This is a genomic window from Pantoea sp. ME81, assembly GCF_903970985.1.
GTDB classification, from domain to species: domain Bacteria; phylum Pseudomonadota; class Gammaproteobacteria; order Enterobacterales; family Enterobacteriaceae; genus Pantoea; species Pantoea communis.
Genome location: NZ_CAJCKS010000007.1, coordinates 1 through 57671 on the forward strand (window position 1 = coordinate 1; position 57671 = coordinate 57671).

Genomic DNA, 57671 nt, shown 5'->3' on the forward strand with positions numbered 1-57671 from the left:
CGGTAATATCTTTGTAGGTCTTCGACTGCCAGTTGACTCCACCACCCAGCGTCAGCTGATCCAGCATCGGTAAACGATAGCTGGTGAACAGGTTGAACGAGGTGCGAGGCAGCTGTGAGTTGTAGTTCTCACCCTCACGATCTTCGGCTACATAAGTGGTGCCGCCGAAAGTCATCTGCCAGTTATCCGTCAGTGCACCGTTCACTTCGAACTCGACGCCACGGCTCACCACGCCATTCTTACCTTCAAAGATTTCGTTGCCTGAAGCCGTGTACGTTCCGGTGCTCACTGGCGCGTTATCCAGTTCTGTACGGAATACCGACACCGAGGTGGTCAGACGGCTGTTCAGCCAGTCAGATTTCACACCCGCTTCGTAGTTTTTACCGATGACAGGATTCAGGAATTGGCCGGAGGCATCCTGGCTATCCTGCGGCTGGAATACGGAAGTGTAACTGGCGTAGGCTGACCAGTTATCATAGAAGTCCCAGATCAAACCACCGTATGGCGTGATGTTGTTTTCTTCCTGCCGGGTGGTTAAACCTTGGCGATTCCAGTTGGTGTAACGTGCGCCTAAAATGGCATGCAGCGGATCGGCTAACGTAATGCGAGTGGCAAGGTAGGCCGATTTCTGACGCACCAGTTGCGTATCAGACGCTGGAGTACGAGGGTTCCAGTCGGACTCAGGATAGTTCCCATTGTAGTCGTAGAAATTACCCAACTGGTCAGGTGAAATGTTGGTCCAGGCGCTGTAATACTTGTTGTCCTGACGGCTGTAGTTCACACCGAACATCAACTCATGCTGACGGCCAAACATTTCGTATGGACCACTGGCAAACGCATCGACGGAATCCACTTTGCGTTTACCGGTGTTATAACCCGTCCCGCCTACCGCATCATAGTTGTAGGAAGGGTCGTACTGGTTAACCAGCAGACCAGTATCTTTATTCACATAGCCGTCGATATACAACTGCTTACTGTCGAGGAACATTTCATTATGCGTGCCGTTAAGCGTGATGTTCCAGCCGTTATCGAAGTTCTGCTGCAGGTTAATAAAGACTTTTTTGTTTTCTTTGTCGTTATACGCCCAATCCGTTGAGGTGTTATAACCGCGACGCAATTTCACCTGTGAACCATCGGTATACCAACGCGGTGAACCACCCCACATCGGCGAGTCGGTATTCACCTGCGTGAACTCATAGCCCACAGACAGCTTGGTTTTATCGGTCAGGTCAGCATCCACCACACCGTAGATGAATTTCTTCTCGAAGCCATAACGCTCGATAAAGCTGTTTTTATCTTCGTAACCCGCCACTACGCGGCCACGCACGTTGCCTTCAGGCGACAATGGTGCAGAAAGGTCGGCGACATAGCGCTGTTTGTCCCAGCTACCGTAGCTCGCTTCCAGATTCCCGGTGAACTCTTTGCTGTCGGCGTGCTTACGCACCATGTTAATCGCAGCAGACGGGTTACCTGGGCCAGTCAGCAGGCCCGTTGCACCACGCACTACTTCAACGCGCTCATACAGCGCCATATCGGTTTGGGCATCGCCGAGGTTCCAGCGCGAAGCAAACGCCGTTGGAATGCCGTCGATCATGTAGTTATCGATGATAAAACCGCGCGAATAATAGTTCGTGCGATCCATGTCGCCGCTGACGCCTTTGATACCGGTGGTATTCGACAGGACGTCATTCAGGGATTGCAGCTGCTGATCTTGCATACGCTGCTTGCTGACAATGCTGACCGATTGCGGAATATCACGCGCGGTCAATGCCATTTTGGTGCCGGCACGAGTGACCGGAACGCTGTAATCTTTTGCGGCCTGCTCTTGCGCATCGCTGCTGGCGCTGGCATCCACGGTCAGGGTTTGTTCTGTTTTGGTGCTATCAGCGGCCTGGGCAATGCCTGACGCCACCATCATTGCCAGCAGAGAGACACGCAAGGCACGTTGCGGCGCACGGCCAGATTCCCTGACGCGCTTTTCTTTGAAAGACATAATATTCCTCAATCAACTTATCGTTATTTTGTGTTGGCGGCATAGCTGCTGACGTCTGTTAGATCCAGCCATAAATAACGTGCTGAAAAGGAATATCAGGATGAGGTATTTCCCGACTGCGCCCTCCTGGCGCAAACAGAACGACCGTAAAGATGCCGTTAAGAAAGCAAATGAGAAATATACGCATTAAGATTACTATTGCAAGAAATTGTTACCGGTTATCCGGCAATTTTACTTTTGGATATTTCCTTATTCTTCAATGATTAATAATAAAGGGGAGTTATTTTCGGTAATTATCACGCACGTTAATAGAGCAAACCTGTGAAAAATCACAGGTTCTTGTCCTGAGGGTATTCCGGGGATCACCAGGGCCAGCGTTTTTCCGCCAAATCCACCAGAAGACGTGAAGCGGGTGAAAGCTCACTGAGTGAGCGGAATTGCCAGCCAAAGGTACGCGGCATCATGACCAGCGGCAGTGGAATTTCAATCAACTCACCGCCCTCACCTTTTAATAAGCGGCGGGAAAGAAAACTCAACAACTGGGTTTGCGCCAGCACGGCGCGCAGCGGGGACAGCGTATTACTTTCCATTTGCGCGCGCGGCGCCGCATAGCCACCGCTGCGCAAGCGTTGTTCCAGCCACTGACGCGTCGCGACGTTATCGGAAGGTAACAACCAGTTATATTCATCAAGCTGTTCAGGCGTCGGATGAATATTCGCCAGCGGATGGTGACGGCTGGCGGCAATCACCACCGGATCCTCAACAAGCGGCCGGGTAATAAACTCGCTGTTCCCCTGCGGCAGAAAACCCAGAATCAAATCGACTTTGTTCTCACGCAGCAGCTTTTGCAGCAAATCATTCATCCCGACCGTCACTTCGAGTCTGGCGGTGGGAGCTTTGTGCAATAAGTCCTTACTCAGTACCGGTAGCATAAATTCCGCTGCCGTGGCCGCCACGCCTAACCGGATCACGCCCGCCGTTCCCGCACCCAGCGCCTGTAAATCCTGCCGGGTGACCTGCATCATGTGCACGACTTTTTGAGCACGTTCACAAAGTAGTAGTCCCGCTTCGGTGAGTTGCATCCCACGCCCCACCTTGAGAATTAACCGTGTGGCGTAAAACTTCTCCAGACGTTGCAGACATTTGGTTAAGGCGGGCTGAGTGATACCAAGGGATTGCGCCGCTTTACCCAGATGTCCTGTTTCCTTCACCGCCAGCAGATAATGCAGATCTTTCAGTTCCATTCATTCCCACCAGGAATCAATTGATAAAATTCAGAGAATATAATTTATCACTCTACGCTGCCAGGATGGAATGACATTAACAACAGAGCAACACGCTGTTCGCGTCACCTTGTGGCGCTTAACAAGGGAGTAAAGGATGAAACATTCACTGAAAACACTGGTCGCGATGATCGCTTTGGCCAGCAGCGCACAGGTTTTGGCACAAGACACGCTGCCCGTGACGTTACCGACGCAACAGGACAGTCGTCTGGAGCAGGTCGCCACCTCGCCACGCGTGTGGAATGGCATTACCGTGAGTCATGACAACCGCCTGTTCGCCTCGTTAACGCAATCGGAAGGTGCGGGTTTGCAGCTGGCGGAAGTGATCAATAATCAGCTGAAAGCCTTTCCCGATGAGAGCTGGAACCAGTGGAACGCTAACGATCCGGAGCATCATTTCTACCACGTGAATGCGTTGCGTATCGGCCCGGATGGCAATCTGTGGGTGATGGATTCGGGCAATAAAGGAATTGGTACTGGCGATCAGGCCGTGCCCGGTGGCGCTAAGCTGGTCCACATTAGTCTGGCCACTGGCAAAGTGTTGAATAGCTATGTGTTCAAGGCACCGACGCTGCAACCCACCAGCTATCTGGATGATGTGCGTTTTAATGGCGATTTTGCCTATATCACCGATCCGGGTGCGGTGGGATTAGTGGTGCTGAACCTGAAAAGCGGCAAAAGCTGGCGGGTGCTGGATAACCACCCTCTCTCGATTGATCATCAGCCGATTTATGCAGATGGCAAGAAGTTGATTCTGCGCGATGGCCGTGAAAAACGCGTGGGTCTCGATCAGCTGGAAGTTTCGCCGGATGGCAAATGGCTCTATTACCAGGCGATCCCGGGGCCGCTGGCTCGCATTGAAACCCGTTATCTGAACGATAGTGCCCTATCGGCTGCAGAAGTGGCGAAGCATGCGGAGAAAGTACGCGAAACCTGGAGCACCGGCGGAACAGCCATCGATGCCGAAGGCAATATCTATGCGTCGGATATCAATACCCGCAGCATTAAGCGCATCGCGCCCGATGGCAAAGTCACCACCGTGGTGCAGGATCCCCGCCTGGTGTGGATTGACGCGATGTGGGTATCTGACGGCGCACTGTGGATGCCGTCCGGACAGATCAATCGCACGCCTGCGACCACCGGCGGCAAACCGTCAACCGTTGAATATCCGGTGAAGCTTTACCGTCTGCCGTTACCGATTAAGCCTTCGCCGCGGGATCATCAATAAGCCATAACGTGCCGATTAAAGCTATTTAGCGCGGTAGTCACGCCGCGCTTATTCAACGATCTCTTTATTGATAAACAGGAGGAAATAACACCCAGATAAATCATCACCGCTCGCTATTTTAAATTTATTAAAACTAAGAGGTTACGCACAACTTTTGCGTATACCTAACCTTGTGCCTGCCGAAAAAAACGCTGGATAATATTGCCAGATAGACGAGGTTGCAGAAGGTTAATTTGAACAATAAATAATCATTCGCTGTTTTTTATTTATTCCGAACACGTTGCGTTTGCTACCCACAAACGTGCTCTATCCCTCTGGACAGGAACCCTCGTCATGCTGCTGATCATCAGTCTGCTTATGATAATCTGCTTTATTGGCTTATTAATGAGCAAAAAGCTTTCCGCTCTGACTGCATTAATCCTTATCCCTACGCTATTCGCACTGTTATCTGGCCATGGCACGGATATGGGTGCCATGGTGATCAAAGGATTGCGTACCGTTGCGCCCACTGGCGTCATGTTGATATTCGCGATGATCTATTTTATGAGCGTAACGGATGCCGGGATGTTTGATCCGATTATTAAAAGAATCGTTTCCGCAGTCGATGGCGATCCGGTGAAAATATTTGTCGGCACCGCACTGCTTGGCTTTATTGTTGCCCTGGATGGTGATGGCGCGACCGTATATATGATCGTACTTTCCGCGTTTATGCCGATATATGAACGCATTGGATTATCAAAGCTCAGCGTTGCCGCTCTGCTATTACAGTGCACCGGGCTGGGCAATATGTTTCCGTGGGGTGGACCCACGGCGCGTGCGGCCGCCGCCGTTCAGACTGACGTCTCTGCTCTGTTTGTCCCGCTGCTGATTCCGCTGCTGGCCTGCGTGGCATGGACTTTTATCCTGGCGGTGATGCTCGGCAGAAGTGAACGCAAACGTCTGGGTTTCCAGCCGCATGTCCCGGTGGAACCTGCCGTGCTGCAGTTTGAAGAGAAACTCTGCGTGGCCTGGCGTTTCTGGTTTAACTGGGCGCTGACCATTGCATTGATGACCTTCCTGGTGCTGGATGTCATGCCCATGGCGTATCTGTTTATGCTGGCCACCGCCATCATGTTCGTTGTCAATTATCCGCAACTGAGCCAACAGCAGGAGCAGATCGGCCGCCATGCGCCCGCCATCCTTGCCGTAGCTGGATTGATTTTCGCTGCGGCGGTGTTTACCGGCATTTTTGCTGAAACCGGTATGGCGAACGCCCTGGCACAGGCGATTGTGCAGACTATTCCCGCTGCACTCGGCCCTTATCTGGCGGTGATTACTGCCTTGATCAGTATTCCCGTGACCTGGATGGTATCGAACGACGTGTTCTATTTCGGCATGCTGCCCGTGCTGGTGCAGGCTGCCGGACATTACGGTATCGAACCGATTGAAATGGCTCGCGCCGCCCTGGTCGGTCAACCGGTTCATATTCTCAGCCCACTGGTTGCCTCGACCTATTTATTGGTCGGCATGCTGAAACTGGATTATGCACAGACACAACGGTTCACGCTGCGTTGGTCGTTTATCACCTCAATTGTATTATTAGTGGTCGCACTGATCACCGGTTGCTTCCCGTTTTATCGCAGTCTATAGAATATATTTATCCCCTTGTAGCCGCTATTTTCCGCGGCTACACCCTCGACTGGCTTGAGTGAAATATCTGCTTTATGTCTTATTGTTCGATATTGACACCACTCTGCTGAAAGCTTATTTTCCGGACAATTCTGCATTATGGGTAATATTTTCATTTGATTAAAATTAACGTAGAATGCCCCCTTTCATCTTCGTTATAAAAGTTATAAGGGTTTATTCATGAGCGATGCACTCAAAGCATTGAACAATCTTCGTACACTGCGCGCCCATGCGCGTGATGTTGAGATTGCGGTATTAGACGAAATGCTGGAAAAGTTCGCCGTGGTGGTTGCAGAACGCCGTGAAGAAGCGGAAGCGAATAATGCCGCTCAGCGCGAAAAAGAAGAAAAACTGGCGCTGTATAAAGAGATGCTGCTGAATGATGGCATCGATATTAGTGAATTAACGAAATTAAACCAGAGCGAAACCAAACCGAAAGCGAAACGCGCTCCACGTCCGGCGAAATATAAGTTCACCGACGAAAACGGTCAGGAAAAATTCTGGACTGGCCAGGGTCGTACGCCTTCACCGATCAAATCCGTATTAGATGCGGGCGGTTCGATGGATGAGTTTCTGATTTAAACGATCCGCATGGATATTGTAGGGTCGCCATTCCTGGCGACCGATTAAATCCCTATTTCAACACTGCACAGGCTGCCGCAATGCGTTTTCCGGCTTCGCGCACGCTTTCAATATCCGTGGCAATCGACAAACGGAAATACGGTGACAAGCCATAGGCACTGCCCGCTACGCCGGATACGCCGCTCTCCAGCAGATAATTCAGCACATCCTGTTCGCTTTCCAGCGTACGTCCATCAGCACGCGATTTGCCCAACAGGCCAGCACAGCGACAGAAGATAAAGAACGCCCCTTCGGGATTCAGCACCTCAATGCCTTCAACCGGGCTTAGCTGCGCCATAATCGCATCGCGACGCGCCTGATAGGCCGCACGTTGCGGTGGCAGGAAATCCAGGCCGCCGTTCAGCGCCGCTACCGCTGCCGCCTGACTGATGGCGCTGGCACCAGAACTGTTCTGCGACTGCACCACCACCATGGCATCAATCAGCGCTTGCGGACCGGCACCAAAGCCGATGCGCCAGCCGGTCATGGCATAGGTTTTCGACACGCCCCCCACCAGCAGAATGCGATCGGCTAAATCTGGCGCTACCTGCAACAGGCTAACGTGTTCACGTCCATCAAACAGAATGTGTTCATACAGTTCATCCAGCATGATCCATACGTTGGGATGGTCACGTAGCACCGCCGCCAGTGCAGTTAATTCTGCTGCGTTATACACCGCACCGGATGGATTGCCGGGATTATTCAGCACCAGCCAGCGGGTTTTGTCGGTGATCGCTTGCGCCAGCTGCTGCGGCTGCAGCTTGTACTCTTGCTCCAGCGGGCACTCCAGCAGCACCGCGTCGCCACCGTTAAAACGAACGCTATCGGGGAACGTCGGCCAGTACGGCACCGGCACAATCACCTCATCGCCGTCATTCAAGGTGGCGGCGAAGGCGTTGAAGATGATCTGCTTCGCCCCGTTGGCGATACAAATCTGCCCCAACGCATAATCCAGCTGATTTTCACGTGCCAGTTTGGCCTGCACCGCTTTACGCAGCGGCGTGGTGCCATTGGTCGGCGTATAGCGCGTCTCGCCATTATTCATGGCTTCAACGGCAGCATCGCGGATGTGCTGTGGCGTATCAAAATCCGGCTCACCGGTAGTGAGATCCAGAATATCCACGCCCTGCTCTTTCAGCTGGCGCGTCAACTGACGCGCCGCCGCATTGGCAGAGAGCGACACGGACTGCACACGCTTCGATAAGGTGACCATGTTCAGCTCCTGTAGGGTTACAGCGTTGGCAGACCGAGGTTCTCGCGCAGCGTGGCGAATTCGTAATCATCGCGGAACAAGCCACGGCGACGCAGTTCCGGGATCACCAGCTCAACGAACAGATCCAGCTGCTCTGACATGATGGCAGGCATGATGTTGAAGCCATCGGCTCCGCCCTCTTTCAGCCACAGCTCAAAGTCATCGGCGATATCTTCTGCAGTGCCGACAATCACGCGGTGACCACGCGATCCCGCAGCCACGGCGGCCAGTTCACGCAAGGTCAGGTTTTCACGCTTCGCCATATCCGTCATCAGCTTGACGCGGCTCTGGTTGCCTTCACCCAGTGGCACTTCTGGCACGGGGCCGTCGAGTGGATACTGGCTCAGATCCATGCTGAAACGCAGCGACAACTGACGCAGACCGTTTTCGATATCCACTAGCGTGTTCAGCTCTTTCCACAGCGCTTTGGCTTCTTCACGCGTGCGTCCAACAATCGGCATCACGCCCGGCATGATCACCACATGATCCGGATTACGCCCGGCGGCAATCACCTGATCTTTCTGCGAGCGGTAGAAGGTTTGCGCTTCTTCCAGGCTGGCGGCAGCGGTGAAGATCACTTCGGCGGTTTCGGCCGCCAGTTTTTGACCGTCTGCTGATGAACCCGCTTCGATGATCACCGGACGTCCCTGCGGAGAACGCGTGATGTTCAGCGGACCCTGCACCTGGAAGTGCTCGCCGTCATGATCAATCGACTTAATTTTGTCATTAACGAAGTATTCACCGGTCTCTTTGTTCGGTTGTACCGCCCCCGCTTCCCAACCTTCCCACAGCTTGTTGGTCACTTCGAGGAACTCACGTGCACGTGCATAGCGCTCGGCGTGGTTTGGCATATCGCTGCGGCTAAAGTTACGCGCCACGTCGGTGGAGAACGACGTCACCACGTTCCACGCTGCGCGACCACGGCTGATGTGATCCAGCGACGAGAAGCTGCGCGCCATGGTGAATGGATCGCTAAAGGTGGTGGACGCGGTGGCCGCCAGACCAATGCGTTTGGTGTTCACCGCCAGCGCCGACAGCATGGTCAGCGGCTCAAGGCGCGCCATGGTCGAAGGCAAACGGTACATGCTGGTGGCTAACGCATCACCGACGAAGAACAGATCGAATTTACCCGCTTCGGCTTTTTTCGCGATGGTGATCAACCAGTCAATGTCGGTAGGATCGCCGAGTTTCTCGGTCAGACGCCAGCCGCTGACGTGTTGTCCAACCGGTTGTACAAAGAGTCCTAAGCGGATGCGTTGAGTTTGTGCAGTAGCCATGAAGTTGTCCTGGTCTATAAAAGAGTAAAAGTTAGAAACGGTTTTCGGTTGCCAGCAGCGCCTGTTCTAACGCATCCGCATGAATGCGGAACGGCAGACGTTCAGCGCTGGCCGCCGGGAATTTAATTTGTTCCGCAATCGTGCGTATCGCCGCCGCGCGCTCGCCGGTCAACGGCGCCAGCGTCAGTGGCATCGCGTACTGACGCAGCAACGCCAGCAGTTCCGCATCCGGCACGCCATCGTGTTCAATCAGTGATTGCACCAACAAGCTGTAACCGATTTTTTCACCGTGCAGCCAATGATGCAGCTCAGGCTGGTGCGTCAGACGGTTATGAATGGCATGGGCAAAACCGGGGGTGGGCAGTTGATCGCGCACGCTGTTCGCCAGACCCGCCAGGACGATGTTGGCATCGATAACTTTCACCAGCTCCGGCGTGACCTGCTGTTTTTCATTGGCGCTGACGGCGGCTTCACCCAGTTGGCGATAAACATCCAGCGCTCGTTGCGCCGTCATCACTTTGAGATCGAGCGCCAGATCGTGCGGGTTACTGCGCAGGTAAGGGGCAAATTCGTAGTACTTCGCGAGCGCATCAACGATACCCGCTTTGAGATAGCGCACATCGCTGCGGGCGATCACTTCACTGTCCACCAGCACCAGCTCCGGCATTTTCCCCAGCGGCTGGCTGCGCACGTGGCCGCCCTGCTCGTTATAAATGATGGCAACCGGTGACCACGCAGCGCAGGTCGCCGCCAAAGTAGCGAAGTTAATCACCTTCAGATCCGGTAACTGGCTACCCACCGCTTTGGCAGCATCCAGCACGCGGCCACCGCCCACGGCAAACAGCAGCTCGGCTTGCTGTTGCTCAACATTGGTTTTCAGCGCTTCGATCACGGCATCGGTGCATTCACCGTGCAGATACTCCAACTCCCAGCGGATACCGTTGGCTTCTAAACTCTGGCTTAATTCCGGGTTAACCGCTTGCCAGGCATTGGGAGAAGTGAAAATGCGGATATGTGTGGCATAAGGTTTGATAAATTCACCAGCACGCTTACGCAGGCCAGCTTCATGTGCATAAGCACGCGGAGATTTGATCGCTAACACGTCGTCACCCTGATTAAGAATAAGGCTATAACGAGAAAAGTTATTTTATTTCATGGGGTTAATGCGAAATAGTTATAGCGCTATGTAATTTATGCATACTACGGTAAATCGCGATATAAGCAATGGAAAAGCCGCCATTTCATTTTCACAAATTCGCATTAGCTTAGTCATTTTTCACATATAGAAGCACAAGGCATTACTGATATTCTGAGTTGCTTAGCACGCTGGGTATTTTGAATTAGCGCTTTAAATTGCGCTGTTTCAACCGCTATGCGCTGCTCAATCTGCATTCAATTTACCGCTTCCAGGCGGTTTTTCCGGGGATAGTTATGTCACTTGAATTTCGTCAGGTCAGAGAAGATGAGGTTGAAACCTATCAGGCGCTGATGCACGCCGCCTATGCGCCAACGCTGGCACTGGGCATCAAATTTGATGCCGCCACCGCAGACCGTGAAAAGACGCTGCGCCACCTGCAAAATCACGGCGTTTATGCACTTTACGCACAAGGCGTGATGGTTTCCTCGGTCACCGTGCGCTATCCATGGGGACCGCTGCCTGGGCCGTTTGGCCTGCCGCATATTGGCTGGTTCGGTGCCCATCCCGACTATCCCGGTAAACAGTATGGCCGTCAGGTACAGGATCGGCTGGAACAAGAGATCCTGCTGGGTAAACTGCGGGCGCCAGCGGTATCACTGGGTACCGCCACCAGCCATCCGTGGCTGATCGAGATGTATAAAAAGCGCGGCTTCCAGCTGATGCACACCACCGATCTCGGCAAAGGCCACATCACCCAATATATGAAGAAAGTGCTGGATGACAGCGCGCATGATGCGTGGATGACACGTCAGGCCACACAACAAGGAAGCAAAGCATGAGTTTTGATGAGAGCGCACTGGGCCAGCATTTGATTGCCTTCCGCCATGAGTTACACCGTTTTCCTGAACTCTCTAATGAAGAGTTTGAAACCACCGCGCGTATTCGCCAGCAACTTGAAAAGCACCAAATCCGTGTGTTGGATCTGCCGCTGAAAACCGGATTAGTGGCGGAAGTTGGCCCCGAAAATGGGCCACTGATCGTGCTGCGTTCCGATATTGATGCACTGCCGATTGAAGAGCAGTCTGATGTGACCTTCCGTTCAGAGCGTCCGGGCGTGATGCACGCGTGCGGCCACGACTTCCACAGTTCCGCAGCCTTAGGTGCGGCGATATTGCTGAAACAGCAGGAAGCGAGCTTAGCGGGCCGCGTGCGTATTCTGTTCCAGGCCGCCGAAGAGACCGGCCAGGGAGCGCCGGATGTGATTGCTACCGGCGCACTGCAGGATGCGATAACTATTTTCGGCATTCATAACGATCCTTCATTACCACCGGGCGTGATTGGCAGCAAAGCCGGCCCACTGACCGCCGCCGTCGACCGCTTTGATATCAAAATTATCGGCACCGGTAGCCACGCTGCGAAGCCGCATCAGGGCAACGATCCGATTGTGATCGCCGCGCAAATCGTTTCTGCCGCGCAAACGCTGATCAGCCGTAATGCACCTTCCGGCGACAATGCGGTGGTCTCAATTACCCAGATTCACAGTGGCAGCACCTGGAACGTCATTCCGGATAGCGCCTGGCTGGAAGGCACGGTGCGTTCGTTCTCGCAGGAGACGCGAGAGCGACTGGAGCAGCGTTTCCGCGAGATCGTGCAAGGCATTGGCGCGGCCTTTGCTGCCAGCGTTGAGTTCAACTGGCACGCAGGTCCACCGTCGGTGGTGAATGATGCACACTGGGCTGATTTCGCCCTGCAGCAGGCAACCGCCAGCGGCTTTGAAGCGCGCGTGGTCGAAGCCAGCCCGATTGGTGAAGATTTTGCCTTTTATCAACAGCAGTTGCCGGGGGCCTTTATGATGATTGGCACCGGTGAACCTTATGCGCTGCATCATCCGGCATTTCGTATTAACGATGACGTGCTGCTGCCGACCTCACGTTACCTGGCCAATCTCGCCGTCGCGGCACTGAACAGTGTGGCGCCGCAATGAGTATCACTGCCGCCCTCGCTGAGCTTATCGTCCATAGCCAACCCGATGCCGCTGCACGTGAAGCGGCGCGTGAAGGAGTAAAAGATTTTCTCGCCGTCAGCTGGCCGGTGCTGCAAGGTCAGGTGCCGGATAGCGGCTTGCCGGCACTACGAACCGTTTATGGCGATGGTAGTCCGCGATCGCAGGCGCTGCTGCTCGGTTACGCCGCTCACGCGCTGGATTACGATGATTTCCACGCTGATTTTCGCGGTCATCCCAGCGTGGTGATTTTGCCCGCGCTGTTTGCCTGGCAACAGCAACAGTCTGCGGAAATCGATGATTTCCTTGATGCTTACGCCATCGGTGTGGAAGTGGCCGGACGACTAGGGTTGGCCGCCAGCCAGCAGCATTATGCGTTAGGTCATCACAATACCGCGACGCTGGGCACCCTGGCCGCCGCCGCCGCGCTGGCTCGTCTATTAAAACTGGATGTCGGCGCAACGGCCAACATGCTCGGCATCGCCACCACCCAGGCCAGCGGGCTGCGTGCGCAGTTCGGTTCCGCTGTCAAACCGCTCCACGCGGGTTTAGCGGCGGAACGTGCGGTTACTGCAGCCCAGCTGACGCTGGCCGGTTTCGATGGCAAACAGGATGGTGTGGTTGAGGCTTTCCTTGCGGCCAGCAGCAACGGCGCAGCTCAACCTGAAAAATTGGTCGAGCATTGGGGTGAGCCGTGGCGCATCGTGATGCCGGGTCTGGAGTACAAACCCTTCCCGACCTGCGCCGGAACGCATAGCGCAGCGGAAGCCGCGCGCATTCTGCGTGATGGCTGGTTAGCCAGCGGCAATTCGCTGGAAGCGCTGCTGGATAACATCACCGATATCAGCGTAGCTTTCCCGCCTGGGGGCGATATTGCCGCTTCCGTCACATCGCCCACCAATGGGATTGAAGCGCGTTTCAGTCTGGAATACGTGATTGCCGCAATGCTGATCTATAACGATCTGCGGCTGGAAGATTTTGCGGAAGGCGATCTTAACCGTGCTGTGATGCCACTGGCAGCCAAAGTAAGACGAGTACCTGACGACACCGCACCGCCAGATGCCATTAATCCCGCATTACGTTTTCATCTGGTCACTCTTACCTTGCGCGATGGCACTCGGCTGCAACAGCGACGCACCCGTCAGCAATCGCTAGCCGATAGCGTGGACGTTGAAGGTAAATTGCGTCTGGCACTGCGTCAGGAATCAGGCGAGCGATGGCAACAGGTGCAGCAAAGCAGCGCATTGCAGACAACCGCTGATCTGGCGGTGCTGCAGCAGTTATTACGCGTTTAATATCACGTCAGTTGCAGCGCTTTTAGTTCACCACATTACAGACGAAGTTGCGTCTATCGGGATGACGAGTGCCGTATTAAACTACAGGTCGCCGCACTTGCGCTGGAGTCAACTCTGGTGCGTGCGGCTGGACCGCTCCTGACTGCCAGACTCTTAGCTTAGGCACACACCATGACCAAAACCCAGCGACTGATGGAGCTTGTGCAATTGTTACGTTGTCACCGCTATCCGGTGACTGCGCAGCATCTTGCGGAGCAACTCAGCATAAGCGTGCGTACCGTCTATCGCGACATCATCTGCCTGCAGCAGCAAGGCGTGGAAATCGAGGGCAGCGCCGGACTGGGGTATTTGCTGAAATCTGACGGTCACTTACCGCCCTTGATGTTTTCCCGTCATGAGATTGATGCGCTGGCGTTGGGCCTTGACTGGGTCAGCCGCCACACTGATGCTGAATTGAAATCCGCCGCACAACACGCGCTGGCAAAAATCCACGCCGTGTTGCCGGAACATTTATCCCACGCGCTCGATCATCAATCGCTGCTGGTTGCCACGCGCGGTGAAGTGCTGTTTGAGACCCATCTGCCTGAAATTCGTAAGGCAATCCATACGCGCAACAAGATCATCTTACGATACAAAGATCTCAAAGAGGCCACTTCAACCCGGGTAATTTGGCCGGTGGTGCTGGGCTATTTCGATCGCGTACGCTTACTGTGCGGCTGGTGTGAGTTGCGCCAGGATTTTCGCAACTTCCGGGTTGACCGTATTGAAGAAATTCAGGCAAGTGACGAGGTTTATCCCGGGACGCGTTTTCAATTACTTAAGCGCTGGAAGGATTACCACCAGTTACGGGAACAGAATGGCTATCGTGAGGCATGATGTTTGAACCCCACAACGAGCAGTATTTCATTTTGTTTTGCGCGATCTCTGATAACCATGAAAAAAACTTTCGAAACCACTGATCATCGACCACGCTTCAATACATAGCATCGCCGCAGCTTTAGCACACTGCTAAAGCCTCAGCACCCTCAACGGAGGCACTATGTTCTGGAAAATTGGCTCTTGCTCATTGCTGGTCATGGTTTCATTTATTGCAGTGGCGAAATCCCCCTACAGCAACCTGTCTTACGCGTTACGAGAACAGCAGATCATCACCGATCTGCGCGACCACTGCCATCTGGCGCAAGAGATACCGAATGAACGCATTAAGCAGGTGTTTCTGAATAGCTCAGAGAATCACGATGCGATTGTGAACGCCGCTGATGCCCTAAAGAAGAAGGATCACTCTGGCTACCACCAGCATATTGAACAGGTGAGCTGCCCAAAACTGGCGATGTTCTCGCCAGCAAAAAAGTAGAGGCCGCGCTAGAGTAAGCCACTGTACAAAACCGGCCCCGTTGGCAACCCCGTTGGCGAACCGCCTTGAGGTTCAAGACTGATCGCAATCGTTGTCCCTGCTGCCAGCGTTTTTTGATCCATCTCGATCCGAGTGGCTGAATTGTTTGCCAGCAGCCCTAATGAAACCGGCTGTTTGCCGGCAGGGATCAGCCATAGCTGCAGACTGTTAGCTGTCGCAATGGCAACGGGTTTCAGCGGCGCGAGTTGCAGATAGCGGCTATCGCTACTGCGGCTCACCACCCACTGCCCCTGCTGCTGCGCATCACCGAGAATAATCAGCGGTGCGAATTCTTCCGGGCGATAGTTGTAATAAGAGACCAGCGTAATGGCCGCCAGACCCGCAGCAACCAGCCAACCCAGGTAAGGATTGGCGCGTTTAACCGGAGTTTTAGCCGGCAGGCTTAACGTGATCTTTTTCCAGACGCGTTCAGGCGGTGTTTGAGGCCGCAAGTGCGTATCTAACCCGGTTAACATCGTCTGCCAATTGGCGACTTTCGCGGCGAGTTCAGGCTCCTGCTGTAGCCGCCTTTCAAAACGCAAGCGCGCATTGCCGCGCAGTGTTCCCAATGCATATTCGGCTGCGAGCGCGTCATCATGTTGATTATTCTGTTTCATAAGCCCACGCACTCCCGAAGATGCTCCATCGCACGACGGATCCAACTTTTCACTGACCCTACCGGTTGCTGCATCCAGGCCGCAATATCGTTGTGTGACATCCCCTGATAATAAGCCAGCGTGACGCTTTGGCGCTGCTCACTGCTAAGATGCTGCAAGCAATGTTGTAAACGGGCCGCCTGCGAATCATCGAAAGGCTGTTCTGCATTAGCGCTATCCATTTCCTGAGTACTGTCACTGTATTCCTCTGACGCCAGCGCTTCTCGCGCCTGCCCACTGCGCAACCAGTCGATGCAGCGGTTACGCACAATATGTGTCATCCATGTCATGGGCGCGCTGAGTGCGGCATCATAGCTGTCGGCTCGATTCCAGATGGTGAGGAAGCAATCATGCAGCACTTCTTCCGCCCAGGCTGGCTGCCTTAAGGTGCGCAATGCAAGTGCAAATAAATGCGGAGAAGTGAGCCGATACAGTTGTTCAAATGCAGGGCGATCGCCTTGCGCAATCGCCCGCAATAATTTCACCTGCTGTTGAGCCAAAACGTTATCCATGTTTTTTCCGGAAGCATTGAAATACCTTCCGAGTATAGACAATTACTTAGGCATCAGGACGGTGTCGATGACGTCGATCACACCGTTTTTCTGATTCACATCATAAGTACTGATATTGGCCACATTGCCCATGCCATCCTTCAACTGAATATTGTGAGGACCGTTGTTCATAATCCATAAAGGCTGACCGTTAACGGTTTTCAGTTCCGCATGACCGCCGCCTTGTTTAATTTTCATTTCCAGCGCTTTCATATCGTATTTGCCGGCCACAACATGGTAAGTCAGGATGCTGGTCAATTTGGCTTTGTTTTCCGGTTTCACCAGATTATCCACGGTGCCAGCAGGCAATTTCGCAAATGCGGCATTAGTTGGCGCGAACACGGTAAAGGGACCTTTGCCTTGCAGTGTATCGACTAATCCCGCCGCTTTGACTGCGGCCACTAAGGTGGTGTGATCTTTAGAGTTGAGGGCATTTTCAATGATGTTTTTCTGCGGGTACATGGCGGCACCGCCGACCATGACTGAATCAGAATTCATGGCTGCGAAGGTGGTGGCAGTGAACATTAACGCGCCTGAGATGACTGCAGTGGTGATTAACTTTTTCATCATAAATCCTCGTTGTAGGGGAGCGAAGAATTTGCTCACAACGGGATATACGTAAGGAGGGGCGTAACTAGATGCAGGCTGGAGAAAATATTTTAAAAAAAAATCACAAGACGGCCAAAACAGCCGTCATGTGTGCAGTCACCTGCGGTTAAATCTGGTCTTCTGGCTCGAGCGCGTCCTGAATCGCATCCGCCAGGTTGGAGATCTCATTGGCCACCGCCTGAAGATCCCATGACGCTTTTGAACCGCTGGCGGAGGTAGAGGCACTGACGGATTCCTTCGCCACAGCTAAAGCAGCCGCCACAGCGATGGTCCGCTTGTGTTGTTCCGGCGTCATGCCCATTGGGGGTGGTGCAAAGTAGTCATTGACCATTTCATCTCTCCGTTTACCGCGTTCAAATAATTAATCCTGCGTGCATTATCAGGATATTGAGCGCGAGCGCGACTAAAAGTTCACGTAATGCTCCTGACAGATGCTGTTAAAGCGAGCACGTCCTACAGCGGTAATTTTGGCAAAGAGATATTCGCTGGTAACTCACCCAGAAAAAAACCTGCCAAAACTGAGTCGATAATCCAGCATGCCTAAACGATTTTTCGGGTGAACTGTTGCTCAGTAAGGGGGCTTCCCCACTGATCGCCCTCCCATTCTTTTGACAATTCAAATCCGAATGATTCGTACAATCGTCTGGCCGCGGTAAGTTGATTAAACGTCCATAACTGTACTGAAGCGAATTTCTGTTCATCACAAAATCTCGTCGCTTCTGAAATCAGTTTTCTGCCCAATCCGCTACCACGACACCCGTCGTCAAGGATGAACCAGCGCAGATGCGCCTCATTATTTCCCAGATCTTCACCGTCAATGGCAACTGACCCGACAATGCGTTCATTCAACATTGCCAGCCAAATCTGATTACAGGGTTTTTCCAGTCGCAACGCAAAATCAGCCAGACCGGCAGCCACCTTCGCTTCAAAGAAATGGCCGAAGTGATGCTCTCTGGCGTAAAAGCTGCCATGCATTTCTGTAATACGACCAATCATACCTGCATGATAACCCGAGACTATCTTGACGTTACTTTGCACTTGCCCTGCGGTGTTTTCCCGACAGGCTTTCAACGCGCTGGCGTATGACGATAGGCCCTGTGATACAGCGTCCTGAGTCAAGGGATCGAGTTTTCTGAGCGCTGCTGCTACTCGTTGGTCAGCGTAAGCATTGATGCTCTGCACGGTATCTTTACCCTTCCCGGTGAGGCTCAGTCGCTTGGTCCTCGCGTCTTCTGAACATGGACTTTCTTCAAGTTCTCCGGCTTCAACGAGTTTAGCGAGCATGCGGCTGACGCTGGACTTCTCCAGCCCTAAAATCTGCACCAGTTGAGCCGCTGTCATTGAGCCATGAAGTTCAACTTCAAGCATGGCGTGAACGGCTGAGGGAGGATAATCCGTTGCAGCCAGATTTTGGTTCATAAAACCCAGTTCTCGCACCATTAAACGAGATGACACACGGATGTTTTTTATGTTTTGAAGTTCGGTAGTCATTTACGGTACCTTGCCAAATTGGTTGTATAATACAACCATTAGCGTACAGGGTTTGTCAATGATTGACTCCCGGCGACGCCAGGTTCAGAGATTGAATTAGCGACTGCCGTGTAAACCCTCGCCCACTCTTAACTGACCCACTTTCAAGCGTGGCTGGCGCTACTGACAGAATCTGTCACAGCCGCCCCGTACTATGCAGCCGTAAACCCACAAGGAGAAAAAACCATGTTTACTGCTGATATGACCATCCTTTATGTACCGAACGTCGTCAAAAGCGCTGACTTTTATGCATCGCTGTTTGATATCAAGCCGATTAATGTCACGCCCACTTTTGCGATGTTTGTTTTTGAGAACGGATTCAAACTGGGTTTGTGGTCGAAATACACCGTTCAACCGCCAGTGGAGACGCAACATTTTACGGCCAACGGTGAAATCACTTTTAAAGTGCAGCACAAAGCCGACGTCGATTTCCTCTACAACGAATGGGGCGCGTTCCGTGAGATCACCATTGTACAGTCACCGACCGAGATGGATTTTGGCTACACCTTCACGGCTATCGATCCTGATGGGCATCGTCTGCGCGTAATGTGGCTGCAGTTAGAAGATTAATGTTCTGGGGCGGCCATGCGGCCGCCCATAGGTAATGCTAACTTTGCGGCGGGATGAATGCCTGCACCGGCGTCAGTTCCCCGGTGTATTTACGCACCTGCACTACGGTGATTTGGCCACTACAGCCTTGAGTCAACGACGAGGTGCCAATATCCAGCGTCAATACATTGGGATTACCATGGCGACATAACGGCCGCAGCGCGGTGGGATCGACGGGATCGTACCAGGCCCCCGTTGGCAACTGCACCACGCCCGGCATCACCGTGTCGGTTACACGCGCGCTGGCGAGTACGTGACCTCGCTGGTTGTAAAGCTCAATAATCTCGCCGTCTTGAATGCCCAGCGATGCCGCATCATCCAGATTCAGGCTGCATACCTCACGTCCATCACGTTTGCCACTCAGGCTGTAATCACCGAAATCCAGCTGACTGTGCAAACGCGTCGCGGGCTGATTAGCGATAAGCCAGAACGGATGGTCGGCATCGGGCTTTTGCTGCGGCTCTCGCCACACCGGATGTCCGGGGCAGTTTTCATAATCGAAACTGGCGATAGTCGCCGAGTAGATTTCGATTTTCCCGCTCGGTGTTGGCAGTGGTGCAGCATCCGGATCGGCACGGAAGGCGTTCATCATCCGTCCACCGTCTTTGAGCTGCGGCAATTCCAGCACGCCCTGCTGCCAGAATTGTTCAAAATCGGGGATCTCGACCTGATGCGTTGCCAGCTTTTGCTGCAATTGCGCGTAATGGTGTTTCAGCCAGCCACGCGTATCGCGACCTTCGGTAAACGCCTCTTCACGTCCCAGCCTGCGCGCCAGCTCAGCAAAAATGGCGTAATCGTCTTTGGCTTCGCCGTGCGGTTGCGCGACCGGCTGCATAGCAAACAGATGGCGATCGGTTGGCGCACCGCCGATATCTTCTCGCTCCAGCGTCATGGTCGCGGGCAATACGATATCGGCATGCCGTGCACTGGCCGTCCACGCAATCTCATGCACAATCAGCGTATCCAGCTGGCAAAATGCCTGACGGAGTCGCGCTAAATCCTGATGGTGGTGGAACGGATTACCGCCCGCCCAGTAAGCCAGACGAATATGCGGATAGGTCAGGCGGCGACCATTGTAGTCGAACGGTTTGCCGGGATTGAGCAACATGTCTGAGATGCGCGCCACCGGGATCAGACGATCGATGCCATTTTTGCCCTGCGGTAACGCCGGGAAACTCACCAGGTTGTGATGCTTACCGTAGTGACCCAACGCGCCCAGCGCATAGGTGTAACCGCCGCCCGGTAAACCCGGTTGGCCCAGCGCCGCGGCCAGTACCAGCCCAAGCCACACCGGTTGTTCGCCGTGCTCCGAACGTTGCAGCGCATGCGCAACGGTGACCAGCACACGCTTACCGGGTAAGTGACGGGCAAAATCAGCGATAAAGGCCGCGCTGACGCCGCAGATCTCTGCCGCCCAGGCGGCATCGCGTCGCGTGCCATCTTCTTCACCACGGATATAAGCGACCATTTCCGGCCAACCCACGGTATAGCGACTCAGGAAGGCTTCATCCGTTAGCTGTTCTTCAATCAATACGGACAGAACACCGAGAATAAAGGCGGCATCGGTGCCTGGACGCAAGGCCAGCCACTCCCCTTTAGCTTCGTCGGGTAGATCGCTTTTCAATGGGCTTACTGAGATAAAACGTGTGCCGCGTTGTGCAGCCTGCTGCATAAAACCGCGCTCGGTGTGTTCACTTAATCCACCGCTCGCCACCTGCGAGTTTTTCAGCGCCAGACCACCAAAGGCGATGACGATTTCACTGTGCTGAGCAATCTCTTCCCAGCTCACGCCGCGCCGCGCAATTTCGTTCATGTCGCCGACGATATGTGGCAGCAGCACCGAAGCAGAGCCGGAACTGTAGCTGTTTACCGAACGCACATAGCCGCCCAGCGTGGTGTTCAGGAATCGGTGTACCTGGCTTTGCGCATGGTGAAAACGTCCGGCGCTGGACCAGCCATAAGAACCGCCAAAAATGCCCTCTGGGCCATAAGTGTCGCCCACGCGCTTCAATTCACGCGCCACTAATTCGTAAGCCTGCTCCCAGCTAACCGCAACGTATTCGTCATTGCCCCGGCGCTGATCGGGACCGGGGCCCTCTTCCAGCCAGCCACGACGCACCATCGGACGCGAGACGCGAGCCGGATGATTCAAAGCGGTGCGGAAATTTTGCAGCAGCGGGCTGGGATCGGGATCGCCATTAAAGGGTTCGATAGTGAGCTGGTCGCCCGATTGCAGGGCATGAAAAGCGCCCCAGTGGGCGCTGTGCATTACCGGTTTTTGCGTCATCACTGTTCCTGGCTATCAAAAATGAAAAACGGTGCTTAAAGCACCGTTGCAATAAAGTTTCTTACGCGCCCGTTTTCCGGGTCGTCGAGGACTTGCTGAGTCGGTCCGGCCGCCACGATTTTGCCGTCTTCCATAAAGACAATGTTGTCGGCAACCTCGCGCGCAAAACCAATCTCGTGCGTCACAATTACCATGGTGATGCCGGAGTGCGCCAGTTGCTTAATCACTTGCAACACTTCGCCCACCAGTTCCGGGTCAAGCGCCGATGTCGGCTCATCGAACAGCATCACACCCGGGTCCATCGCCAGCGCGCGCGCAATGGCCACACGCTGTTGCTGTCCGCCGGAAAGATTCTGCGGCCACTCCTCTTCGCGCCCTGCCAGCCCCACCTGCTTAAGCAGTGACAGCGCTTTGCTGGTCGCCTGTTGGCGGTTCTGCTTTTTCACGCGCATCGGCGCATCCACGATGTTCTGCAAAACAGTGCGGTGCGGGAACAGGTTGAACTGCTGGAACACCATGCCAATTTGCGCACGCTGACGCGCAATCTCACTGCTGCTTAACTCATGCAGCGCCTGGCCTTTCTGCTTGTAACCAATGATTTCGCCACCAATCCGAATGGTGCCGCCATCCAGTTTTTCCAGGTGGTTGATGCAGCGCAGCAAGGTGGATTTCCCCGAACCAGAAGGCCCAAGAATGACCGTGACAGAACCGGCAGGAATATCCAGATTCACTTCGTCCAGAATCGTGACGCCAGAGAAGCGTTTAGTGACTTTACGTAAGGCGATCGCTTCAGCCATTGCTTACGCTCCTTTCAGGTTTTTGCGCGCTAAAGCCCGGCAAGGATTTAAACAGGCTGTGTTTTTCACGACGCGTAACGCCACGACCAAAATAGCGTTCAACGTAGAACTGACCAATCGACAGTACCGAGGTCATCAGCAGATACCACAGCGTCGCCACCAGCAGCAGCGGGATCACTTCATAGGTACGCTGATAAATGATCTGCGCGGAAAACAGCACATCCTGCAGCGAAATGACTGAGACGACGGCAGTGGTTTTCAACTGACCGATAATTTCATTTCCGGCAGGTGGCATGATGGCGCGCATCGCCTGTGGCAACACCGTGTGTCGGAAAATCTGCGCGGGGCGGTAACCCAGCGCACGTGCGGCTTCCAGTTGTCCGTTTCCTACGCTTTGGATACCGGCACGCACAATTTCTGCGGCATAGGCAGATTGATGCATCACCAGCGCGATCACTGCCGCACTGAATGGACTTACCAACGCATTAGACTGGGTACTCCACAGCTCCCCCAATCCGGGAATAGAGAGTGAAATCGTTGGATAGAGCGCGGCAATGTTGTACCACAGGAACAGCTGCACCAGCATCGGCACACCCCGGAAGAACCAGGTATAGAACCAACTCACGCCCACCAGCACGGGGTTGGATGAGAGGCGCATCAGCGCCAGCACCGTACCAAACGCAAAGCCCAGCACCACCGAAATCGCCGTCAGTTGCAGCGTCATTAATACGCCCTGCAAGATCGATTCGCCGGTGAAATTTTCCGCAATCACGCTCCATTCGAAGCGTGGATTGTTAATCATCGAGTGCGCCATTGCCACGACGCACAACAGCACCACCAGCGCACTCAGCCAGCGTCCGTAGTAACGTTTGCCGACAATTTTCAAATCATCGGTGTGGTCACGTACCTCACTCATTGAAAGATTTCCTGGTTACGTTTGGATTCTTTAACCGCGCCAAAACCGATGCCCCAGTTGTCGAGGATCTTCTGGTAGCTACCATCTTTAATCAGCGAGTTAAGTGCCGCTTGCACCGCAGGCTCCAGCGCAGAATCTTTCGGGAAAGCCACAGAAACAGGCGCGTCATGCACGGTGATTTCGCCGCTCAGGGTGATAGGTTTAATCACCTTCGCCTGCCACAGCAGACCTTCGTACGGGCCGAGGAACATCGGTACGCGACCGCTGACGACAGCCTGAACACCGGCTGGACGATCCGGGAATACGGATACTTTGATCGGTTTTTTACCCGCTGCTTCACAGGCTTTGCTAGCTTCTTCCAGACGCGTCACCTGCGTGGTGCCTGAACCTGCGCCAACTTCCAGGCCGCACACGGCGTCCAGGGTTTTGAACGGTACCACATTGGCATCTTTGCGCGAAATAATGCCCAACAGGCTGGCATCGTAATAGCTCACGAAATCGATAATTTTGGCGCGGGTCGCGGTGGCATTAATGTTCGAGAGCGCAACATCGTAACGGCCGGTTTTCAGGCCGGGAATGATATTGTCGAAACCGCCGGTGTCACGCCACTGGACCTGGATCCCTAAGCGTTCGCCCACGGCGTTCATCACGTCAATTTCACGTCCGGCCAGGGTTTTGTTGTCTTCTTTATAGAAAGTGGTCGGCGGCGTGTTGGGGTTGGTTCCTGCCACGATATAGCCGCGCTTAACCACATCCGCCGGCAGCAGGCTTTTCAGTGCCGGGTCGGCCTTAACATGGAGTGAACTGTCAGTCGGGACGGATTGATCGGCGGCAAACGCGGTGTGTGCACTCAATGCAAGTGCAAGCAAGGTGATACCTTTGGCGAGTTTCACTGGAACCTTCTCCTGATATATATAAATGTTTCCCTGTCGGGAAAAGGCGTTGAGGTAGCGATGTATTTTTCTTCTTTCTCACCTCACAGCGGAAAGAAATTGTCATCCTCTGAACGTCCCGCAGCCATTCTCAGTAAGATGTGCAGCGATCACAAATGCGAAAAACGGATATCTATTGCCAGATTTCGGGAATAGAACTCGGCGCCCGTGGTGACGGGGATGACCGCGCCAGCGATGGCGCGGTATCAGGTAAGGTATTCAGATTTTGTCAGGTATTCGGCAGCCTGCTTTAACCATGGCTTATGATCGTTTTCTTCTTAGCAAGACACTATCGTTCTAAGCGTTTGCGTATAGGCTCAAACTCTTTCGTCGCATGGCGTGGAACGGTATCGGGTAAATTTTGCTCCGCAGCCTGCCAGTATTGCCACGGTACTTTCTTGTCGCCCAATTCGTAATCCATCCCATCCCAGCTGTCTTCCCGGAAGCTGTAAAACGCCCAGTGCGACTGCTGCTGATCCAGCACCTTTAACACATCCTCCAGATATTGCGTGCACCCTGGTAAGGTGCGGACACAACCGAACTCACCGACCACCATTTGATGGCGGGCCACACCGTGCGATTTCGCCCACTCAAACGGTAGCGCTAAATATTCTGCTACGCGTTGTGCATCCCACTGTTGCTGCAATCCCGCAAACGGGACTTTACCCGGGTAAGGCCAGGGCGCTTTGCGTTTGGCATTCGGTGCACTGGTGGCGGAATAAGGCTCATACATGTGCACGCTATATAACACCCGTTTATCTTCGAGCGGCTGTGGCCAATACGTGAAGGCATCGGCGGCAGCGTACCAGCCACTGTCGACCATCACCGGCGTCTGCTGATCGACTTCGCGAATCGCCGCAATCACGGTGCGGTAAAACCCTGGTAAATCGCGCGCGGTACCCTTTTGCTGCAGATACCAACTTTTCATGGTTGCGGCAGACGCATGTTCGTCCAGACCGCCCATTTTCTCCGGCGCGGGTTCATTAATGATGTTGTATGCCGCTACTGCAGGGTGGTCTTGCAATGCGGCCGCAAGGTCGCGCCAATAACGGGCACTTTGCTGCCAGAAAGCGTTGTCTTGCCACAGCCGGTCGTCGAACTGTCCCCCGTTATTTTGTGACCAGCGCATGCCGGGTAAGGAAAGCGGCGTAATCACCACTTTCAACCCTGCTGCCTCAGCGTTATCCAGCACATTTCTCAAAGTGGCGACATCTTCCGCCACTAATCCCTGGTAGCGATCCGCACTGCCCAGCAGAAAATCACGCTGTTGGGTGGGCCATTTATCCCAGGAGAGCCGCACCCAAGAGGCACCGTAAGTGTGGAGAGCATTGAAATAAGCAGTATTGGGTGGAATGCGATTAAAACTGTTGCCGCCATGTTGAGGTTGCAGCCAGAAATCCATCTTATCGGCGGCTCTGACGACAGGAATAGTGAACGAAATCAGCAGCAGTAATGTAAAGGTTTGTATGATCTGGCGCACACTTTCTCCTTGATTTATGAAAGTCCCAGGCACCCTTTTTTGGTGCAGGCTCGAAGCTAAACGGATCCCCATGTAGTTACTGTGCGTTATCACTGATTTTAGTCTACTGATTTGCAAGGAATTGATGACAGTTTGATGAACGCTTTTCCTCCGCAACGTTTTTTAAGCACAAACGTCACTCTGGCTTTACGTTTCTTCACGTTTCCCCCGCATTTAGCACCAATCATGGAGAAAAAAAGGAGACGCCGGTTCGCCGCATATACAATGAGAAACATTCTCATTATCATGCGCATTTGCTTACATATGTTAATACTTCAGGGAGAAGATTTAAGTGAATGTAACTTTGTATGTCAGGAAGCGCCCTCTTGCACTGATTGTGGCAGCCTTGCTCACCTCACCTGCTTATGCCGCAGAACCCACGGAAAAACTGGCTGACGATGAATCAATGATCGTCACTGCAGAACAGGGTCTGAAACAACAGCCTGGCGTTTCCACTATTACCGCTGAGGACATTAAGAAAAGCCCACCGGTTAACGACCTCTCCGATATCATCCGCAAAATGCCGGGCGTCAACCTGACCGGTAACGGGGCCAGCGGTAGTCGTGGCAACAACCGCCAGATTGATATTCGCGGCATGGGCCCGGAAAACACCTTAATCCTGATAGATGGCGTGCCGGTCAGTTCGCGTAACTCCGTGCGTTACAGCTGGCGCGGCGAACGTGACTCGCGTGGTGATACCAACTGGGTGCCCGCGGAGATGGTAGAACGTATTGAAGTGATTCGCGGCCCAGCTGCCGCGCGTTACGGTTCCGGTGCGGCTGGCGGCGTGGTGAACATCATCACTAAGCGCCCGACCAATGACTGGCATGGATCGCTGTCACTGTTCACCAATCAGCCCGAAAACAGTAAAGAGGGTGACACGCGTCGCGCCAACTTCAATTTGAGTGGCCCGCTGGCTGGCGATGCGTTAACCATGCGTCTGTATGGCAATATCAACCGCACCGATGCGGATGCTTATGATATCAATACCGCTCAAAACGGCTCTTATGCTGCGGGACGGGAAGGGGTACGTAATAAAGATATTAACGGTGTACTGTCATGGAAAATCACCCCTACTCAGATCGTTGATTTCTCCTACGGCTATAGCCGTCAGGGCAATATCTATGCGGGCGACACGCAGAACAGCAATGGAAATAGCAGTGCAGGTGGTTTAGTTGAATCTCTGTACGGCAGTGAAACAAACCGCTTATATCGTCAGAGCTATGGCGTCACTCATAACGGTATCTGGGATTGGGGCACATCCAAACTTAATTTCAACTACGAGAAGACCAATAACACTCGCTTGAAAGAAGGCACGGCCGGAAGCGTTGAAGGGATGATCAACAGTGATGTTTATTCGACCAGTCGTCTGGAAAGTTATCGTGCTGGCGGAGAAATAAACTTCCCACTGGAATTATTGGTGGACCAAACCGTGACGTTGGGAGCGGAATGGAACCGCGATGAGCTTAATGACCCTGCGTCAATGCAATCTGCAAGTACAAACCTTTACTTGCCTGGTAGTTCAGGCGATCCGTCTCAGCGCAGCAGTACTAACTCCGCCACGATAAGTTCTCTTTATTTTGAAGATAATATTGCCGCCACTGACAGCACTGAAATTATTCCGGGTTTACGCTTTGATTATCATGACGCTTTTGGCGCTAACTGGAGTCCAAGCCTGAATATTTCGCAAGGATTGGGCGACTATTTTACGCTCAAAGCGGGTATTGCGAGGGCATTCAAGGCGCCTAACTTATATCAATCAACTCCCGGCTACCTACTATCAACACGTGGCAATGGCTGCCCAATTGGCCTATCCCAATGTTATTTATTAGGGAATGACAATCTCGATCCTGAAGTGAGCGTCAATAAAGAAGTGGGACTAGAGTTTAACCACGCGGGTTATGTCGCGGGTATCACCTACTTCCGTAACGATTACAAAAACAAAATTGTATCCGGTACTGATGTTGTCTACACCAATGGTACTTACAACGTGCTTCAGTGGGAGAATGGAGGCAAAGCCATTGTAGAGGGGCTGGAAGGGAACCTGACTATTCCATTGATTGCGGACACACTTGAGTGGCGGTCTAATGCGACTTACATGTTCCGTTCAGAAAGTAAGAAGACCGGAAATCCTCTATCGGTCATTCCTGAATTTACTATCAACTCACAATTAGAGTGGCAAGCAACTGATAGCCTTAGCGCCAATATCAACTGGACGCAGTATGGCCGCCAAAAACCGCGCCAAAATGCAGAAACAGTTATCGAGGGAAGACCTGGAGGTCTTTCACAACGTGAAATCAAGCCATATTCCATTGTCGGCTTGAACCTCAATTACGACATCACTAAAAATTTGCGTGCTAATGTGGGTATTAACAACCTGTTTGATAAGCGCATTTATCGTGAAGATGAAGGTGCTTCAACTTACAACGAACCGGGCCGCGCCTATTACGCTGGCGTCACCCTGTCGTTCTGAGTCCTGATGGGTGGCCTTCTAAGGGCCACCTCTATTGACTTGCATTCCTATCTCCCTGTTAACCCATCAATTTCCATCCAAAATCACATCAATATTTTTTTGACGTTAAGCCTGCAAATTTTGATGGTTTTCCGTCAAATAACCGCTCGCCGCTGCACATCGCATCCGCTAATTTCATCGCTATCTCCCCTACAGGATATAACCGATGATCAAAGAAGCGTTTTACCGCACAGGTCACCCCGCACCTCAACTCGGCGTCAGCCCACTCTCCTGGGTCAATGAAGTGCTGCAATACCTCGGCGCAGGGACCTCGGCCGAACACTGTTTGAAAGAAGCGAAACAGGCCGGATTTCAGGGCGTCGAGCTAAGTCGCATATTCCCGCGCGAGCCGGGTGCATTGAAGCAGCTGTTGGCACAACATCAACTGCAACTGGTGTCAGGCTGGCATGACGGATTTCTCACCGAACGCAGCGTTGAGCAGGAGCTGGATGCAGTGCACAACCATGCCGCCCTGCTGCAGGAAAATGGCGCCAACGTGATGGTGTACGGCGAATGCGGCTGGATGGCTGACAACGCGCTGGATGTGCCACTGAGCACCCGACGTTTGTTGCCGGAGAGTCAGGTCGCCGACTATGCCGATCGTCTTTCCCGCTTTGCCGAAGCCTTGTTTGATCGATACGGTTTACGCCTCGCCTATCACCACCATCTCATGATGGTGGCCGAAACACTGCCGGAAATTCGTGCGCTGTTAAATACCTGTTCGCCCGCCGTTGGCCTGTTATTGGATACCGGTCACGCCACCGCTGCCGGATTCTCCTATACGCAACTTATTGAGGAATTCGCTGACCGCATTTGCCACATCCATCTAAAAGATGTGCGGTTGGATCGCCTGCAACAGGTGCGAGCCAGCGGTATGACTTTCAACGAAGCCGTGCTCGCAGGGATGTTTACCGTGCCAGGCGACGGCGGCATTGATTATCGACCGCTGGCAGAGTTTATCGCTCGCAGCGGTTATCAGGGCTGGATGGTGGTGGAAGCCGAGCAGGATCCGGCGAAAGCGCCCCCGTTAGAGACCGTAACTCGCGCACAACGTTTTGTTGCCCAACACATTTTACCTGTAAACGCTTAAGGAGCCGCTGATGGCTGGAAAAACACTGAATGTTGGCCTGATCGGTTCAGGCTTTATGGGCCAGGCACATGCCGATGCGTGGCGTCGCGCGGGTTTACTGTATCGCAACCTGGCGCTGCAACCCGTTCTGCATACGCTAGCAGATGTCACACCTGCACTGGCTGAAGAAGCGGCTCGACGCTACGGCTTTCAACACAGCACGGCGGACTGGCAGTCGCTGGTGAACAACCCTGAAATCGATATTGTTGATATCACCACGCCTAATAGCATGCACTTCGACATGGCGCTGGCCGCGATTCGTGCAGGTAAACACGTCTACTGCGAAAAGCCGCTCACCGTTTCGTTGCAGGAAGCGCAAACCCTGACCCAGGAAGCTGAGCGAGCAGGTGTGAAAACCATCATGGCGTTCAATAACATCAAAACGCCGGCAGCGCAGTTGGCGAAGCAGATGATCGATCGCGGTGACATCGGCACACCGACACGCTTCCGTGGCTGGTTCGATCAGGGATTTTTCAACGATCCCGAGCTGCCATGGAGTTGGCGTTGCTCGCGCGAACAGGCCGGGTCTGGCTCACTAGGTGACTTAGGCTCACACGTGGTGAGCGTGGCGCAATATTTGATGGGGCCGATCAAGAGCGTGGTAGGACAGGAGCAGCTGTTTATTGACACGCGTCCTGCTGCAGGTGGTGGTTCAGGCTATGGTGCCCAGGCAGATAAACAGGCGGCGCGTTTGAAAGTGGAAAACGACGATCAGTTCCAGGCGCTCGTCACTTTCGAGAACCGCGCCGGTGGCGTGATTGAATCTTCACGCATCTCCGCAGGAAAAGTGTTCGGCATTGCCTGGGAAATCTCGGGCACCGAAGGCACCATCATCATGGACGGTGAGCGCTTTAACGAACTGAAGATTGCACGTTATGGCGATGCGAAACACGATCGCGGCTTTAAAACCATTTATGCCGGTTCTCAGGTCGAGCAGTTTGGTGGCTTCTTTGGCTTCGATTTCGCAGGCGGTGGCCTGGGATACTTCGATGTGAAAGTGATCGAAATTTACGACCTGATTAAAGGCCTCAGCAGCGAAGCCGGTTGTTTCCCGGATTTCCGCTTTGGCCTGGAGAATCAGCAAATCATTGAAGCGATGGTGCGCTCATCTGCCAGTGGTCAACGTGTGGAGATCGCCAGTCTGCGCAACTAACTAAAAAACTCGCGCAGTGCTTCAGCCAGCGCCTGCGGTTGCTCATCCGGGATGAAGTGACCGCAGTGCGCGATTTTGATGCCTGAAACCTCAGCCGCAAACTCCTGAAGCGGAATCGCCATATCGGGGATCGAACCCTGATCGGCACTGACCGCCAGCAACGGCACCGTCAGTTTGCCGTTATCATGCAGCCATGCACGGTTTTGTTCCGCCGAGACGCTCACCTCGCGATAGGCCGCCATACCTGCGCGCAATGCCCCGTTCTGTTGCAACAAGCGCACATATTCCGCCATATCTTCCGCGTCAAAAACCATTGGGCTGACGGCTTTGCGTTTCAGGAACCAATCCAGATAGATCTCTTCGCGCCCGGCAATTAAGGCTTCAGGCAGATCCGGCAGCAGATGGAAGGCGAAATGCCAGGTTTTCCAGGCCTTATCGGGCGTGGCAGGCAGCGCATCCGGCAAGGTCACGCCCGGAATGCCGGCGTCAAGCAGTGCCAGTTTTTTTATCTGATTGGCATAACGCAGGGCAAACGGCCAGGCCACCCACGCACCGACATCATGCGCCGCAAGATAGTAGTGATGGATGTTCAGTTGCAGCAGCAGGCCCTGTACTTTTTCTGCCAGAGAAGTGGTGTCATAGCCGCTGTAAGGCTTATCGGAATCCCCCTGACCGGGGAGATCGGGCGCGATAATGAAGTAACGATCGCCAAGCAGAGCCATTACCTTGCGCCACGCAAACCAGCTTTGCGGGAACCCGGCTAACAGCACCAGGGTTTCACCTTGTGGGTTGCCGCCGCTAACGTAGTGGATGCGAACACCGTCTACCGTGGCGTAATGATGGGAAAAATCAGGCAGGTTGGTGACAGGTTGTGACCAGCGCGATGTTATTTTTAATTCTGAGGCATTCATCCGTTACTCCTAAAATTGGAAATGGTTACTTCCTAATTGGTCAAATTTTTGGTCGGATAGGTCGAAAACATAATCGTTCCTGGGCTGGCATGGTTGGCCGCGTTCTCGTATCAAGATTTGAGTTTGCGCTAGGGGAAATACCATTTAGGAAATGATCGATTCCCAAATGGTACAGGATGGTAGGAAGAATTGACAAGCGGTGTGAGTGAAATTGCTGATTAGGGTGCAACACGGTATTGCACAAAATCAGTCTTCGTCGCGACCTGATCATACAGCGCTCGGGCGCGGTAATTATTCTCGCGCGTCATCCAATACACTTTCGAGCAGTTCAACGCCTCAGCGGCAGCATTCACCGCTGCGATTAACGCGCGACCCGTACCTTGTTTACGCCCGTCTGGGCTGACGAACAGATCCTGCAGGTAACAATAGTCACCCAGGGTCCAGGTGCTGCGATGGCAAATAAAATGCACCAGCCCAGTCAATTTGCCCTGCTCCTCCGCCACCAGACAATGCATCGGTTCGCCTTCCGCAACCAATCGTTGAAATGTCGTATTGGTGACTTCTTCCGTGACCTCACTGACATAAAAGTCGAGATAGCCCAACCACAGCGATTTCCACTGTGCGTAATCCTCTGCAGTGAGTTCTCTAATGACCTGTTCCATTTCTTTCTCTCCATTGTTGGCGTGTGATGGTGAACATCAAACTGGCGGGCGGATCTTGCGGATTAAACACCCTTTCGAGGAAAGTCATCCCGACCTTTTCCAGTACGCGGCGTGATGCGGTGTGGTTTTCTCTCACCACACCGACAATTTCTTTCAGTTTTAGATCTTCAAAACCGTGGCGGATAGCGCGATGCGCGAGTTCTGTCGCATAGCCTTTTCCCCAGGCATCCGGTTCAAAACGGTAACCGAGATTATTGGTTCTGCGACCGTTAAATTCGCTAACGAAAACGCCACCGAAACCAATCACGTGTTGAGGATCGCTTTTCTCCATGATGACCCAGTCATCGAAACCATGAATAGCGCGGTCTTTGATTCTGCGTAATAACACTTCTCGCGCATGATCAAGGCTTGGATAAGGCCCGCGTGGGTTAAATAGATGTGTTCGTGCATCGCCATAGATGCGAAAAAGCGCCTGCAAATCCTTGCGCTCAATCGGCCGATACAGCAGCCTTTCAGACTCCCAATGCATTCATTTCCTCGCCGTTTTTTTGTGATGCAGTGAAGTAACATAGCACCGCGACATCGCTTTGAGTGTTAAGAATTTTTGCTATGATGTCAGCCCATCTTGCTAATGATTGAATCTGAACCATGCGAACATCGGACTCGTTGCGACTTTTGCTGCTGGCGGCTATCTGGGGAGCCAGTTTTCTTTTTATGCGTATTGCCGTTCCCGCGCTGGGTGCGATAAATACGGCTTTTTTGCGCGTGTTATGTGGCGCATTGGGTTTAATTATCGTGATGGCAGTACTGCGCATTCCGCGTCGCTTCGAAGGCAAACTGGGTTGGGCAATGTTGCTGGGTGTGATTAACTCAGGATTACCTTTCCTGATGTATTGCCTTGCCGCTCGCGTGCTGCCCGCAGGCTACTCCGCAATACTCAACGCTACTGCGCCGTTAATGGGTGTCGTGATTGGTGCGGCGTTCTTCAATGAACAACTGACCGTGAGTAAAGTGCTGGGCATGGTGGCCGGTGTTGTCGGCATTATGTTGATCAGTACCACTGGCGAAGGGGTGCTATCGCACGCGCTGGTGCTCGGCATCGCGGCTTGTCTGGTCGCCACCACCTGTTATGGTTTTGCCGGCTTTCTCGCTAAGCGCTGGATTGGATCGCGCGGTGGGCTTGATGCCACGAAAGTCGCGTTCGGCAGCCAGTTAGGTGCCTCGCTATTCCTGCTGCCTTTCTTTGCCTTCAGCGCGCCACAAACGCCGGCGGCGAACTGGCACATTCCTGAAGTCTGGGCCTGTATCCTGGCCGTCGGCTTTATTTGCACCGCGCTGGCTTACATCATCTACTTCCGTTTGCTGGCCGATATTGGCCCCCTGCGCACCCTCACCGTCACCTTCCTGATTCCGCCTTTTGGCATCCTGTGGGGCTGGTTAGTGCTGGACGAGCAAATCAATCAGGGCTTTATAAGCGGTGCATTGCTGATTGTGCTGGCGGTATGGCTTGTCACGCGCAGCAGAATGGTTAAAGCTGCCAGACCGACTACCACTGGCAGTCAATAGCGCTATTTTTTACTGGTGGGCTTTAGCGACCGATTGAGATCCTGAATGCGTTTCATGGTTTTTACCGTGCGCGATGAAGTCGCTGAAGCCACCGACAAAATCAACATCTCCAGACACACCAGCACGGTGCCATGCAGAGGCATACGACCATTCTCCCCACCGCGCGGCACATTGATAACCACATCCGCTTCTTTGGCAAAGGCAGAATCTAAGGCATTGGTCAGCAAAATCACCGGCATCCCTAGCCGCTTCGCCTCTTTCAGGGTAGTCAGCCCTTCTTTATGGGCAGATTTCTGCGCCATCATAATCAGCACATCACCACGCTGTAAGGTGATCAACTGTTCAGCGAGGGCAATACCCGAACGATTGAGCGTGACGGCAGGAATACCAATACGTGTGAACAGCCGAGCACTGTAATCCGCCAAAATCCCTGAAGCATTAATGCCAAAGAGCGCTACCTGTCGCGCGTCGATCAACATCGCGACAGCCTGCGCCACCGCTTGCCGATTGTGAGGTTCCGAGAGGGCATCGCAGGCGCGTTTATGGCCACCCAGTACGAAATCGATCCCCGAATTAATGTCACACGACAGCTCGCTGACGGTGGCGCTCATCTTCTCTTCTGAATTCATCGCCGGGCCAAACCAGGCTTTCAGCGTGGTTTTCAAATCACGCAAACCGGCAAATCCCAATGCCTGAACGGCACGCACCACGGTGGCATCTGAGGTATGAGTCGCATCCGCTATTTCCATGGCGGTGGCATCTAATATTGCCTCACGATTATCGTGGATATATCGCGCGACGGATTGAAGGCTGAGCGATAATGACGGAGCGCGTGCGCGATAGCGTTCACCTAATACATCAACCCGATTTTTAATTTTATTTATGGCCATCTTTTTACCTGTTTATCATCAGGGCGTGATTTCGTCCCCCATTTAGGCACGGCATTGTAGTGATATTTCTTGTTTAATCCAGCACCCTGATCGCTATCGCTCCTTTGGGGTGGAACGTTTGATTACAGCAAGAGATCTATTTATCTAACTGTTTTTGCTGTATTTATAACAATCAAACCTCAAATGGAAATGGCGTTAATGGACTCTCTTCCTGCTGTAGTATCCACGCCATTATTTCCGTTTACTACTACATTCTTTCATGTTTGAATGATTCTCAATAACATCACACCATCTCAGTTTAAGGCGCACGATCCACAGAGAATGCTTATTTCATGCACTTTTCTCTGCTGAAAATAATTTAATCCTAGCTTCGTTTCATGGACGAGATTAATTCCGTACCAACACCAGGTTTATTTAAATGAATAACAACAAAACTTTCGCTTTTAAACCCACATGCCATCCGGTCATTATCGCCGCTATATACGGTGTCAGCGTTTTCACTGCAGCTGGCAGTCTGGCAGCGGAGAGCAGTAACACCCTGACGGTGTCCGCGCAGGAAAGTCGCCCGCAAGGCTATAACGCCACCAGCAGTTCCGTCGCCAGCAAAACGCCCACGCCGCGTCTGAACGAAGCGCAATCGGTGAGTGTGGTGACCCAACAACAGCTGGAAGACTATCAGGCCGATAGTCTCACTGATGCGATGCGCTTTGTCAGTGGTGTCACAGAGGGCAATACCCTGGCAGGCACCGAAGATGGTTTTGTACGTCGCGGATTTGGCAGCAACTCTGATGGGTCAATCTATCGTGATGGCATTCGCAGCAGCCAGGGGCTGAACTTCGATGCCACCACCGAACGCGTCGAAGTGCTAAAAGGCTCGGCATCCCTGCTCTATGGCATTCAAAATCCGGGCGGTGTGATTAACGTGGTGAGCAAAAAACCGCAATATGACTGGCACACCAAAGTCAGCGGCCGTTCCTCCAGCGAAGGTGGTGGCGCTGGCACCGTCGATATCACCGGCCCGCTGGGCAACGGCTTTGCTTTCCGCTTGATCGCCGAAAAGCAGAATCAGGATTACTGGCGCAACTTTGGCAGCGACAAACATACGCTGATCGCGCCTTCGCTGCAGTGGTACGGTGAAAAAGCCAGCTTCCTGGTGAGCTATGAAGATTATCAATACGATATTCCCTACGACCGTGGCACCGCCTTTATTAATGGCAAGCCGCTGGATATCGGCTACAAAGATCGTCTCGACGACAAGGCGAATCATGCCTGGGGTCACAACAAAACCCTTAATGCGCACTATGACTGGCAGTTCAATGATGACTGGAGCACGCGCGTCACTTTTGGCTGGAATCAGCGTCAATATGACAATAATGAAGTGCGCGTCACCGCCATTAACCCCACCACCGGCGTCGTGACGCGTCGTGCCGATGCTAACCGTGGCTTTAACCACAAAACGAAATACGTTTCATGGGATCTGCTCGGTTCACAACAGCTGTTGGGCATGACCCACGATGTGGTGATCGGGACTGATTATGAGATGAACCAGACTTATCGCGCGCATCAGTATCAAGGAAAATCCAATACCGGGTTTAATTTTACCGATCCGCAATACGATATCCTGTCACCGGTGACCAATAGCACCACGGAAAACACCGCCAACGCCAATAACCTGAACCGCATTCATAGCCGTTCGGTTTACGCCAAAGACAGTATTTCACTGACGGAACAGTGGATTGCGGTACTTGGCGGTCGCTATCAGCATTACGAGCAGCGCGCGTCCAAAGGCTTCGATCCAGTGGTGGAAACACTGAACAGCGAAGGCAATAAATTCCTGCCTCAGGCAGGCCTGATCTATAAAATCACCCCTGATGTGTCGCTTTATACCAGCGTCAGCAAATCCTTTACCCCTTCTACCGATGTGGACGATGACGGCAACGTTGGTAAACCGGAACAGGGCACCACCTGGGAAGTCGGCAGTAAATGGCAGATCTCACCAAAGCTGTTCGCCAGCGTCGCGCTGTACCGCATTGATGAGCGTGACATGTCGCTCAGTATTAACGGTTCCACGCGCGCGATTGATAAAGCGCGTTCCAGCGGCGCAGAGTTTGAGCTAAACGGCGAAGTATTGCCGGGTTGGGATCTCAGCGCTAACTACAGCTACGATAAGGCTGAGATTGTTGATGATGGCGTAAATTCTGCTAACAATGGCAATCGGCTGCAAAATGCACCGCGTCATTCGGGCGCGCTCTATCTCAGCCACAACCTCAGTATCAACGGCATTCCCGGTGATTTCCGCGTCGGTGGCGGCGCGCGCTATGTCGGCTCGCGAGCGGGCGATCCTGAAAATAGCTTCACGATGCCGGATTACGTGGTGGCGGACAGCTTTATCGCCTGGAACAATCAGCTGTTTGGTGAAAAGACACAGCTTAAGTTGAATCTGAACAACCTGTTCAACAAGCACTATTACACCTCCAGCGGCGGCAATTTGCGCGTGCGTGAGGGTGAAACCCGTAACCTGATGGTCGAGGCCAGCGTTGAGTTCTGATTCTGTGGTTAAAGCGGGCGCCCGGCGCGCCCCTTCCCTTTGGGGGCCAATGCTGATTGTTCTGGCCTGCTTCTTACTGGTGCTTAGTAGCGCCGCGCTGGCAAAAACCGTCACGGATATTGACGGTAATCAGGTGGATATCCCTGACCATCCGCAGCGCATTGTCTTGGGCGAAAGTCGCATGCTCTACACGCTGGCGTTGCTGGAACCGGGCAATCCTTTTCAGCATATCGTTGCCTGGCCTCAGGATTTGAAAAAGTACGATAGCCAGACGTGGAACAGTTTTGCGCGTCAGTTCCCGCAAATGTTAAAAATCCCTTCCCTCGGTTCAGGCGGCCCGAATGCCATCAATCCTGAGCAGATCCTGGCGCTCAAACCGGATGTGGTGATCCTGCCGAGCCTGGCGCGCTACGATGATGCCGATCTGCGCCTGGTGAGTATGCTGAAAGCCGCCCATATTCCGGTGGTGAAAATCGATCTGCGCGTGCATCTGCTGAAGAATACCCGTCGCAGCGTGGAGATTTTTGGCGAGGTGCTGAATCAGCAGGCTCGCGCGCAGGCCTTTAACCGTTTTTATGACGCACATATGCAGGTGATTCGTGATCGGCTGGCCAGTTATCACGGCGCGAAGCCTTCAGTGTTGTTGCAGTTGCATCTTGGCCGCCGTAATGAGTGCTGTGTCACCGCCATCAACGGCAGCCTTGGCGAACTGTTAAACGCCGCAGGCGGCGATAATATCGCGGCTAAAACGCAGCATGGGGTGTTTGGTCGCTTGAGCGAAGAAATGGTGATCGCGGCGCAACCGGATTACTACTTCGCCACCGGATTTGGCGATAACGAGGCGCAGGGTTTGCTGAAGCTGGGGCCAGAAGTGGCACTGCCAGCGGTGCAAAGCAGCTTCGCCCAACTGACCTCGCAGCAAAACGGATTGCGTGAATTAGCCGCGCTACGTAACGGCCACTCCGCGGTCATCTGGATGAATTTTTACCTCAGCCCCTGGCACATCGCGGCAACGGAATTTATGGCAAAAACACTTTATCCTCAGCTGTTCGCGGATGTCGAACCCGAGCAAACGTTAAAGCAAATCTTCCATGATTTCCTGCCCATACCTTATAGCGGGACCTATTTCACTCAAATCCCTGCGAGTTAATCGGCCTTATTTATAATCGAAGCGTTAAATACGCTTCGATTATATTAATAATTAATTATTAACCTTCATAATTCATTTGCTTAAAAAATAAGATACGAAAAAATACTCGATAATCCACTTATAAGCTGCCGCCGCGCTTGTTAATATTCACAGTGGCACTAACCTTAATTCTGCAGTCTGGACATAACGTGTGACGCTATCCACGATTATGTAATCGCAATGCATGAATGAGGGCATTTTATGGCCGAGCATAGAGGCGGTTCCGGTAACTTCGCAGATGATAAACAAAAGGCATCTGAAGCGGGTAAAAAAGGTGGGCAAAGCAGTGGCGGCGGTAGTTTTAAAGACAACCCCGAGAAAGCCTCCGAAGCCGGGAAAAAAGGCGGAAAAAGCAGTAACAAAGGTTCTTAATCCGCCCCGGGCGCGCTAGTCGCCTCAACGACAAGGATGCCAATACGTTCTACTGGCAATTGAATAAGTGCAATGACGATATATGACTGACGTCTTGCGCTTATTCTGCTCTCTCCCTCTCATTCCAGTCACGCCTTTTATTTCCATTACAGCAGTTATAATAACGCCTCGCTTAAGCTGCAAAATTTCAATTGGTCATTTTTTGACGTGACATATATCACATTTATGCCAGGCTTAATTTATCACTAGCGAAGAACATGGAGATTACGATGAGTTCATTGACAAATAAAACGCTGCTTACCCATCAATATCCGACACCTCCTTTTAAAAAACAATTACAGGATTTTCCTGGGCTGGCGGCAAAAATGGAACCGCGCCCGGATCATGGTGAAACCAGCTATCGTGGCACTGGTCGTTTAACCGGTCGTAAAGCGCTGATTACCGGCGGCGATTCCGGGATTGGTCGTGCGGTGGCGATTGCTTACGCGCGTGAGGGTGCCGACGTGGCGATAAATTACCTGCCCGATGAAGAACAGGATGCGGCAGAGGTGATAAAACTGATTGAAGCGGAAGGTCGTAAGGCGATTGCCATACCGGGAGATATTCGCTCCGAAGCCTTTTGCCAGCAACTGGTAAAGGAAGCGGCGACGAAACTCGGTGGTCTGGATATTTTGGTCAATAACGCCGGCCGTCAGCAGTTCAATGAATCGATTCGTACCCTCTCGACAGAAGATTTTGATGCGACCTTTAAGACTAACGTGTATGCCATGTTTTGGATCACGAAGGCGGCGCTGGAGTACCTACCGGCGGGTTCATCGATCATTAACACGTCGTCAGTGCAGGCCTACGAGCCCAGCGCCATCCTGCTGGATTATGCCCAGACCAAAGCGTCGATTGCGGCCTTTACTAAAGCTTTAGCCAAGCAGTTGGGTAAAGACCAAATCCGCGTCAACGCCGTGGCACCCGGCCCTTACTGGACTGCATTGCAGGTGTGTGGCGGACAGCCGCAGGAGAAAGTGGAGCAATTTGGCGCTTCCGCGCCACTGGGTCGGCCCGGTCAGCCTGCTGAAATCGCGCCGCTGTATGTGACGTTTGCGGAAACCACCAATAGCTTCACGTCGGGACAGGTTTGGTGTTCTGATGGCGGCACCGGCACGGTTTAACCCCGATGAAGGGCGCATCCATTTTGATGCGCCCTGTTCGATCTTACCCCGATGTTTTCAGGCGCGGTGTGCGAAACACCAGCATGATGCCGAGCAGAATAGCCAGCATTCCCATCATCCCCGACCACGGCAGCGCATTACCTAACAACAGGTAATCCAGTACTGCCGTTATCACCGGAACCAGATAAAACAAACTGGTGACGTTAACGATGCTTCCCGCACTCAGCAGCCGATACAGCAGCAGCTGCGCCACCACCGAGATCATCACCCCAAGAAACAGCACGGAAATCCAGAAGTGCAACGTAAAGTCGATATGGAAGGCTTGAACCGGAAGCAGTAGAGCACACAGCGCCAGGCTCACCGCGTATTGCAGCGGCAGTACCTGCGCGGGATGCTGGGACACCTTTTTCTGCATGATGGCACCAAACGTCATACACAGCAGTGCGCCGAGAGCGCAGACAATGCCGCTCAACGGCAACTGCGATGCCGCCAGACTGCGCCACACCAGCAGTATCAATCCTGCTAACGCGATCAGTAATCCCAGTAATCGCGTGCCCTGCATGCGCCTTTCCACAATGCAGAGCGTCAGGATCGGTTGTATGCCCATGATGGTGGCGATTAAACCTGGCGTCACCCCCTCGGCCATCGCCTGGAAATAACACACCGAATAGGCACCAATCAAAATCAGACCGGTAAACATCACCGTTTTTCGGCTGCCCGCATCGGGTAACCAGCGACGCCGAAATAGGCCCACCAGCAATAATGCAACCAGCGCCACACCGAAGCGCACAATCAATAGCGCGATGGGTGAGGCATTGTCCAAACCAAGGCGTGAGAAGATGGCCGCACTGCCCCACAGCAGCACGAAGCCCGACGTCGCCGCTTGCGACGTCAAAGACGAAGAACGCATGAAAATGCTCCTAAAACAAACGTTGGAAATTTAAGCGTGAAGACTTTCGGTTCTTAGCGAACCACAACGCGTGCAGGAGGCGGTGGCGGACAGCAGATCGCATACAGGCCATGTTCGTATGACGGGGAAAGTGCGGCTGAAAGTGTCATTTACGCAGGCCTGTAGTCAAAATAGGGAGTTCAGTAACAAAAAGTTAACAGATCGCCTCTGGCTTGTCATCCATTGAGTCGCGCAGGAAATACCTCACGCAACCATTCGATAAACACCCGTAAACGCTGGATCAGATGGCGGTTTTGCGGATACACCACGTGAAACGGATAGCTGGCGGGCCGCCAATCCTTCAGTATTTCCACCAGCGCGCCTGACGCTAAATCTTTGGCTGCTGCGTACCGGAATGTCTGAATGATGCCTAATCCTACCACCGCCGCCGCCAGATGAGCATTGCTTTCGTTAATGCCGATGCGATGCTCAATTTTCATTTCCTGTTTCTCATTACCCTGCAGAAAGCGCAGCGGGAAGGCGCGCCCGCTTTGCGGAGATAAATAGCTAATCCAGCGATGGCCATTTTTAAGCTCTTGCGGATAGGCTGGCACGCCGTAAGTTTTGAGATAAGCGGGTGCCGCGCAGGTGATCATCTCAGCATCACCAAGATGACGCGCCACCAGCGATGAATCACCCAGTGGACCGCCACGAATCACGCAATCGACATTGTCGCTAATCAGATCCACAGCCCGGTCTGATATGCCGAGATCGAGGCTAATCTCAGGAAATCGCGCAACGAAATCAGGTAGCAGTGGGATGAGAACCTCACGCGCCGTTGAGCCGCCAATATCAATGCGCAGATACCCGCGAGGCGTTCCGTTTACCGCGTTAAATGCGCCATCAATATCTTCCAGGTCACGCACGATACGCAGTGCTTTATCGTAATAATCTCGTCCTTCAGGCGTGACGGTGACGCGTCGCGTGGTGCGCTGTAACAGGCGTACACCCAGATGCCCTTCTAACTCCTGCACCAGTTTGCTCAACGTGGCATTCGGCATATCCAGTGAATCGGCCGCACGGGTGAAGTTCCCCGCTTCCACCACGCGCGCAAACGCCTTTATCGCCAACAGCTGGTCCATTTTTATTATCCATACACAGGAATAGTGATTTCGATTTTACACCATTTATCACTAAACCGCGCAGGGTTACATTGCCTCCCATGCACTGCAACGCAGTCATTACACACTTAAATCCATTTGGGAGAACACTCATGAACACATCATTAAATGGTAAAATTGCATTAGTCACCGGCGGCACCAGCGGGATTGGTTTAGCCTCTGCCCAGGCGCTGGCAGCACAGGGCGCACGGGTGTTTATCACCGGTCGTCGCCAGCCGGAACTGGATGCCGCCGTGACGCTTATCGGTGCACAGGCAACCGGCATCCGCGCCGATGCTTCTGTGCTTAGCGATCTGGATGCGGTGTATGCCCAGATAGCACGCCAGGCGGGCCGTCTGGATATTCTGTTCGCCAATGCTGGCGGCGGCGATATGTTACCGCTCGGTGCGATTACTGAAGAGCACTTTGACCGTATCTTTGGCACCAACGTGCGAGGCGTGCTGTTTACCGTGCAAAAAGCGCTGCCGCTGTTAAGCGACAAAGCCTCGGTGATTTTGACCTCGTCCACCACTTCGGTTCAGGGCACCGCAGGATTCAGTGTTTATAGCGCCAGTAAAGCCGCCGTGCGTAACTTTGCCCGTTCTTGGGCGCTGGATGTGAAAGATCGCGGCATCCGTGTCAACGTGGTGAGCCCTGGTCCGGTGCGCACGCCAGGTTTGGGCGATTTAGTGCCCGAAGATCAGCGTCAGGGATTGTTCGATGCGCTCGCCGCACAGGTGCCATTGGGCCGTTTGGGAGAACCCGGTGAGATTGGTCAGGTTGTCGCGTTTCTCGCATCCGATGCTTCGAGCTTTATTAATGCCACCGAACTGTTTGTGGATGGCGGCATGGCGCAAGTATGAGTTGAGGGTTCAGGAAAGACGTTCACATTAGGTCTGTTTTCCTCTAACGAAGTGCGTAAACGGATGACGCGCTTCGTCGATTAATCTCTTTTCTTTTAATTATTCCGTTCACCCTTTCACATCACAGAAAAAACACCCATAATTCAGCGCGATTGGAGAGCAAAATTTTTAAAATACGCCATGATGGCCATCAGGCAGCAATGCCATGCTGTCTTTCAATATTCAGGTTTTAATCCCTGATATTGTCTTAACCAGTAAGGAAAGCGTGCAGTGAAATTAAAAACTTTCGCGTTTATCGTTCTGTCATTATGTACCGTTTTCGGTGCGCAGGGTGTTACGCGGGTCGGGTTGCTGGCAGGGGCGAATAATATCGACCTTAATCAGGATGGCGTCCCGGATTTGCTGGTCTCTGCGACCTTTGACAATAACACCTCGCATCCCAGCCAGACGCTATCTGCCTTCATCAATAAAAACGGCAACTGGTTTATTTTACCGGTTCCGGATGATGATGGCTTTACCTGGTCGGATTTTCGTCTTGCAGGTTCCTCTGACAAAATCATTGGTTTTGAACTGCACAATATCCAGGGCGTTTATTACCTGATCCGCGCGATGAAATTCTCGTCAAATCAGGACAATGATGATCTGACTGAAGCCGCGCAAATAAAATTCTCTCGCTATCGGGTAGCGGAAAGCAGCGAAGAACCTGGCGCTCCGGTTTTTTATTGGCAACTGTCTGGCAGTTATACCACCTCACAAACGTATAGCGATGTTGATCAGGCTTTCGCACAATTAAAAATAGATGAATTTAAGTAGCGCAGTGCAGGCGTTAATTCGCCTGCTCATTAATCCCGCACTTCATACTGCACCGAAAGTTCGCCCTTCTTTTCTTTCACTCGGGTAATGACGATATCGCCAACGTCCCCGGTGCGTTGCACATGCGTGCCACCGCAGGCGTAAGGTGTGAGATCGCCCCAACCGTATCCATCTCCAGCAGATCACTGAAATAGTAGGCTCTCACCGTCATCACATCCTCCATAACACTACCTCCACCCTTGGTGTTCAAATCGGCAAAACAGAGCTTGCCCTATCTGTCTATATGTATCCTGCCTGGGCCTGAACCAAGGGGACCTGTTCGATATCGTAAAAAATACTCAACCCCAAATCCTTGCCAACTTGCACATCCTGATCCGCACCCGTTGAAGCGCCAGGCATGCGTAAAATGGCATCACAACTCTGAATAAGACGATGCGCAACGGGATAGAGGAAGGCTTCACTGATTTCATCCCCAATCCGCTGCGAACCCGCCGCATTGGCGAGCGGTAACGCCAGCCATTCACCTATCACCGGGGTATGGCCCTTTTGATAAACCTGCAACGCCATGTGATCAAGTTTCTGCATATTTTGCTCAATCAGTTGCTGATCACCGTGAGTGCCACTGCGAACCGGACCTGCGATCAGAATCATCATTGTACTTTCTCCTCAAATTGAATGTTTAATGCCAGGTGTTGCAGCAACATGATGGTTTTGGCATCTTCGATTTCACCGTTTCGGATCGCGTCCATGGCGCGCGCGAAAGGCCACTCCAGTACTTCGATATCTTCCCCCTCTTCCTCCAGACCGCCGCCAGCATGCTTTCGGTCGCCATCGTGATATTCCGCGATAAAGAAAAACAACTTCTCCGTCACCGAACCCGGGCTCATATAAGCCTCCATCACCTTCTCAATATTTGTGACAGTGTAACCAGTTTCTTCTTCTGCCTCGGCAATAATGCGCGTTTCCGGCGAGGCGTTATCCAGCAAACCGGCTGCTGCCTCGATTAAAAAGCCATCATGCCCATGGATAAAAATGGGAAAGCGGAATTGCCGTGTCAGGACGACTGTCTGTTTATGGCGGTTATAAAGTAGGATCACCGCACCATTGCCACGGTCGTAAGCTTCGCGGCTTTGCTGTTGCCAACTGCCGTCGGCACGCTGTAAATCGAAGGTGTATTTTTTTAAGGTGTACCAGTTGTCGGATAACAACTGCTCACGAATATTGCGCACTTTATGCTGCATGTTTGGTCTCCCGATGGCTGACAAAACAGACGTTATCATGCATAATCGCGCACATACAAGCAAAAACACGAATGAGAAAATCATGCTTTCCAGTCAACGTAAACAGCAGATATTGACGATTCTTGCCGATGAACAGCAAGTGATGTCGAGCGAGCTAAGCCAGCGCTTTAGCGTCTCTGAGGACTCGATTCGCCGTGACTTAAGGGAGTTGGCCAGCGAGGGATTACTGCAACGTGTTCACGGGGGAGCGCTGCCGGTTTCTGCTGCTATTGCCCCTTTTGAAACACGCAAAAACGTGCAAATCAGTTCCAAGCGCCTGATCGCGCAAAAAGCCGTTCAACTGATCCAGCCGGGACAGGTGGTGATCATCGATGGCGGTACAACCACAGCGGAAATGGTGCAACTGCTGCCCAAAGAACTGGCCTTTACCGTGGTGACGCACAGTCCGAGTATTGCCGTCGCCCTGGTTGATTTTCCTCTGGTTGAGGTGATTCTGATTGGCGGCCAGCTGTATCGTCACTCGGTAGTTGCCGTGGGATCTGCGGTGATCGAAGCCATTGCACGCATCAATGCAGACCTGTTTTTCATGGGTGTCACAGGTGTGCACAAAACCGCAGGGTTAACCACGGGTAATTACGAAGAAGCCGGTGTGAAACGTGCACTGGCGGCGCGTGCGGCGGAAACGGTGGTGATGGTCTCTAAAGAGAAACTCAACTCAGCATCGGCGTTCGCCATTGGCGATCTGTCACTGGCCAGTACACTGATTTTTGATGGAGAACCTGATGCTGAGATGCAGCAACTGCTGCAACAGAAGCAGATAGCCCTGCTGTAATTCGCCCTTTTAAGGCAGGGGTTGAGTGATTATCCCGCGCTATGATTTTTATATCTGGCCGATGGAACGCACATCATTCAGTCACAATGCCAGGCTGTAATAGAGAGTTTTCGCTGACCCTGAGGGCAGCACTGGATAAACAGGAGAATAGCTGCATGACTGAGTTTCCAACCATCGCCCTTGTCGGACCCGGCGCCATCGGCACCACTGTGGCTGCCGCGCTGCATGAAATGAATCGCACGCCAACACTGTGCGGACGTACAGCACATACACAATTGCTGCTGCGCCACGAAGACGGTGAGGTTGTGGTGCCTGGCCCGGTGCTGAGCAGTCCTGAAGCGATCGCCAGGCCCTTTGATTTGGTGTTTGTGGCGGTCAAAACCACCCAGGTGGCGGAAATTGCACCCTGGCTGGCGGTGTTGTGCGATGAGAATACGGTGGTGTGCGCGCTGCAAAATGGCGTGGAGCAAGTTGAACAGCTGTCTCCGTTAGTCAATGGCGCAACGGTACTGCCTTCTGTGGTGTGGTTCCCGGCTCAGCGCGAGCCTGATGCCTCGGTGTGGTTACGCGCGAAGCCGCGCCTGACGGTGCCCGACGTCGCGCCAGCACAGCGTATTGTGCAAGCACTGCAAGACTCGCGCTGTGCGGTCGAATTGGAGGCAGATTTCCTCACCATTGCCTGGCGCAAACTGTTGCAAAACGCCGTCGCCGGTTTAATGGTGCTCGCCAATCGCCGCGCCGGGATGTTTCAGCGCGAAGATATCACCGAGCTGGGTCTGGCCTATCTGCGGGAGTGTCTGACTGTGGCGCGTGCGGAAGGCGCCAATCTGAGCGACAACGTGCCGCAGGAAATTATGGCTGGCTTCCATCGCGCCCCGGCAGATTTAGGCACCTCGATCCTGGCGGATCGTCAGGCCAATCGCCCGCTTGAGTGGGACATCCGTAATGGCGTTGTGCAGCGACGCGGCAAAGCACAAGGCATCGCGACACCGATCAGTGATGTGGTGGTGCCTCTGCTGGCGGCAGGGAGTGATGGCCCGGGTTAAGATCAGAGTGAAGTCCGGGCCACGGACTTCGCTTCAACAGCCTTAACACTTAACACTCACAATGGGTATCAGAATCAATTGACATGAATACATCAGACTTGCCATTATGTTACGTTATAACATAACGCTACATAATCGGTAAATCATGCGCACTTTTTCGACCCGCCTTTTAGCACTCATAATGGTATTCAGCAGTTCAGCCGCACTGGCTTCCGCCTTTCCACTCGACATTGAAAACTGCGGTAAAACGGAAACCTTTTCACGACCACCTGCACGCGTGGTAACCATTGGTCAGCATGAAACTGAACTCCTTCTGTCACTTGGCCTGGGGAGTAAAATTGCGGGTACCGCCGTCTGGTTCGGCCCTCTCCCCCCTGAATTAGCACAGGCTGGCAGTGGCCTTAAACGCCTCGCGGACAACTCACCGGGCTTTGAAGCCGTCGTCGCGCAAAAACCTGATTTGGTTTTGGCGCAGTACAGTTGGCATGTTGGGCCTCAGGGTGAAGTCGCTACTCGCGATCAATTTGAACAATTTGGCATCAAAAGCTGGATTTCACCTGCTGATTGTCAGGGCAAATCGGTCACCGCCACTTCAAACGGCGACGGTGCGCGCGTGAAACCTTACTCGATTGAGGTGATTTATGATGAAATCACCGCGCTTGCCAACATCTTCGATGTGACGGAGCGTGGCGATGCCTTAAAGGAGAAGTTATCTGCACGAATCGCTCAGGCACAACAACAGGCGGCGCTTCACACCAGCAAACCCCTTAAGGTGGTGTATTGGTTCTCAAGCACACGCCTTAAAGGCGATCCGTGGATCGCAGGCAGTGATGGTGCGCCAGGCTGGATCACTCAGACTCTAGGCCTCAAAAATATCATTGATTCCTCCGATGAATGGCCCGCCGTGAGTTGGGAACATATCGCACAGTCTCAGCCTGACATCATCGTCATCGCCAGCATGGAGAGAAGGCTGTATCCAGCCGATGATGTCGCGGTAAAGCAAGCCTTTCTCAAAAGCGATCCCGTCACACGAGAAATGAACGCGGTTAAGCAGGGTCATATCGTGGTCGTGCCAGCGATGTCACTCAATCCATCCCTGCGCAATGTCGATGCGGTTGAGCTGATCGGTCAGAAGATTGCCGCGTTTAAATAGTATGAATCGGGCTTACCCATTTAAGATCGGCTTTATTTTTCTCGCGGGCTTTATCAGCTTGCCCGTGATGATGATCTTCTCATCCAGCATTGGCGATATGCCCATCTCATTGAGCGCCACTTTCCAGGCGATCACCAACGGGGTGGGCTTGACGCATTATGATCTCCCTCCCGTTGAAGCTGGCATCGTCTGGCAATATCGGATGAGCCGGGCCTTTATGGCCGCCTGCAGTGGAGGTGGCTTAGCGATTTGTGGCCTGGTGTTGCAATCGTTGTTAAGAAACCCGCTGGCGGAACCCTACCTGTTGGGTATCTCTGCGGGTGCTTCCACCGGGGCCGTAATGGTGATGCTGCTGGGTATTGGCAGCGGCGTGTTGACGGTTGGCAGCGGTGCCTTTGTCGGCGCTTGCCTGGCGTTTGGCTTGATTATTTTGCTCTCAAGAGGGATGGGGGAAAACACCGGGCGCATCATTTTGGCCGGTATTGCCGGAACACAGCTGTTCAATGCGCTCACGTCTTACATCGTCAGCACATCAGCCAATGCGGAGCAATCGCGCGGTGTGATGTTTTGGCTCTTAGGCAGTTTAAGCGGCGTTCGCTGGCCAGATGCCGTTCTGTGCGCCATCGTCATCGTCAGCGGATTTGGGGTGATCATGTGCTATGCACGCACGCTGGACACGTTTTCATTTGGTGTCGATGTCTCGGTAACGTTAGGTACTCCGGTTGTGAAAGTGCGGGTGGTGTTGCTGTTGATTACGGCATTCATCACGGCGGTGATTGTCAGCTCAATTGGGGCGGTGGGATTTGTCGGATTGGTCATCCCGCACGTGACCCGCATGCTGGTTGGACAGCGACACCTTATCACCCTTCCCGTGACATTCCTGTCGGGCTGCCATTTCATGATCCTTGCCGACTTGATGTCGAGAACGTTGATCGCACATCAGGTTTTACCCATCGGCGTGGTGACTGCATTAGTGGGCGCCCCTGCTTTTGCCTTCCTTATCTATCAACGAAAGGGCAACTAAACGATGACGATATCGGTCAGTGACCTTAGCGTCCAACTTCAAGCGCGTCGCATCCTCACCACGGTCTCCTTCGACGCAGCTCAGTCTGCAACCGTAGGTTTGCTTGGGCCCAACGGTTCAGGAAAATCTACGCTACTGCGTGCGCTGGCTGGGCTAATGCCTGATACAGGCGCGAAGATAACCCTTGGCGAACTGAGGCTGAATCAACTTTCGCGCAATCAGCTGGCGCGTAAACTGGCCTTTGTCCCACAACACGCCGAGGCCGATGATGAACTCACGGTGATTGACATTATTCGTCTCGGGCGCACACCTCATCGTGGCGCATTCCAGTTCTGGACGGCAGAGGATGCCAGCGCCGTGGACGAGGCGGTGGCGTTAATGCAACTGGAAAATTTGGTCGACCGCTGCTGGCAACGATTATCCGGCGGTGAGCGCCAGCGTTGCCAAATCGCCCGCGCACTGGCGCAAAAACCGGATGTTTTGCTGCTGGATGAACCCGTCAATCACCTGGACATCCAATTCCAGCTTGAATTGATGCGTCTTATCTCTTCGCTGCCCGTGACGGTGGTGATTGCTCTTCACGATCTGAATCTGGCGGCAAAATATTGCCAACACCTTGTGGTACTCGATCAGGGTCGCGTGGTTTCAACGGGTAAGCCCAAAGCCGTCCTCACACCCGAACGCATACACACAACGTGGCGGGTTCAGGCGCAGATCACCACATCAGCACAGGGTGCGCTCAATATTCAATACGTATGAGTCAGCGCTTGAAGCCCACGGCTATACAGTCATCAGGAAACGGTATGTTCAGTAACAAAATATTCTTGCAATAATGGACTGCCACAATCGTGGTTGCAGTACATACACGCGCGTCACCTACGAGATTATTCGATAGCCGCTGCTATCAAGCCCGCCAATGGCGGGCTTTTTTTCGTGCATGATGCAGCCGTTTTAGACACCGACCTCACACCGCTGTGCTTAAACTGCAGCCTGTAATGCGTCTTTCACCATTATCAGCGCTTTATCAAACTGTGCATCAGGGATAGTGAGCGGATAAAGGAAACGAATGACGTTGCCATGCGGCCCGCAGGTCAGCAACAGCAAGCCTTGCGCCAGCGCCTGCTTTTGCACGGCCTGAGCTGCCGACGCAGAAGGCGCACCGGTGGCAGGATCGCTGAATTCAGCGGCAATCATCGAACCCACACCCCGCACATCGCTTAATGCCGGGCAAGTTTCTACGGCACTCTCCAGCACCGAACGCAGTTTGGCTCCCAGATGAACTGCACGTTCACACAGCTTTTCTTCACTGATGGCATCAATCACCGCATGGGCGGCGGCGATGGAGAGAGGATTACCCGCATAGGTCCCGCCCAGACCACCCGGCAGCGGGCTGTCCATGATGGCAGCTTTACCGGCCACGGCGGAGAGCGGCATCCCGCCCGCCAGGCTTTTCGCCATGGTCATCAGATCGGCCTGATGATGATAATGCTGCATGGCAAACAGTTTGCCAGTACGGGCAAAACCGCTTTGCACTTCATCGGCGATCAAAACAATGCCGTGTCGATTGCAGATGTCACGCAGCGCCTCGACAAATTCGGCAGGCGCAACGTTAAACCCGCCCTCACCCTGCACCGGTTCGAAGATTATTGCGGCAACCTGCTGTGGATCGATATCGCACTGGAACAGCGACTCTAACGAGCGAATGCTGTCCTGCACGCTGATACCGCGTGCTTCTGAAGGATAAACGGCATGGAACACCGAGCCGGGGAATGGACCAAAACCGATTTTATACGGCTTAACCTTTCCGGTCAGCGCCATGGTCATGTAGGTACGGCCATGGAAACCGCCACCGAATGCGATAACGCCAGGGCGTCCGGTGTGACAACGGGCGATTTTAATCGCGTTTTCCACCGCTTCTGCACCGGTGGTAAAGAATGCGGTTTTGGTCTCGCCTTCAATTGGCGTCAGCTCATTGATTTTTTCAGCCAGACCGACATAACTCTCGTAAGGGACAATTTGATAGGCGGTATGGGTAAACTGTGCCAGCTGTTTCTCAATCGCCTCTACCACTTTGGCGTGGCGATGTCCGGTATTCAATACGGCGATGCCGGCGGCGAAATCGATATATTCCGCGCCCTCTACATCCGTGATCGTGGCATTGTCCGCCTGCTGCGCGTAGAAATCACACATGACGCCCACGCCGCGTGGGGTAGCACGCTGACGACGCTGATTAAAATCAGAGTTTTTCATTGTTCGAACCTTCTGTTCAAGCGATACGATGCCTGCCATAAATATTCAGGCATGAATGCAATTTATTAATAATTACTTTAATTGTTCGTCGAGTTTCTTCGAGTCGTAATAATCACCTTGATAAGTGATTTTTCCCTCGTTCACTTTAATATATGAAACACCGTGAAATTTAATCGGTTTATTGGTTGCCGGACTACCCGCCCATTCACCGCTGTTGACGCCGGAGAACACCCATTCGAAAGCCACAATGTCATGGTTATAAACGGGTTTACCGATCATCTGCCATTTCAAATCCGGCACACCATCAATAAAGGCTTTAATGACATTTTTCTCGGCATCGCTATTGCCTTTTACCGGGGTGCCGACGGCCGCATCATAATAGGTCACATCTTTTGCCAGGTAGGTTCCGGCCTTGTGGGCATTATGCTGATTCCATGCGCCCATATACTCTTTCACCACCTCCAGCGGTGTTTGGCTGGCAAAACAGCTGGAAGAAACAAACAGTGCCACCACCATTGCGATCTTTTTCATGTTGATTCTCCACCGTTAAGATAAGTCGCTCATGACATGTTTAATGCGGGTGTACTCTTCTAAGGAGTACGCAGAAAGGTCTTTGCCGTAGCCTGACTTTTTAAATCCGCCATGCGGCATCTCCGCACAGAGAGGAATATGGTTGTTGATCCAGACCGTGCCGAAATCGAGTTCACGGCTAAATAGCTGCGCCCGACGGTGATCGCGCGTCCAGACGCTGGCCGCCAGACCGTATTCCACGTCATTCGCCATCGATAACGCTTCACTTTCAGACGCGAAAGATTGAATTGTCATCACCGGTCCAAACACCTCGTGCTGGATAGCTTCGTCTTTCTGCTGCAGCCCAGAAATAATGGTGGGTTCGAAATAGAAGCCAGGTCCGTTACCTGCTTTGCCGCCGGTTTCAACGCGCGCGTGCGCAGGCAGACGGGCGATAAAACCTTTCACCTGTTCCAACTGATTTTGGCTGTTGAGCGCACCATAAAAAGCGTCGGTATCATCAGGCTGGCCGAAACGCAGACTGCGCGCTTCACTGACTAATTTATCGAGGAAATGGGGATAAATTGCCTCTTCAACCAGAATACGCGTAGCGGCAGTGCAGTCCTGACCGGCATTAAAGAAGCCAGCGGCGCAAATGGTTTTCACCGCTTTGTCTACGTCAGCATCGCCAAACACAATCACCGGTGCTTTACCGCCCAGTTCCAGATGTGCTTTGGTCAGATTGGCTGCCGCTGATGCCGCCACCTGTAAACCGGCGCGTACCGAACCGGTGATTGACACCAGCGAAGCATCGGTATGCGACACCACCAGCGAGCCACTCGCGGCTTTACCCAACACCACATTGATGGCACCAGGCGGGAAGAAGGGAGCCGCTAACTCGGCCAGCAGCAAGGTGCTGAGTGGTGTGGTATCACTGGGTTTTAACACCCCAGTATTTCCCGCTGCCAGCGCGGGGGCGATCTTCCATACCGCCATCATAAATGGGTAGTTCCATGGCGTGACCTGGCCAACGATACCCAGCGGCTCGCGGCGAATGGTGGAGTTAAAGCCCGCCATATATTCACCCGAGGCCTTGCCTTCCTGACAGCGGGCGGCACCGGCAAAAAAACGAATCGCATCGCAGGAACCGGCGATCTCTTCCTGACGGATAAAGTGCTTTAACTGACCGGTCTCCTCGCTCTGGATATCAACGATACGCTCACAGTTCTGCTCGACCGCATCCGCCAGATGCAGTAACGCGCGCTGGCGCTCACTCGGCGTACTCTTTTTCCAGATTTGAAAAGCGCTTTTGGCGGCGGCATAGGCCGCGTTGACATCTTCTTCATTAGCAAGGGGGGATAATGCATAGACTTCACCGCTAACCGGGCTGACCAGTTCGAAAGTCTCACTGCCAGAACCCTCACAGAAGGCTCCATTGATAAAGTGTTTTATCTTACGCATGCGACAGGCTCCTTTAATCATATAACATATTATGTTTTATCATTATGATCACAAATCAGGCAACGTTTCTTTCACATTAATTTGATTGCACTCGCATATTTGCGGGTTCACAGATCCGAGAGAGGCTGTTTGAGCAGCTGTTGGTTTAAGCTGCTGATTGCGTTGCTTATCACAGTTTTCCGTCGCAACCAGATAAGGCAACTCATTGTTTCCAATGTGGATGTTTTATGTTATGAATGTGCATCTTGCCTCCCCAACACGAATAAGAAATCACGAGGACTATGATTACTCATGCAGTGATTTTTTCCCCTATTGGGCAGTCCAGTCGTTCCGATCAAATCGTGCAGCGATTGGCCAACGCTATCGTTTCAGGTTTACTTGAAGCCAATGAGCAACTGCCGAATGAAGCGGATTTGGCCCGAATGATGGGCGTCTCACACATCACGATTCGCGAAGCGCTGAACACCCTGCGCGCCAACGGTCTGGTTTACACCGTGCGCGGGCGAAACGGTGGCAGTTTTGTTGCCAACAGCATCGATAAGCAGACATCGAGTCAACATCCGTTCAATTTGATCAGCACGGAATATCTGTCTGATTTGGGTGAATGGCACTGTGCGATTTTCTGCCATGCCGCAAGATTAGCGTCCACCCGCATGACAGCCAGCGACATCGCCACGCTCACGCAATTTGTTGATATCCTGGAGCAGGCATCCAGCGCAGAAATGCGCAGCCAGGCAGATATGCGTTGTTTGTTGACGATTGCTGCGAATTCGCAATCGGCGAGAATTGCCAGCCAGGAGTTGATTATCCAATCTGAATGGGCGTCTCTGGTCACACTTTTATATAAGTCAGATGCGGCTCATCACACTACTGTCGATATTTATCGCAAGTTATTGACCGCATTTCGCGGTCATGATGAACTGGCTGCGGTTAATCTGGCGAGTGCGCTGATTAATGAATTAACGTCAAAACTCATTGAATATAAAATAAGCTTTAAAGAGATTATGTGAGGAGAGAAGAGTGAGTGATGTCAATAACCAAGAGCGGATCGTGAATACATTGGAAGCGCTATTCGCTGCAGTGACGCTCTCGACGAAACATCTCTCTGCTTACGTTAATCAGACCCTTGCCACGATTCCCGTAGCGGGCATCGCATCTGATAAACAGCGTGAGAGTAGCCTGCGTAAAAGCCTCTACCCTTCAATCGAAAAAATCCTGCTGGAGAGCCAGTTCTGTTCTGGCGCGGGGTTTGCCAGCCATCTGGCAACGGAAAACCTTGCTCAACCCTATTGGTTCCTCGAATGGTGGTTTAAAAATCCGAAGAGCAATCAACAATCCTGCTTAGATCTCGATCAGGCCACGCAGCAGCGGCTGGATTTTAGTACGTTTGAATGGTTTAAAAATACGCCAGATGCCGAGGACGTTTATTTACACGGCCCGTATGTGGATTATGTTTGCACCTCAGCGTATACCATTACAGCCGCGTCTCCTGTGGTGATTGACGGAAATATGGTGGGCGTAGCAGCGGTAGATATATTAGTCAGCCGTATTGAGGAAGCCTTATTGCCTATTGTGAAGCAAAGTAGCAGCAAGATTGTTATGACCAATAGCGAAAATCGCGTGATATTTTCCAGCCATTTGCACTATCGCACCGGCTCGTTGCTGAATATCGATGCATCCTATCAGACCACGCAAAACGGCTTTTGCAAAATCTATTTCCTGTAAAACCCTGCCGCCCTTAGCGGCAGGGTGCTGATTAAAACGAAATCATTTTACCCGGTGCCAGTTTGGCGCTGATGCCAAGCAGCGTCTTCGCCAGCGGAATGGCCACCGGAGCCAGTTTTCTGCCAATCATTAACGGTGTGTGTTTGATCGCCGTTAGCATTGAAAAATCGCTGTTGGTATTGACGATATCATCACGAATCGCTTTACCAATGCGTACTGTCTGCGCGATGCCATGTCCACTCCAGCCATGTACTGAATAGATCTTGCCGTTCTTGCCGCCTTTCCGGCAATCGGTGGCGCCATTAAGGGTGAGATCCGTGGTACCGCTCCAGGCAAAATCGAGCTGTAGCTCTTCATGTTCGGGAAAAACCGCCCGCAAGCGTGAGGTCAGGTAATCGACCGTGCGGGTATCGTCCCAGCGCATACCTGTGCCCTGGCCACCAAATAGCAGACGCTCATTTCGCACCGGGCGGTAATAATCAATCTGTAATTGCGTGTCGTACACCGGTTTGCCAGTGGGCAGAAGGCTTTTTGAGCCGCCGCTGACGGGCGACGTGACGCCGACATAGGTATAGAAAGGAATGGTGGTGGCGTTATTCTCGTTCAGCAAAGTATGTGTCGCATCATGAACCGCAATCACCACGCCTTTGGTTGCGGTAATGACACCTGCGGCGGTGTGAACGCGCGTCACACTCCCGACTTCCTCAATCCGTATCACTTCACTCTGCTCATGAACCTGCCCGCCGTTCAGCACAAAGCCATAAATCAGACCGCGATTGAGCGCCAGAGAGTGAATCTGTCCGCCAAGGTCGTCTAACACGCCGCCGTAATAGGCATCGGATTTGATATGCTCCTGCAACTCATAGCCGCCAAGCACGGCCACATGGTCATCCCCCAGGAAGCGACGCGCATCCGCCGCCTGCACCAGCGCGTTCATATGGCCGGGATGAATGGCGGCGGTAATGTGCCCGCGTTGACGATCCAGATCGAGGTGATAGCGGCTGGCGATATCATCAATCAGCGACATGGCTTCGGTTGAGGTGAAATGCCACAGGCGCTTCGCTTCATCGATACTGAGATTATCCAGCATTGACTCCGCCTCCCAGCGGGCCAATCCCGGCGTCAGTTGCCCGCCGTTACGTCCAGACGCCCCCGATCCAATGGCGTTTTTTTCCAGCAGTACCGTTTCGATACCGGCTTCTGCCAGATGCAGCGCCGTCGAGGCCCCCAGCAACCCGCCGCCAATGACTACGAATTCACACTCTTTATCACCTTCCAGCGGGGCAAATGTTGTCCAGGGGGCAAGCGTCGACTCGTAGTAATTGGCCGGATTTCCCGGATCGATATTCTCTGTTTCATCACACTCTCTGACCCAGTTCCAGTCGCCATTGATGGCGGTCTGACTCGGTCGCGAAAATTTTGCATCACGCATTAATACAGGTTTAATTAAATCAGGCTGTCTGCTCATTGATTATTCTCGGTTCGTTAATCGCACCACAGGAAGATTCACTGTGAGTTGCACTACTTTTTCACTCGGAAATCATCACTTCACGTTGGGTAACACTGCAGTAAATAATCCAGCTAATCCCTAACACCGCCCAAATAGATCCCAGCATAAAGGCATCATGATCGAGGTTGACCCACATCATCGCCACACACGCCAGGCCACACACCGGCAGCACCATATTTCTGAACAAATCACTGAAGGTACTGATTTGTTTATCGACAAAAACGAATTTCACGATAACTGAAAGGTTCACGGCGCTAAACGCCACCAGCGCACCAAAACTAATTAATGAAACGGCAGTATCTAAATCAAAAAAGATCGAGCTGAGCGAAATAAAGCCGGTTAATAATACACAGTAAAGCGGATTACGCGTTTTCGGATGGATGTAACCAAATACCGGTGCGGTAACCGGATTGTTTTTCCCCATAATATGCAGCAGTCGTGCTGCACTGGCGTGCGAGGCGAGCGCAGAAGCCACGGTGTTCAATAAAATACCCAGCAGAAATAGCGTCTGGAAGAATCGGCCACCCACGTATAAAACAATTTCCGGCATCGCTTCCATCGGATTTTTAAACATGGCGTTATCGGGGTAGTAAAGCTGAATAAACCATGCCGCGAGGAAGAAAATTGCTCCCCCGATTAATGCGGTATAAAACACCGCTTTGGGGATGACATTTTCGGGCTGGTCCGTTTCATCAGATAGCGTGGTCACAGCATCAAAACCGAGGAAGGAGAAACAGAGTACGGCAGCACCGCTAATTAGCGGGAGAATACTGGCATTGCCATTGAACAACGGCGTGACCGTTAAAACGCGGCCAGTCCCGTAGGCGGTATCCAGATCGTGAACCACCAGGTAAACAAACACACCCATCAAAATAACCGGCATGCCGACAAACAGAAAATTAACGTTGGCCAAAATTTTAATGTTGCAGCAATTAATATAGGTAATCAACGTGGTGAAAGCGAGGATGGAGATCCACGGTGGAATGGCGGGCAACAACGTTTGCAAATAGATGCCTGCCAGCAGTGAGTTAATCATCGGCAGAAAAATATAATCTAACAGCGATGACCAACCCACCAGAAAGCCCAGGTTGTTGCCACAGACATTGCGTGCGTAAGTATAGGCCGAACCTGCACTCGGATAGAGTTTCACCATGCGGCCATAACTCAGTGCGGTAAATAACACCGCTGCCAGCGCCAGTAAATAGGCTAACGGCACACGGCCTTCAGTCAATTTCGAGACAATGCCGAAGGTATCAAATACCGTCATCGGCGTCATATAGGCGATACCAATAATAATCACTTGCCAGATGGATAAATTTGTCTTTTTTCTTGAATTCAGGCTCATAATAATTCCTATTCAATATGTCAGACACGCCGCTCCCTTCGCATGGTATCGGCGATGGAGTGAAAAGAGAGATGAAATGCTTGAAGGGGGTGAGGTGACCCTCACCCGTAACGATTATTCTTTGATTGCACTCAGATCATAATGCTGTTCATTGCTTTTCTGGCTATAAGGTCTGGCAATAAACATATACAGCGCACC

General features: G+C 52.8%; 57 protein-coding genes (1 of these 57 running past the window's edge). 26 read left to right on the forward strand and 31 right to left on the reverse strand.

Features of this window, described 5'->3' with window-relative positions; all coding sequences use genetic code 11:
• Both fhuE and H7A81_RS02440 read right to left on the reverse strand, forming a co-directional pair.
• A partial coding sequence (gene fhuE, locus H7A81_RS02435; RefSeq protein WP_182056618.1) for a ferric-rhodotorulic acid/ferric-coprogen receptor FhuE occupies positions 1-1993 on the reverse strand: 1993 nt, incomplete at its 3' end.
• Between the two features lie 362 nt (positions 1994-2355).
• Complete coding sequence (locus tag H7A81_RS02440) at positions 2356-3237, reverse strand: LysR family transcriptional regulator (protein ID WP_182056619.1); 882 nt, start codon at positions 3235-3237, stop codon at positions 2356-2358.
• A 136-nt stretch (positions 3238-3373) separates the two neighbouring features.
• On the opposite strand from H7A81_RS02440, the gene H7A81_RS02445 reads away from it, so the two are divergent.
• From H7A81_RS02445 to H7A81_RS02455, 3 genes are all read left to right on the forward strand, one after another.
• Positions 3374-4504, forward strand: a complete 1131-nt coding sequence (locus H7A81_RS02445; RefSeq protein ID WP_182056620.1) for an L-dopachrome tautomerase-related protein — start codon at positions 3374-3376, stop codon at positions 4502-4504.
• Between the two features lie 333 nt (positions 4505-4837).
• Positions 4838-6133 (forward strand): CitMHS family transporter, encoded by a 1296-nt coding sequence (locus H7A81_RS02450; protein ID WP_182056621.1) that lies wholly within the window; start codon positions 4838-4840, stop codon positions 6131-6133.
• A gap of 219 nt (positions 6134-6352) precedes the next feature.
• Positions 6353-6754: an H-NS family nucleoid-associated regulatory protein gene (locus tag H7A81_RS02455; RefSeq protein WP_097117820.1), complete on the forward strand. Its 402-nt coding sequence runs from the start codon at positions 6353-6355 to the stop codon at positions 6752-6754.
• Positions 6755-6806: 52 nt separating this feature from the next.
• Here H7A81_RS02455 and H7A81_RS02460 read toward each other — a convergent pair whose 3' ends face one another.
• Genes H7A81_RS02460 through H7A81_RS02470 form a run of 3 tightly spaced genes read right to left on the reverse strand, consistent with a single transcriptional unit; the run spans position 6807 to position 10424 of the window.
• On the reverse strand, positions 6807-8006 hold the full coding sequence (locus H7A81_RS02460; RefSeq protein WP_182056622.1) for an aminotransferase class I/II-fold pyridoxal phosphate-dependent enzyme: 1200 nt from the start codon (positions 8004-8006) through the stop codon (positions 6807-6809).
• 17 nt (positions 8007-8023) lie between these two features.
• Positions 8024-9322 carry an LLM class flavin-dependent oxidoreductase gene (locus tag H7A81_RS02465; RefSeq protein ID WP_182056623.1) on the reverse strand — a complete coding sequence of 433 codons (1299 nt, stop codon included), beginning with the start codon at positions 9320-9322 and terminating at the stop codon, positions 8024-8026.
• Positions 9323-9353: 31 nt separating this feature from the next.
• Complete coding sequence (locus tag H7A81_RS02470) at positions 9354-10424, reverse strand: iron-containing alcohol dehydrogenase family protein (RefSeq protein ID WP_182056624.1); 1071 nt, start codon at positions 10422-10424, stop codon at positions 9354-9356.
• A gap of 329 nt (positions 10425-10753) precedes the next feature.
• On the opposite strand from H7A81_RS02470, the gene H7A81_RS02475 reads away from it, so the two are divergent.
• The 5 genes from H7A81_RS02475 to H7A81_RS02495 all read left to right on the forward strand — a co-directional run bounded on the left by H7A81_RS02475 (position 10754) and on the right by H7A81_RS02495 (position 15111).
• The gene (locus tag H7A81_RS02475) at positions 10754-11299 is read left to right on the forward strand and encodes a GNAT family N-acetyltransferase (protein ID WP_166934208.1); all 546 of its coding nucleotides are present in this window, start codon (positions 10754-10756) and stop codon (positions 11297-11299) included.
• Positions 11296-12444, forward strand: a complete 1149-nt coding sequence (locus H7A81_RS02480; protein WP_182056625.1) for an amidohydrolase — start codon at positions 11296-11298, stop codon at positions 12442-12444. The genes H7A81_RS02475 and H7A81_RS02480 overlap by 4 nt, the downstream gene beginning before the upstream one ends.
• Positions 12441-13757 (forward strand): MmgE/PrpD family protein, encoded by a 1317-nt coding sequence (locus H7A81_RS02485; protein ID WP_182056626.1) that lies wholly within the window; start codon positions 12441-12443, stop codon positions 13755-13757. The genes H7A81_RS02480 and H7A81_RS02485 overlap by 4 nt, the downstream gene beginning before the upstream one ends.
• Before the next feature lie 171 nt (positions 13758-13928).
• Positions 13929-14633: a YafY family protein gene (locus tag H7A81_RS02490; protein WP_182056627.1), complete on the forward strand. Its 705-nt coding sequence runs from the start codon at positions 13929-13931 to the stop codon at positions 14631-14633.
• Between the two features lie 163 nt (positions 14634-14796).
• On the forward strand, positions 14797-15111 hold the full coding sequence (locus H7A81_RS02495; RefSeq protein ID WP_255478869.1) for a YicS family protein: 315 nt from the start codon (positions 14797-14799) through the stop codon (positions 15109-15111).
• 8 nt (positions 15112-15119) lie between these two features.
• Here the strand turns inward: H7A81_RS02495 and H7A81_RS02500 are convergent, their stop codons facing one another.
• The 5 genes from H7A81_RS02500 to H7A81_RS02520 all read right to left on the reverse strand — a co-directional run bounded on the left by H7A81_RS02500 (position 15120) and on the right by H7A81_RS02520 (position 18457).
• Positions 15120-15767 carry an anti-sigma factor domain-containing protein gene (locus H7A81_RS02500; protein WP_182056628.1) on the reverse strand — a complete coding sequence of 216 codons (648 nt, stop codon included), beginning with the start codon at positions 15765-15767 and terminating at the stop codon, positions 15120-15122.
• Positions 15764-16318: an RNA polymerase sigma factor gene (locus H7A81_RS02505; RefSeq protein ID WP_182056629.1), complete on the reverse strand. Its 555-nt coding sequence runs from the start codon at positions 16316-16318 to the stop codon at positions 15764-15766. The genes H7A81_RS02500 and H7A81_RS02505 overlap by 4 nt, the downstream gene beginning before the upstream one ends.
• Before the next feature lie 42 nt (positions 16319-16360).
• Entirely contained in the window at positions 16361-16924 is a 564-nt protein-coding gene (locus tag H7A81_RS02510) for a fasciclin domain-containing protein (protein WP_182056630.1), read from the reverse strand.
• 148 nt (positions 16925-17072) lie between these two features.
• Positions 17073-17297 carry a hypothetical protein gene (locus tag H7A81_RS02515; RefSeq protein ID WP_100704068.1) on the reverse strand — a complete coding sequence of 75 codons (225 nt, stop codon included), beginning with the start codon at positions 17295-17297 and terminating at the stop codon, positions 17073-17075.
• Between the two features lie 209 nt (positions 17298-17506).
• Entirely contained in the window at positions 17507-18457 is a 951-nt protein-coding gene (locus H7A81_RS02520) for a bifunctional helix-turn-helix transcriptional regulator/GNAT family N-acetyltransferase (RefSeq protein WP_182056631.1), read from the reverse strand.
• Positions 18458-18682: 225 nt separating this feature from the next.
• On the opposite strand from H7A81_RS02520, the gene H7A81_RS02525 reads away from it, so the two are divergent.
• On the forward strand, positions 18683-19066 hold the full coding sequence (locus tag H7A81_RS02525; RefSeq protein ID WP_182056632.1) for a VOC family protein: 384 nt from the start codon (positions 18683-18685) through the stop codon (positions 19064-19066).
• A 37-nt stretch (positions 19067-19103) separates the two neighbouring features.
• On the opposite strand, the gene H7A81_RS02530 is transcribed toward H7A81_RS02525, so the two are convergent.
• The 5 genes from H7A81_RS02530 to H7A81_RS02550 all read right to left on the reverse strand — a co-directional run bounded on the left by H7A81_RS02530 (position 19104) and on the right by H7A81_RS02550 (position 25517).
• On the reverse strand, positions 19104-21392 hold the full coding sequence (locus H7A81_RS02530; RefSeq protein ID WP_182056633.1) for a molybdopterin-dependent oxidoreductase: 2289 nt from the start codon (positions 21390-21392) through the stop codon (positions 19104-19106).
• 35 nt (positions 21393-21427) lie between these two features.
• On the reverse strand, positions 21428-22189 hold the full coding sequence (locus tag H7A81_RS02535) for an amino acid ABC transporter ATP-binding protein (RefSeq protein ID WP_058961754.1): 762 nt from the start codon (positions 22187-22189) through the stop codon (positions 21428-21430).
• Complete coding sequence (locus H7A81_RS02540; RefSeq protein WP_182056634.1) at positions 22182-23105, reverse strand: amino acid ABC transporter permease; 924 nt, start codon at positions 23103-23105, stop codon at positions 22182-22184. Before H7A81_RS02540 ends, H7A81_RS02535 begins: the two co-directional genes overlap by 8 nt.
• Positions 23102-23998, reverse strand: coding sequence for an ABC transporter substrate-binding protein (locus tag H7A81_RS02545; protein WP_182056635.1), 897 nt, complete (start codon positions 23996-23998; stop codon positions 23102-23104). The genes H7A81_RS02540 and H7A81_RS02545 overlap by 4 nt, the downstream gene beginning before the upstream one ends.
• A 328-nt stretch (positions 23999-24326) precedes the next feature.
• Entirely contained in the window at positions 24327-25517 is a 1191-nt protein-coding gene (locus H7A81_RS02550) for a glycoside hydrolase family 5 protein (RefSeq protein WP_255478873.1), read from the reverse strand.
• 331 nt (positions 25518-25848) lie between these two features.
• Here H7A81_RS02550 and H7A81_RS02555 point away from each other — a divergent pair, with 331 nt between their 5' ends.
• The 3 genes from H7A81_RS02555 (at position 25849) to H7A81_RS02565 (ending at position 30350) form a co-directional block, all read left to right on the forward strand.
• On the forward strand, positions 25849-28029 hold the full coding sequence (locus H7A81_RS02555) for a TonB-dependent siderophore receptor (RefSeq protein ID WP_304622182.1): 2181 nt from the start codon (positions 25849-25851) through the stop codon (positions 28027-28029).
• Positions 28030-28234: 205 nt separating this feature from the next.
• Positions 28235-29158 (forward strand): myo-inosose-2 dehydratase, encoded by a 924-nt coding sequence (iolE, locus tag H7A81_RS02560; RefSeq protein WP_182056637.1) that lies wholly within the window; start codon positions 28235-28237, stop codon positions 29156-29158.
• A 10-nt stretch (positions 29159-29168) separates the two neighbouring features.
• On the forward strand, positions 29169-30350 hold the full coding sequence (locus H7A81_RS02565) for a Gfo/Idh/MocA family protein (protein WP_097117803.1): 1182 nt from the start codon (positions 29169-29171) through the stop codon (positions 30348-30350).
• Here the strand turns inward: H7A81_RS02565 and H7A81_RS02570 are convergent.
• The 3 genes from H7A81_RS02570 to H7A81_RS02580 all read right to left on the reverse strand — a co-directional run bounded on the left by H7A81_RS02570 (position 30347) and on the right by H7A81_RS02580 (position 32452).
• On the reverse strand, positions 30347-31261 hold the full coding sequence (locus H7A81_RS02570) for an alpha/beta fold hydrolase (protein ID WP_182056638.1): 915 nt from the start codon (positions 31259-31261) through the stop codon (positions 30347-30349). The genes H7A81_RS02565 and H7A81_RS02570 overlap by 4 nt on opposite strands.
• Before the next feature lie 218 nt (positions 31262-31479).
• Positions 31480-31923 (reverse strand): GNAT family N-acetyltransferase, encoded by a 444-nt coding sequence (locus H7A81_RS02575; protein WP_182056639.1) that lies wholly within the window; start codon positions 31921-31923, stop codon positions 31480-31482.
• The gene (locus H7A81_RS02580; RefSeq protein WP_182056640.1) at positions 31907-32452 is read right to left on the reverse strand and encodes a GNAT family N-acetyltransferase; all 546 of its coding nucleotides are present in this window, start codon (positions 32450-32452) and stop codon (positions 31907-31909) included. Before H7A81_RS02580 ends, H7A81_RS02575 begins: the two co-directional genes overlap by 17 nt.
• A 119-nt stretch (positions 32453-32571) precedes the next feature.
• On the opposite strand from H7A81_RS02580, the gene H7A81_RS02585 reads away from it, so the two are divergent.
• Positions 32572-33489, forward strand: coding sequence for a DMT family transporter (locus tag H7A81_RS02585; RefSeq protein WP_182056641.1), 918 nt, complete (start codon positions 32572-32574; stop codon positions 33487-33489).
• A 2-nt stretch (positions 33490-33491) separates the two neighbouring features.
• On the opposite strand, the gene H7A81_RS02590 is transcribed toward H7A81_RS02585, so the two are convergent.
• Positions 33492-34379, reverse strand: a complete 888-nt coding sequence (locus H7A81_RS02590) for a MurR/RpiR family transcriptional regulator (RefSeq protein ID WP_182056642.1) — start codon at positions 34377-34379, stop codon at positions 33492-33494.
• A gap of 418 nt (positions 34380-34797) precedes the next feature.
• Here H7A81_RS02590 and H7A81_RS02595 point away from each other — a divergent pair, with 418 nt between their 5' ends.
• The 4 genes from H7A81_RS02595 to H7A81_RS02610 all read left to right on the forward strand — a co-directional run bounded on the left by H7A81_RS02595 (position 34798) and on the right by H7A81_RS02610 (position 39651).
• Entirely contained in the window at positions 34798-36927 is a 2130-nt protein-coding gene (locus tag H7A81_RS02595) for a TonB-dependent siderophore receptor (protein WP_182056643.1), read from the forward strand.
• Between the two features lie 49 nt (positions 36928-36976).
• Positions 36977-38077: an ABC transporter substrate-binding protein gene (locus H7A81_RS02600; protein WP_182056644.1), complete on the forward strand. Its 1101-nt coding sequence runs from the start codon at positions 36977-36979 to the stop codon at positions 38075-38077.
• 240 nt (positions 38078-38317) lie between these two features.
• A complete protein-coding gene (locus H7A81_RS02605; RefSeq protein WP_034827492.1) occupies positions 38318-38488 on the forward strand; it encodes a KGG domain-containing protein in 171 nt (56 codons plus the stop codon).
• 269 nt (positions 38489-38757) lie between these two features.
• Positions 38758-39651 carry an SDR family oxidoreductase gene (locus H7A81_RS02610; RefSeq protein ID WP_182056645.1) on the forward strand — a complete coding sequence of 298 codons (894 nt, stop codon included), beginning with the start codon at positions 38758-38760 and terminating at the stop codon, positions 39649-39651.
• 43 nt (positions 39652-39694) lie between these two features.
• Here the strand turns inward: H7A81_RS02610 and H7A81_RS02615 are convergent, their stop codons facing one another.
• Both H7A81_RS02615 and H7A81_RS02620 read right to left on the reverse strand, forming a co-directional pair.
• Positions 39695-40567 carry a DMT family transporter gene (locus H7A81_RS02615; RefSeq protein WP_182056660.1) on the reverse strand — a complete coding sequence of 291 codons (873 nt, stop codon included), beginning with the start codon at positions 40565-40567 and terminating at the stop codon, positions 39695-39697.
• Positions 40568-40776: 209 nt separating this feature from the next.
• Positions 40777-41682, reverse strand: coding sequence for a LysR family transcriptional regulator (locus H7A81_RS02620; RefSeq protein WP_182056646.1), 906 nt, complete (start codon positions 41680-41682; stop codon positions 40777-40779).
• 131 nt (positions 41683-41813) lie between these two features.
• Here H7A81_RS02620 and H7A81_RS02625 point away from each other — a divergent pair, with 131 nt between their 5' ends.
• Positions 41814-42563: an SDR family oxidoreductase gene (locus H7A81_RS02625; RefSeq protein ID WP_058961280.1), complete on the forward strand. Its 750-nt coding sequence runs from the start codon at positions 41814-41816 to the stop codon at positions 42561-42563.
• 270 nt (positions 42564-42833) lie between these two features.
• Complete coding sequence (locus H7A81_RS02630; RefSeq protein ID WP_182056647.1) at positions 42834-43376, forward strand: CpmJ protein; 543 nt, start codon at positions 42834-42836, stop codon at positions 43374-43376.
• 29 nt (positions 43377-43405) lie between these two features.
• Here the strand turns inward: H7A81_RS02630 and H7A81_RS02635 are convergent, their stop codons facing one another.
• The 4 genes from H7A81_RS02635 to H7A81_RS02645 form a co-directional block, all read right to left on the reverse strand.
• The gene (locus tag H7A81_RS02635; protein ID WP_166934158.1) at positions 43406-43498 is read right to left on the reverse strand and encodes a hypothetical protein; all 93 of its coding nucleotides are present in this window, start codon (positions 43496-43498) and stop codon (positions 43406-43408) included.
• The gene (locus H7A81_RS27620; RefSeq protein ID WP_255478876.1) at positions 43453-43587 is read right to left on the reverse strand and encodes a hypothetical protein; all 135 of its coding nucleotides are present in this window, start codon (positions 43585-43587) and stop codon (positions 43453-43455) included. Before H7A81_RS27620 ends, H7A81_RS02635 begins: the two co-directional genes overlap by 46 nt.
• 68 nt (positions 43588-43655) lie before the next feature.
• Positions 43656-44030 (reverse strand): NUDIX hydrolase, encoded by a 375-nt coding sequence (locus H7A81_RS02640; RefSeq protein WP_097117790.1) that lies wholly within the window; start codon positions 44028-44030, stop codon positions 43656-43658.
• Complete coding sequence (locus tag H7A81_RS02645; protein ID WP_058961277.1) at positions 44027-44617, reverse strand: NUDIX domain-containing protein; 591 nt, start codon at positions 44615-44617, stop codon at positions 44027-44029. Before H7A81_RS02645 ends, H7A81_RS02640 begins: the two co-directional genes overlap by 4 nt.
• 82 nt (positions 44618-44699) lie before the next feature.
• On the opposite strand from H7A81_RS02645, the gene H7A81_RS02650 reads away from it, so the two are divergent.
• The 5 genes from H7A81_RS02650 (at position 44700) to H7A81_RS02670 (ending at position 49431) form a co-directional block, all read left to right on the forward strand.
• Complete coding sequence (locus tag H7A81_RS02650) at positions 44700-45449, forward strand: DeoR/GlpR family DNA-binding transcription regulator (RefSeq protein WP_182056648.1); 750 nt, start codon at positions 44700-44702, stop codon at positions 45447-45449.
• A 155-nt stretch (positions 45450-45604) separates the two neighbouring features.
• Entirely contained in the window at positions 45605-46495 is an 891-nt protein-coding gene (locus H7A81_RS02655; RefSeq protein ID WP_182056649.1) for an oxidoreductase, read from the forward strand.
• Between the two features lie 181 nt (positions 46496-46676).
• The gene (locus H7A81_RS02660) at positions 46677-47648 is read left to right on the forward strand and encodes an ABC transporter substrate-binding protein (protein WP_255478874.1); all 972 of its coding nucleotides are present in this window, start codon (positions 46677-46679) and stop codon (positions 47646-47648) included.
• A gap of 1 nt (position 47649) precedes the next feature.
• A complete protein-coding gene (locus H7A81_RS02665; protein WP_182056651.1) occupies positions 47650-48672 on the forward strand; it encodes an iron ABC transporter permease in 1023 nt (340 codons plus the stop codon).
• Between the two features lie 3 nt (positions 48673-48675).
• Positions 48676-49431, forward strand: coding sequence for an ABC transporter ATP-binding protein (locus H7A81_RS02670; RefSeq protein WP_166934148.1), 756 nt, complete (start codon positions 48676-48678; stop codon positions 49429-49431).
• Between the two features lie 219 nt (positions 49432-49650).
• On the opposite strand, the gene puuE is transcribed toward H7A81_RS02670, so the two are convergent.
• From puuE to H7A81_RS02685, 3 genes are all read right to left on the reverse strand, one after another.
• Positions 49651-50922: a 4-aminobutyrate transaminase gene (gene puuE, locus H7A81_RS02675; RefSeq protein WP_182056652.1), complete on the reverse strand. Its 1272-nt coding sequence runs from the start codon at positions 50920-50922 to the stop codon at positions 49651-49653.
• 72 nt (positions 50923-50994) lie between these two features.
• Positions 50995-51453, reverse strand: a complete 459-nt coding sequence (locus H7A81_RS02680) for an ester cyclase (protein ID WP_034827469.1) — start codon at positions 51451-51453, stop codon at positions 50995-50997.
• Positions 51454-51468: 15 nt separating this feature from the next.
• Complete coding sequence (locus tag H7A81_RS02685; protein ID WP_182056653.1) at positions 51469-52893, reverse strand: gamma-aminobutyraldehyde dehydrogenase; 1425 nt, start codon at positions 52891-52893, stop codon at positions 51469-51471.
• A 281-nt stretch (positions 52894-53174) separates the two neighbouring features.
• Between H7A81_RS02685 and H7A81_RS02690 the strand changes: the two genes are divergently transcribed.
• Together H7A81_RS02690 and H7A81_RS02695 are read left to right on the forward strand one after the other, a co-directional pair.
• Entirely contained in the window at positions 53175-53903 is a 729-nt protein-coding gene (locus H7A81_RS02690; RefSeq protein ID WP_160866798.1) for a FadR/GntR family transcriptional regulator, read from the forward strand.
• A gap of 40 nt (positions 53904-53943) precedes the next feature.
• On the forward strand, positions 53944-54618 hold the full coding sequence (locus tag H7A81_RS02695) for a cache domain-containing protein (protein WP_182056654.1): 675 nt from the start codon (positions 53944-53946) through the stop codon (positions 54616-54618).
• 31 nt (positions 54619-54649) lie between these two features.
• On the opposite strand, the gene H7A81_RS02700 is transcribed toward H7A81_RS02695, so the two are convergent.
• The 3 genes from H7A81_RS02700 to H7A81_RS02710 form a co-directional block, all read right to left on the reverse strand.
• Positions 54650-56086: an FAD-binding oxidoreductase gene (locus H7A81_RS02700; protein ID WP_182056655.1), complete on the reverse strand. Its 1437-nt coding sequence runs from the start codon at positions 56084-56086 to the stop codon at positions 54650-54652.
• A 61-nt stretch (positions 56087-56147) separates the two neighbouring features.
• Positions 56148-57473: an APC family permease gene (locus H7A81_RS02705; RefSeq protein WP_182056656.1), complete on the reverse strand. Its 1326-nt coding sequence runs from the start codon at positions 57471-57473 to the stop codon at positions 56148-56150.
• Positions 57474-57587: 114 nt separating this feature from the next.
• Positions 57588-57671: the 3' end of an APC family permease gene (locus H7A81_RS02710; RefSeq protein WP_166935994.1), read on the reverse strand. 1371 nt of this gene lie beyond the right edge of the window; the window shows 84 of its 1455 coding nt (coding positions 1372-1455); the start codon falls outside the window, past its right edge; its stop codon occupies positions 57588-57590.

Coding starts and splice junctions, on each gene's coding strand:
- H7A81_RS02440 (WP_182056619.1), bottom strand. CDS start 3,237: ATGGAACTGAAAGATCTGCATTATCTGCTGGCGGTGAAGGAAACAGGA.
- H7A81_RS02445 (WP_182056620.1), top strand. CDS start 3,374: ATGAAACATTCACTGAAAACACTGGTCGCGATGATCGCTTTGGCCAGC.
- H7A81_RS02450 (WP_182056621.1), top strand. CDS start 4,838: ATGCTGCTGATCATCAGTCTGCTTATGATAATCTGCTTTATTGGCTTA.
- H7A81_RS02455 (WP_097117820.1), top strand. CDS start 6,353: ATGAGCGATGCACTCAAAGCATTGAACAATCTTCGTACACTGCGCGCC.
- H7A81_RS02460 (WP_182056622.1), bottom strand. CDS start 8,006: ATGGTCACCTTATCGAAGCGTGTGCAGTCCGTGTCGCTCTCTGCCAAT.
- H7A81_RS02465 (WP_182056623.1), bottom strand. CDS start 9,322: ATGGCTACTGCACAAACTCAACGCATCCGCTTAGGACTCTTTGTACAA.
- H7A81_RS02475 (WP_166934208.1), top strand. CDS start 10,754: ATGTCACTTGAATTTCGTCAGGTCAGAGAAGATGAGGTTGAAACCTAT.
- H7A81_RS02480 (WP_182056625.1), top strand. CDS start 11,296: ATGAGTTTTGATGAGAGCGCACTGGGCCAGCATTTGATTGCCTTCCGC.
- H7A81_RS02485 (WP_182056626.1), top strand. CDS start 12,441: ATGAGTATCACTGCCGCCCTCGCTGAGCTTATCGTCCATAGCCAACCC.
- H7A81_RS02490 (WP_182056627.1), top strand. CDS start 13,929: ATGACCAAAACCCAGCGACTGATGGAGCTTGTGCAATTGTTACGTTGT.
- H7A81_RS02495 (WP_255478869.1), top strand. CDS start 14,797: ATGTTCTGGAAAATTGGCTCTTGCTCATTGCTGGTCATGGTTTCATTT.
- H7A81_RS02500 (WP_182056628.1), bottom strand. CDS start 15,767: ATGAAACAGAATAATCAACATGATGACGCGCTCGCAGCCGAATATGCA.
- H7A81_RS02505 (WP_182056629.1), bottom strand. CDS start 16,318: ATGGATAACGTTTTGGCTCAACAGCAGGTGAAATTATTGCGGGCGATT.
- H7A81_RS02510 (WP_182056630.1), bottom strand. CDS start 16,924: ATGAAAAAGTTAATCACCACTGCAGTCATCTCAGGCGCGTTAATGTTC.
- H7A81_RS02515 (WP_100704068.1), bottom strand. CDS start 17,297: ATGGTCAATGACTACTTTGCACCACCCCCAATGGGCATGACGCCGGAA.
- H7A81_RS02520 (WP_182056631.1), bottom strand. CDS start 18,457: ATGACTACCGAACTTCAAAACATAAAAAACATCCGTGTGTCATCTCGT.
- H7A81_RS02525 (WP_182056632.1), top strand. CDS start 18,683: ATGTTTACTGCTGATATGACCATCCTTTATGTACCGAACGTCGTCAAA.
- H7A81_RS02530 (WP_182056633.1), bottom strand. CDS start 21,392: ATGACGCAAAAACCGGTAATGCACAGCGCCCACTGGGGCGCTTTTCAT.
- H7A81_RS02535 (WP_058961754.1), bottom strand. CDS start 22,189: ATGGCTGAAGCGATCGCCTTACGTAAAGTCACTAAACGCTTCTCTGGC.
- H7A81_RS02540 (WP_182056634.1), bottom strand. CDS start 23,105: ATGAGTGAGGTACGTGACCACACCGATGATTTGAAAATTGTCGGCAAA.
- iolE (WP_182056637.1), top strand. CDS start 28,235: ATGATCAAAGAAGCGTTTTACCGCACAGGTCACCCCGCACCTCAACTC.
- H7A81_RS02565 (WP_097117803.1), top strand. CDS start 29,169: ATGGCTGGAAAAACACTGAATGTTGGCCTGATCGGTTCAGGCTTTATG.
- H7A81_RS02570 (WP_182056638.1), bottom strand. CDS start 31,261: ATGAATGCCTCAGAATTAAAAATAACATCGCGCTGGTCACAACCTGTC.
- H7A81_RS02575 (WP_182056639.1), bottom strand. CDS start 31,923: ATGGAACAGGTCATTAGAGAACTCACTGCAGAGGATTACGCACAGTGG.
- H7A81_RS02580 (WP_182056640.1), bottom strand. CDS start 32,452: ATGCATTGGGAGTCTGAAAGGCTGCTGTATCGGCCGATTGAGCGCAAG.
- H7A81_RS02585 (WP_182056641.1), top strand. CDS start 32,572: ATGCGAACATCGGACTCGTTGCGACTTTTGCTGCTGGCGGCTATCTGG.
- H7A81_RS02590 (WP_182056642.1), bottom strand. CDS start 34,379: ATGGCCATAAATAAAATTAAAAATCGGGTTGATGTATTAGGTGAACGC.
- H7A81_RS02595 (WP_182056643.1), top strand. CDS start 34,798: ATGAATAACAACAAAACTTTCGCTTTTAAACCCACATGCCATCCGGTC.
- H7A81_RS02600 (WP_182056644.1), top strand. CDS start 36,977: ATGCTGATTGTTCTGGCCTGCTTCTTACTGGTGCTTAGTAGCGCCGCG.
- H7A81_RS02605 (WP_034827492.1), top strand. CDS start 38,318: ATGGCCGAGCATAGAGGCGGTTCCGGTAACTTCGCAGATGATAAACAA.
- H7A81_RS02610 (WP_182056645.1), top strand. CDS start 38,758: ATGAGTTCATTGACAAATAAAACGCTGCTTACCCATCAATATCCGACA.
- H7A81_RS02620 (WP_182056646.1), bottom strand. CDS start 41,682: ATGGACCAGCTGTTGGCGATAAAGGCGTTTGCGCGCGTGGTGGAAGCG.
- H7A81_RS02625 (WP_058961280.1), top strand. CDS start 41,814: ATGAACACATCATTAAATGGTAAAATTGCATTAGTCACCGGCGGCACC.
- H7A81_RS27620 (WP_255478876.1), bottom strand. CDS start 43,587: ATGACGGTGAGAGCCTACTATTTCAGTGATCTGCTGGAGATGGATACG.
- H7A81_RS02640 (WP_097117790.1), bottom strand. CDS start 44,030: ATGATGATTCTGATCGCAGGTCCGGTTCGCAGTGGCACTCACGGTGAT.
- H7A81_RS02645 (WP_058961277.1), bottom strand. CDS start 44,617: ATGCAGCATAAAGTGCGCAATATTCGTGAGCAGTTGTTATCCGACAAC.
- H7A81_RS02650 (WP_182056648.1), top strand. CDS start 44,700: ATGCTTTCCAGTCAACGTAAACAGCAGATATTGACGATTCTTGCCGAT.
- H7A81_RS02655 (WP_182056649.1), top strand. CDS start 45,605: ATGACTGAGTTTCCAACCATCGCCCTTGTCGGACCCGGCGCCATCGGC.
- H7A81_RS02660 (WP_255478874.1), top strand. CDS start 46,677: ATGGTATTCAGCAGTTCAGCCGCACTGGCTTCCGCCTTTCCACTCGAC.
- H7A81_RS02665 (WP_182056651.1), top strand. CDS start 47,650: ATGAATCGGGCTTACCCATTTAAGATCGGCTTTATTTTTCTCGCGGGC.
- H7A81_RS02670 (WP_166934148.1), top strand. CDS start 48,676: ATGACGATATCGGTCAGTGACCTTAGCGTCCAACTTCAAGCGCGTCGC.
- puuE (WP_182056652.1), bottom strand. CDS start 50,922: ATGAAAAACTCTGATTTTAATCAGCGTCGTCAGCGTGCTACCCCACGC.
- H7A81_RS02680 (WP_034827469.1), bottom strand. CDS start 51,453: ATGAAAAAGATCGCAATGGTGGTGGCACTGTTTGTTTCTTCCAGCTGT.
- H7A81_RS02685 (WP_182056653.1), bottom strand. CDS start 52,893: ATGCGTAAGATAAAACACTTTATCAATGGAGCCTTCTGTGAGGGTTCT.
- H7A81_RS02690 (WP_160866798.1), top strand. CDS start 53,175: ATGATTACTCATGCAGTGATTTTTTCCCCTATTGGGCAGTCCAGTCGT.
- H7A81_RS02700 (WP_182056655.1), bottom strand. CDS start 56,086: ATGAGCAGACAGCCTGATTTAATTAAACCTGTATTAATGCGTGATGCA.
- H7A81_RS02705 (WP_182056656.1), bottom strand. CDS start 57,473: ATGAGCCTGAATTCAAGAAAAAAGACAAATTTATCCATCTGGCAAGTG.